This is a genomic window from Nocardia sp. NPDC058633 (assembly GCF_042717045.1).
Taxonomy (GTDB): domain Bacteria; phylum Actinomycetota; class Actinomycetes; order Mycobacteriales; family Mycobacteriaceae; genus Nocardia.
Map to the genome: position 1 here is coordinate 1 of NZ_JBHXRA010000023.1, position 57,671 is coordinate 57,671.

50 protein-coding genes, 2 tRNA genes and 1 pseudogene (1 of these 53 running past the window's edge) are annotated in these 57,671 nt (G+C 65.9%); 32 read left to right on the plus strand and 21 right to left on the minus strand.

Annotation, left to right across the window (positions count from 1 at the left end; translation table 11 throughout):
- Window positions 1-132 precede the first annotated feature (132 nt).
- Window positions 133-1,341, minus strand: coding sequence for an Ig-like domain-containing protein (locus ACFWUR_RS26205; protein WP_378910308.1), 1,209 nt, complete (start codon window positions 1,339-1,341; stop codon window positions 133-135).
- Between the two features lie 315 nt (window positions 1,342-1,656).
- Between ACFWUR_RS26205 and ACFWUR_RS26210 the strand changes: the two genes are divergently transcribed.
- The 6 genes from ACFWUR_RS26210 to ACFWUR_RS26235 all read left to right on the plus strand — a co-directional run bounded on the left by ACFWUR_RS26210 (window position 1,657) and on the right by ACFWUR_RS26235 (window position 5,743).
- Window positions 1,657-1,729: transfer RNA gene (locus tag ACFWUR_RS26210), tRNA-Lys, on the plus strand.
- A 315-nt stretch (window positions 1,730-2,044) separates the two neighbouring features.
- Window positions 2,045-2,860, plus strand: a complete 816-nt coding sequence (locus ACFWUR_RS26215; protein ID WP_378910309.1) for a hypothetical protein — start codon at window positions 2,045-2,047, stop codon at window positions 2,858-2,860.
- A 163-nt stretch (window positions 2,861-3,023) separates the two neighbouring features.
- A complete protein-coding gene (locus tag ACFWUR_RS26220) occupies window positions 3,024-3,611 on the plus strand; it encodes a hypothetical protein (protein ID WP_378910311.1) in 588 nt (195 codons plus the stop codon).
- Window positions 3,608-4,048 (plus strand): hypothetical protein, encoded by a 441-nt coding sequence (locus ACFWUR_RS26225; protein WP_378910312.1) that lies wholly within the window; start codon window positions 3,608-3,610, stop codon window positions 4,046-4,048. The genes ACFWUR_RS26220 and ACFWUR_RS26225 overlap by 4 nt, the downstream gene beginning before the upstream one ends.
- A 654-nt stretch (window positions 4,049-4,702) precedes the next feature.
- On the plus strand, window positions 4,703-5,323 hold the full coding sequence (locus ACFWUR_RS26230; RefSeq protein WP_378910313.1) for a transglycosylase SLT domain-containing protein: 621 nt from the start codon (window positions 4,703-4,705) through the stop codon (window positions 5,321-5,323).
- Window positions 5,324-5,398: 75 nt separating this feature from the next.
- Window positions 5,399-5,743 carry a hypothetical protein gene (locus tag ACFWUR_RS26235; RefSeq protein WP_378910315.1) on the plus strand — a complete coding sequence of 115 codons (345 nt, stop codon included), beginning with the start codon at window positions 5,399-5,401 and terminating at the stop codon, window positions 5,741-5,743.
- Between the two features lie 43 nt (window positions 5,744-5,786).
- On the opposite strand, the gene ACFWUR_RS26240 is transcribed toward ACFWUR_RS26235, so the two are convergent.
- The gene (locus ACFWUR_RS26240; RefSeq protein WP_378910316.1) at window positions 5,787-6,407 is read right to left on the minus strand and encodes a LysE/ArgO family amino acid transporter; all 621 of its coding nucleotides are present in this window, start codon (window positions 6,405-6,407) and stop codon (window positions 5,787-5,789) included.
- Between the two features lie 71 nt (window positions 6,408-6,478).
- Here ACFWUR_RS26240 and ACFWUR_RS26245 point away from each other — a divergent pair, with 71 nt between their 5' ends.
- On the plus strand, window positions 6,479-7,366 hold the full coding sequence (locus ACFWUR_RS26245; RefSeq protein ID WP_378910318.1) for a LysR family transcriptional regulator ArgP: 888 nt from the start codon (window positions 6,479-6,481) through the stop codon (window positions 7,364-7,366).
- A gap of 4 nt (window positions 7,367-7,370) precedes the next feature.
- Here the strand turns inward: ACFWUR_RS26245 and ACFWUR_RS26250 are convergent, their stop codons facing one another.
- Both ACFWUR_RS26250 and ACFWUR_RS26255 read right to left on the minus strand, forming a co-directional pair.
- Entirely contained in the window at window positions 7,371-8,174 is an 804-nt protein-coding gene (locus tag ACFWUR_RS26250) for an alpha/beta fold hydrolase (protein ID WP_378910320.1), read from the minus strand.
- 42 nt (window positions 8,175-8,216) lie between these two features.
- Window positions 8,217-8,681 carry a MarR family winged helix-turn-helix transcriptional regulator gene (locus ACFWUR_RS26255; protein WP_378910322.1) on the minus strand — a complete coding sequence of 155 codons (465 nt, stop codon included), beginning with the start codon at window positions 8,679-8,681 and terminating at the stop codon, window positions 8,217-8,219.
- Between the two features lie 70 nt (window positions 8,682-8,751).
- On the opposite strand from ACFWUR_RS26255, the gene ACFWUR_RS26260 reads away from it, so the two are divergent.
- A complete protein-coding gene (locus ACFWUR_RS26260) occupies window positions 8,752-9,729 on the plus strand; it encodes a pirin family protein (protein WP_378910324.1) in 978 nt (325 codons plus the stop codon).
- A gap of 135 nt (window positions 9,730-9,864) precedes the next feature.
- On the plus strand, window positions 9,865-10,161 hold the full coding sequence (locus ACFWUR_RS26265; RefSeq protein WP_378910325.1) for an excalibur calcium-binding domain-containing protein: 297 nt from the start codon (window positions 9,865-9,867) through the stop codon (window positions 10,159-10,161).
- 67 nt (window positions 10,162-10,228) lie between these two features.
- On the opposite strand, the gene ACFWUR_RS26270 is transcribed toward ACFWUR_RS26265, so the two are convergent.
- Entirely contained in the window at window positions 10,229-10,462 is a 234-nt protein-coding gene (locus ACFWUR_RS26270) for a DUF3618 domain-containing protein (protein WP_378910327.1), read from the minus strand.
- Window positions 10,463-10,537: 75 nt separating this feature from the next.
- Here ACFWUR_RS26270 and bcp point away from each other — a divergent pair, with 75 nt between their 5' ends.
- Entirely contained in the window at window positions 10,538-11,017 is a 480-nt protein-coding gene (gene bcp / locus ACFWUR_RS26275; RefSeq protein WP_378910329.1) for a thioredoxin-dependent thiol peroxidase, read from the plus strand.
- Window positions 11,018-11,206: 189 nt separating this feature from the next.
- The gene (locus tag ACFWUR_RS26280) at window positions 11,207-11,578 is read left to right on the plus strand and encodes a hypothetical protein (protein ID WP_378910332.1); all 372 of its coding nucleotides are present in this window, start codon (window positions 11,207-11,209) and stop codon (window positions 11,576-11,578) included.
- Between the two features lie 243 nt (window positions 11,579-11,821).
- Here ACFWUR_RS26280 and ACFWUR_RS26285 read toward each other — a convergent pair whose 3' ends face one another.
- Window positions 11,822-12,508 (minus strand): restriction endonuclease, encoded by a 687-nt coding sequence (locus ACFWUR_RS26285; RefSeq protein ID WP_378910333.1) that lies wholly within the window; start codon window positions 12,506-12,508, stop codon window positions 11,822-11,824.
- 167 nt (window positions 12,509-12,675) lie between these two features.
- Between ACFWUR_RS26285 and ACFWUR_RS26290 the strand changes: the two genes are divergently transcribed.
- Window positions 12,676-13,230 (plus strand): recombinase family protein, encoded by a 555-nt coding sequence (locus ACFWUR_RS26290; protein WP_378910334.1) that lies wholly within the window; start codon window positions 12,676-12,678, stop codon window positions 13,228-13,230.
- 2 nt (window positions 13,231-13,232) lie between these two features.
- Here ACFWUR_RS26290 and ACFWUR_RS26295 read toward each other — a convergent pair whose 3' ends face one another.
- From ACFWUR_RS26295 to ACFWUR_RS26320, 6 genes are all read right to left on the minus strand, one after another.
- Window positions 13,233-14,081 carry a hypothetical protein gene (locus ACFWUR_RS26295; RefSeq protein WP_378910336.1) on the minus strand — a complete coding sequence of 283 codons (849 nt, stop codon included), beginning with the start codon at window positions 14,079-14,081 and terminating at the stop codon, window positions 13,233-13,235.
- An 80-nt stretch (window positions 14,082-14,161) separates the two neighbouring features.
- Window positions 14,162-14,995: a helix-turn-helix domain-containing protein gene (locus ACFWUR_RS26300; RefSeq protein ID WP_378910337.1), complete on the minus strand. Its 834-nt coding sequence runs from the start codon at window positions 14,993-14,995 to the stop codon at window positions 14,162-14,164.
- Complete coding sequence (locus tag ACFWUR_RS26305; RefSeq protein WP_378910339.1) at window positions 14,992-15,522, minus strand: DUF6879 family protein; 531 nt, start codon at window positions 15,520-15,522, stop codon at window positions 14,992-14,994. Before ACFWUR_RS26305 ends, ACFWUR_RS26300 begins: the two co-directional genes overlap by 4 nt.
- Window positions 15,503-15,841, minus strand: coding sequence for a hypothetical protein (locus tag ACFWUR_RS26310; RefSeq protein ID WP_378910340.1), 339 nt, complete (start codon window positions 15,839-15,841; stop codon window positions 15,503-15,505). Before ACFWUR_RS26310 ends, ACFWUR_RS26305 begins: the two co-directional genes overlap by 20 nt.
- 730 nt (window positions 15,842-16,571) lie before the next feature.
- The gene (locus ACFWUR_RS26315; RefSeq protein WP_378910342.1) at window positions 16,572-18,314 is read right to left on the minus strand and encodes a bifunctional DNA primase/polymerase; all 1,743 of its coding nucleotides are present in this window, start codon (window positions 18,312-18,314) and stop codon (window positions 16,572-16,574) included.
- A gap of 49 nt (window positions 18,315-18,363) precedes the next feature.
- Complete coding sequence (locus ACFWUR_RS26320) at window positions 18,364-19,896, minus strand: recombinase family protein (RefSeq protein ID WP_378910343.1); 1,533 nt, start codon at window positions 19,894-19,896, stop codon at window positions 18,364-18,366.
- Between the two features lie 15 nt (window positions 19,897-19,911).
- Here ACFWUR_RS26320 and ACFWUR_RS26325 point away from each other — a divergent pair.
- Window positions 19,912-19,974 (plus strand): annotated as a pseudogene (locus ACFWUR_RS26325) (peroxiredoxin); the annotation flags it as partial.
- Here the strand turns inward: ACFWUR_RS26325 and ACFWUR_RS26330 are convergent.
- Window positions 19,975-20,700 (minus strand): TetR/AcrR family transcriptional regulator, encoded by a 726-nt coding sequence (locus ACFWUR_RS26330; protein WP_378910345.1) that lies wholly within the window; start codon window positions 20,698-20,700, stop codon window positions 19,975-19,977.
- A gap of 110 nt (window positions 20,701-20,810) precedes the next feature.
- Here ACFWUR_RS26330 and ACFWUR_RS26335 point away from each other — a divergent pair, with 110 nt between their 5' ends.
- Both ACFWUR_RS26335 and ACFWUR_RS26340 read left to right on the plus strand, forming a co-directional pair.
- The gene (locus ACFWUR_RS26335; RefSeq protein ID WP_378910346.1) at window positions 20,811-21,770 is read left to right on the plus strand and encodes an ATP-binding cassette domain-containing protein; all 960 of its coding nucleotides are present in this window, start codon (window positions 20,811-20,813) and stop codon (window positions 21,768-21,770) included.
- A 20-nt stretch (window positions 21,771-21,790) separates the two neighbouring features.
- Complete coding sequence (locus tag ACFWUR_RS26340) at window positions 21,791-22,579, plus strand: ABC transporter permease (RefSeq protein WP_378910348.1); 789 nt, start codon at window positions 21,791-21,793, stop codon at window positions 22,577-22,579.
- Window positions 22,580-22,625: 46 nt separating this feature from the next.
- On the opposite strand, the gene ACFWUR_RS26345 is transcribed toward ACFWUR_RS26340, so the two are convergent.
- Window positions 22,626-23,846 carry a hypothetical protein gene (locus tag ACFWUR_RS26345; RefSeq protein ID WP_378910349.1) on the minus strand — a complete coding sequence of 407 codons (1,221 nt, stop codon included), beginning with the start codon at window positions 23,844-23,846 and terminating at the stop codon, window positions 22,626-22,628.
- A 319-nt stretch (window positions 23,847-24,165) separates the two neighbouring features.
- Between ACFWUR_RS26345 and ACFWUR_RS26350 the strand changes: the two genes are divergently transcribed.
- Window positions 24,166-24,783 (plus strand): TetR family transcriptional regulator, encoded by a 618-nt coding sequence (locus ACFWUR_RS26350; protein WP_378910428.1) that lies wholly within the window; start codon window positions 24,166-24,168, stop codon window positions 24,781-24,783.
- Between the two features lie 15 nt (window positions 24,784-24,798).
- Here the strand turns inward: ACFWUR_RS26350 and ACFWUR_RS26355 are convergent, their stop codons facing one another.
- Together ACFWUR_RS26355 and ACFWUR_RS26360 are read right to left on the minus strand one after the other, a co-directional pair.
- Entirely contained in the window at window positions 24,799-25,227 is a 429-nt protein-coding gene (locus ACFWUR_RS26355; RefSeq protein WP_378910351.1) for a holo-ACP synthase, read from the minus strand.
- An 11-nt stretch (window positions 25,228-25,238) separates the two neighbouring features.
- Window positions 25,239-34,565 (minus strand): fatty acid synthase subunit beta domain-containing protein, encoded by a 9,327-nt coding sequence (locus ACFWUR_RS26360; protein ID WP_378910352.1) that lies wholly within the window; start codon window positions 34,563-34,565, stop codon window positions 25,239-25,241.
- Between the two features lie 373 nt (window positions 34,566-34,938).
- On the opposite strand from ACFWUR_RS26360, the gene ACFWUR_RS26365 reads away from it, so the two are divergent.
- The 5 genes from ACFWUR_RS26365 (at window position 34,939) to ACFWUR_RS26385 (ending at window position 39,277) form a co-directional block, all read left to right on the plus strand.
- Window positions 34,939-35,020: transfer RNA gene (locus ACFWUR_RS26365), tRNA-Leu, on the plus strand.
- 218 nt (window positions 35,021-35,238) lie between these two features.
- Window positions 35,239-36,186 (plus strand): RNA polymerase subunit sigma-70, encoded by a 948-nt coding sequence (locus ACFWUR_RS26370; RefSeq protein ID WP_378910354.1) that lies wholly within the window; start codon window positions 35,239-35,241, stop codon window positions 36,184-36,186.
- A gap of 133 nt (window positions 36,187-36,319) precedes the next feature.
- Complete coding sequence (locus tag ACFWUR_RS26375) at window positions 36,320-36,901, plus strand: dihydrofolate reductase family protein (RefSeq protein ID WP_378910355.1); 582 nt, start codon at window positions 36,320-36,322, stop codon at window positions 36,899-36,901.
- A gap of 193 nt (window positions 36,902-37,094) precedes the next feature.
- The gene (locus ACFWUR_RS26380) at window positions 37,095-38,657 is read left to right on the plus strand and encodes a PDR/VanB family oxidoreductase (RefSeq protein ID WP_378910357.1); all 1,563 of its coding nucleotides are present in this window, start codon (window positions 37,095-37,097) and stop codon (window positions 38,655-38,657) included.
- Window positions 38,658-38,692: 35 nt separating this feature from the next.
- On the plus strand, window positions 38,693-39,277 hold the full coding sequence (locus tag ACFWUR_RS26385; RefSeq protein ID WP_378910358.1) for a TetR/AcrR family transcriptional regulator: 585 nt from the start codon (window positions 38,693-38,695) through the stop codon (window positions 39,275-39,277).
- Window positions 39,278-39,287: 10 nt separating this feature from the next.
- On the opposite strand, the gene ACFWUR_RS26390 is transcribed toward ACFWUR_RS26385, so the two are convergent.
- On the minus strand, window positions 39,288-41,465 hold the full coding sequence (locus ACFWUR_RS26390) for a DUF6461 domain-containing protein (protein ID WP_378910360.1): 2,178 nt from the start codon (window positions 41,463-41,465) through the stop codon (window positions 39,288-39,290).
- 84 nt (window positions 41,466-41,549) lie between these two features.
- Between ACFWUR_RS26390 and ACFWUR_RS26395 the strand changes: the two genes are divergently transcribed.
- Complete coding sequence (locus ACFWUR_RS26395; RefSeq protein WP_378910361.1) at window positions 41,550-42,233, plus strand: HAD family hydrolase; 684 nt, start codon at window positions 41,550-41,552, stop codon at window positions 42,231-42,233.
- Between the two features lie 55 nt (window positions 42,234-42,288).
- Here ACFWUR_RS26395 and ACFWUR_RS26400 read toward each other — a convergent pair whose 3' ends face one another.
- From ACFWUR_RS26400 to ACFWUR_RS26410, 3 genes are read right to left on the minus strand one after another with little or no spacing between them, the layout of a single operon-like run.
- Window positions 42,289-43,302, minus strand: a complete 1,014-nt coding sequence (locus ACFWUR_RS26400; RefSeq protein ID WP_378910362.1) for an NADP-dependent oxidoreductase — start codon at window positions 43,300-43,302, stop codon at window positions 42,289-42,291.
- Window positions 43,299-44,813: an AMP-binding protein gene (locus tag ACFWUR_RS26405; RefSeq protein WP_378910363.1), complete on the minus strand. Its 1,515-nt coding sequence runs from the start codon at window positions 44,811-44,813 to the stop codon at window positions 43,299-43,301. The genes ACFWUR_RS26400 and ACFWUR_RS26405 overlap by 4 nt, the downstream gene beginning before the upstream one ends.
- A gap of 34 nt (window positions 44,814-44,847) precedes the next feature.
- Window positions 44,848-45,327, minus strand: coding sequence for a MaoC family dehydratase (locus ACFWUR_RS26410; protein WP_378910364.1), 480 nt, complete (start codon window positions 45,325-45,327; stop codon window positions 44,848-44,850).
- Window positions 45,328-45,524: 197 nt separating this feature from the next.
- On the opposite strand from ACFWUR_RS26410, the gene ACFWUR_RS26415 reads away from it, so the two are divergent.
- Genes ACFWUR_RS26415 through ACFWUR_RS26440 form a run of 6 tightly spaced genes read left to right on the plus strand, consistent with a single transcriptional unit; the run spans window position 45,525 to window position 52,241 of the window.
- Window positions 45,525-46,775 (plus strand): acyl-CoA dehydrogenase family protein, encoded by a 1,251-nt coding sequence (locus tag ACFWUR_RS26415; protein WP_378910365.1) that lies wholly within the window; start codon window positions 45,525-45,527, stop codon window positions 46,773-46,775.
- A 50-nt stretch (window positions 46,776-46,825) separates the two neighbouring features.
- Window positions 46,826-47,869: a phosphotransferase family protein gene (locus ACFWUR_RS26420; RefSeq protein WP_378910366.1), complete on the plus strand. Its 1,044-nt coding sequence runs from the start codon at window positions 46,826-46,828 to the stop codon at window positions 47,867-47,869.
- 30 nt (window positions 47,870-47,899) lie between these two features.
- Window positions 47,900-48,658, plus strand: coding sequence for a 3-oxoacyl-ACP reductase FabG (gene fabG / locus ACFWUR_RS26425; RefSeq protein ID WP_378910367.1), 759 nt, complete (start codon window positions 47,900-47,902; stop codon window positions 48,656-48,658).
- 55 nt (window positions 48,659-48,713) lie between these two features.
- Window positions 48,714-49,913: an acetyl-CoA C-acyltransferase gene (locus ACFWUR_RS26430; protein ID WP_378910368.1), complete on the plus strand. Its 1,200-nt coding sequence runs from the start codon at window positions 48,714-48,716 to the stop codon at window positions 49,911-49,913.
- A 2-nt stretch (window positions 49,914-49,915) separates the two neighbouring features.
- Window positions 49,916-51,091, plus strand: coding sequence for an acyl-CoA dehydrogenase family protein (locus tag ACFWUR_RS26435; protein ID WP_378910369.1), 1,176 nt, complete (start codon window positions 49,916-49,918; stop codon window positions 51,089-51,091).
- Between the two features lie 22 nt (window positions 51,092-51,113).
- On the plus strand, window positions 51,114-52,241 hold the full coding sequence (locus ACFWUR_RS26440) for an acyl-CoA dehydrogenase family protein (protein ID WP_378910370.1): 1,128 nt from the start codon (window positions 51,114-51,116) through the stop codon (window positions 52,239-52,241).
- A 39-nt stretch (window positions 52,242-52,280) separates the two neighbouring features.
- Here the strand turns inward: ACFWUR_RS26440 and ACFWUR_RS26445 are convergent, their stop codons facing one another.
- Complete coding sequence (locus ACFWUR_RS26445) at window positions 52,281-52,826, minus strand: hypothetical protein (RefSeq protein ID WP_378910371.1); 546 nt, start codon at window positions 52,824-52,826, stop codon at window positions 52,281-52,283.
- A gap of 776 nt (window positions 52,827-53,602) precedes the next feature.
- Between ACFWUR_RS26445 and ACFWUR_RS26450 the strand changes: the two genes are divergently transcribed.
- The 4 genes from ACFWUR_RS26450 to ACFWUR_RS26465 all read left to right on the plus strand — a co-directional run.
- Window positions 53,603-55,123, plus strand: coding sequence for a SulP family inorganic anion transporter (locus ACFWUR_RS26450; RefSeq protein WP_378910372.1), 1,521 nt, complete (start codon window positions 53,603-53,605; stop codon window positions 55,121-55,123).
- 1 nt (window position 55,124) lies between these two features.
- Entirely contained in the window at window positions 55,125-55,526 is a 402-nt protein-coding gene (locus tag ACFWUR_RS26455) for a MerR family transcriptional regulator (RefSeq protein ID WP_378910373.1), read from the plus strand.
- Window positions 55,527-55,731: 205 nt separating this feature from the next.
- Entirely contained in the window at window positions 55,732-56,352 is a 621-nt protein-coding gene (locus tag ACFWUR_RS26460; protein ID WP_378910374.1) for a hypothetical protein, read from the plus strand.
- On the plus strand, window positions 56,352-57,671 hold the 5' portion of the coding sequence (locus ACFWUR_RS26465; RefSeq protein WP_378910376.1) for a flotillin family protein. 552 nt of this gene lie beyond the right edge of the window; the window shows 1,320 of its 1,872 coding nt (coding positions 1-1,320); the start codon lies at window positions 56,352-56,354; the stop codon falls past the right edge of the window. The genes ACFWUR_RS26460 and ACFWUR_RS26465 overlap by 1 nt, the downstream gene beginning before the upstream one ends.

The following is a 57,671-nucleotide window of genomic DNA, read 5'->3' on the forward strand; positions in this document are numbered from 1 at the left end:
CGTTGCTCCTCGGACAACGAACTTCGCGCACGCATGAAACTGCTCCCCGGAGGTCGGATCTGAATTTCTCAGTCCAACTTCCGGGGAGCAGTTCAACTTCCGGTGCCCCTTTATTTTTCGTGCGTCACACGCCTACGGAGCGTCGGCGTTGCCCGCCTTCCATTCCGACCACGGGATGTTCCAGTCACCCAGCCCGTCGACACCGGACAGGGTGCCACCGACCGTGTTCTTGATGATGGTGATGTCGCCGCGCTTGGCGTTCTCGTACACCCAGCGCGCGTTCGCCGGGCTCAGGTTCAGGCAGCCGTGACTGGCGTTGGAGTAGCCCTGCTGCCCGACCGACCACGGTGCCGAGTGGAAGAAGATGCCGCTGTAGGAGATTCGCGTCGCGTGGTCGACCGGCGTGCGGTACCCGTCGGCCGAGTTCACCGCCACACCGTAGGTCGAGGAATCCATGACGATCTTCTCGTGCCGATCACTGACGATGTAGATGCCGTTGTCGGTAGGGGTGCTGTCCTTACCCATCGACGTGGGCATGGTCTTGATCACCTCACCGTTCTTCTCCACCACCACCTGCTTGGTGTTGTCGTCGGCGGTGAAGATCACCGCGTCGCCGATGGTGAAGTACGAATGGATGTCGTCCTGACCGTACAGACCCTTGCCGAGGTCCTTGCCGTAGACGTTCACATCCACGGTCACCTTGGTGCCCGGTGCCCAGTAGTGCTCCGGGCGCCACCGCACTTCGCGATTGTTCACCCAGTAGAACGCACCCTCGACAGCAGGCTCAGTGGTGATCTTGATGGCCTCTTGTGCGGCACGGCGGTCGGGAATGTTCTCGTCGAACTGGATCGCCACCGGCTGACCGATACCGACCACGTCACCCTCGCCGGGCAGCAGGTACGGCTTGGTCTGGCTCTTCGGCGAGCTCGTGGTGAAACTCATCGTCGAGGAGTTCGCCCCGCCGAGCCCGATGGCCGCGGCCGTGAGCTTGTAGGTCTTGCCGTACCCGAGCACCTCGGCCGTCGACCAGGAGCGCCCGTCCGCGGCCAGTTGACCCGCCACCGGTGCGCCCTGCGGATTGGTGAGCGTGACATCGGTGAACTTGCCGTCCTCGACCTGGAAGGCCAGCGGCATACCGGGCGAGACGCCGACCTGTCCGTCCTTGACGGTCGAGACCAGCTTCGGCTTGATGAGTTCGGCGAGCGGGTTGCGATCGATCGCCACCTCCACACCGCTGCCCTCCGCCGCCGAGCACGCCGACGCCCCGAGGGCGAACACCGCCAACAGCACCACCGGAACGATCGTCCGTAGCGACCGAGGTCGCCCCCGCTTCTTACCCATGTCAACCCCGTTTCCGTACCGACGCGATTACAGTGCGCCGCAGATCCCACCGACCCGAATCGCTAGAGCCATCCGCTGTCGGCGGGGGGCGTTACGAACTCGACGTCTCGCCCATTCTGCCAGCTGACCCGGCCGGTTCCAACGGGAAAGACCCGCGACACGACCAAGTCACAGTCGTTAGATACGCACAAGGGCCGTCGGCGTTAACAACGCCCCAGATGCCGGATTGTTGCTGGTCAGCGCCCGATTTCACTTTCCGACCCGCGGCCTGCTAATGTTTGTTCCGCACCGGAGACGGGGCGAAGAACAAAACACGCGCCATTAGCTCAATTGGCAGAGCAGCTGACTCTTAATCAGCGGGTTCGGGGTTCAAGTCCCTGATGGCGCACAACAGGAAGCCCCTGACCAGGTCCAACGGTCAGGGGCTTCCATCGTTCCACCTGTCGAACCGGGGCAGCCACCGAGAAGGCACCCCCTCGTGGGAGTGACCCAGCTACTTCGCGTCATCCACCGAATCCGGCGCCTCAGAGATCAGCGTCACACAATCGGTCTGGCCCCAGGACGCCGCCCGAGCGCGAGTTCGTTGCCTCCTACGAACTCGACGCCGTGCGTGTCTCCCGCGACGGGCGGTTTCCTAAGCGGGACTTGATCATTCAGCGATCTACACCACTGCACTGGTACCGTCGTGCCGAGGGGGAAAATTATGAACGACTTCACCGCACAGGTGGCCAGTCTCGACGGATTCGGGTTGGACCTGCGGGACCTGGAGACGAACTTCTCGTCCAACGCCTCGCGCATGTTGTCGGATCTCGCGCTTCCCAGCGGAACGGCCGGGTTACTCGCCTCGTTGGCATCGTCGTTCGAGAACTTTCGGGGGACGTTGGCCACGTCACATCAGCAGGATCGAACCACTCTCTCGTCGTACAGCACAGGCCTTTCGGCGGCTTCACGTCAGTTCCAAGGTACCGATGATGCTTCCGCGCAGGCGATCTCGACTCTCTCGGCGAGCACGACGAATGATCAATGGCACGAGACATCGAACGGCGGCGGAGTCACCCGATTCGCGGGTCTGCGATTGCCGACGCTGCCAGCGGTCGAGGACGGCCAGTTCACCGTTCGCCAGGTGGTCGATTCGGCGATCGAGCTGCTCACGCATTTCGATGATCCGCTGAGCCGGGCGATCGGAATCAAGCCAACAGCGGACTACCTCGTCCCGCTGGCCTCGGACTGGGAAACATTGGAGACCCTGGGCAGTCGGATTCGACAGCTGGGCATCAACGACTTCGTGGCGTCGGAGAACCTGTCGAGCGGCGTTCGGTGGCTGCAAAGCAGTTGGTCCGGAGACACCTCGGAGTCCTTCGCGTCGAGTGCAAACACCCTCGGACAGGCCATCTCCACGCGGAGCTTCGACTTGGACGTCGTGGCGAAGATCGTCACAAACGGTGGGGTTCGCCTCGAGCGTCTGGTGTACAACCAGGCGATGGGTTGGAGCAGTGGGCTGTCCCAGTCGATGCGCTGAAAGCAGCATCTGACGCCCGGCGTGATGCGATCACGACCATGATCGGGAAGATCGCCCAGGCACTCGAATACGCCCCGGGACAAACGGCCCCGACCTTCTCTGCGACGGAGTACGAGGTGCCGGACAAAGTGGTCCTGATCCCGACCTGCCCGCGGATCGCGCGGTGTACGGCTCGAAAACCAGCGCCGTCGACAAGACAGTCGCTGCTGCTGCCAGCGTGGACGCCGCCGCAGCGCAGTCGTACTTCGACGTCCGTGGATGGGATTTCTCCGAAGATATCCTCGGCACGTACCTCGGCAACAACGAAGCCGGTTTCATCTACGAGATCAGCAGTCTCCACTTCGAGCGGGTAATGGCCACCAGCGGCGCAAAAGAAGCAATTACCCAATGCCTGGAGGAAATAAAGAATCAGGCACGCCTGAACCCCCAGATCGGTGTCACGCACGAGTTGACCTCAGCATGGCTCGGCGTACAGCCAGGAGACGACGACGACATCGACAACGCATTGGGCCACTACGATGTGGCAGTCAGCAGCGACACAACGATCTCCGACGCGGACGGCAGTCTCCAGGCCGAGATCATCTACAAGAGCTATATCTACGAGTTCTACAACTTCGACAAAGACTCCGAGACCAGTCCCGGAGGCGTCGTCAACAACGAGATGCGCCACCTCGAAGAAGCTGGTTGGGCACGGAGTTTCCGCGTCCACGGCGAGGCCACCCTACAGTTCAGACGGGTCGAGAAACTGTGAGGTACTACAGCGGAAAGCCTGTCGCCCTGTTCATCGTTGCGTGCACAGCTCTTGTCGGGATCGGGGGATGTTCCGCCGACAAGGAGGACGAGATGAGCCACCTGTCGACGTGCGCAGACCTATCCTTCCCCGAGGACGCGAATATCGCGTGGTACCAGCATGACACCCGTTTCAGAGAGTCGACTTCGATAGCCGTAGTCGACATTCCCACCGGATCGGTCAGCGAGTTCAAGCAACGATCCGGATTCGCGGAGTTCGCTCCCGGCGTGCCCTCGCCGTGGAAGCCGTACTGGGAGGCGACCGGGATGAGCGATCTGCTGACGTCTGACGCCGGAAACGAACACTCGGTCGAGGGTTACCGGGATCCGAGAAGGTACGTGGTCATCCACGACGGCGGCGACAAGACAAGCCGGGTCTTCGTTCACACGGACTGCTGAACCGGATGGCGAGTCCCCGATATGGATGGTCTCAACCACGAGAGTCAAACCAGTGACCGCCGACGATCAGCTGTGGTACCCACAAGCCCGGGGGGAGCTTGTCTAGCCACGGTCACGATCTCGTTATCGGACCGCCATGGACATGCCCGTGTGCTAGCGCCGAAACCCCGATTCGGACTGCCGCGAGCTGGGCAAACCCGCCCAAAACCTGATTCGGGCAAACTTTTTATGTGACGACCGCCACGCAGAGCAGGGTCGTAAACCTCCTGCATACATAACGATTCTGCAACTGCCCAGCAAGGAAACAAGATCGGCAACGTTTGCCGTTCAAGTTTCGTTCACCTTGCGTTAACCAGTCGTGACCATTCTGTCATCAGGTCACAAACAGACCTGCGGTTTGGTCAGCCCGGAGGTATCCAACCTCCGATAGCACCGAACAGCGCGTGGTCTCCCCGCAGCCAGCTGTGGAGCACCGTGCGACGCCAGCGATGAACAGCCATCGAGCGTTCGTCCCCCGACAGTGTCGCACCTTCCCATACACAGACAGAAACAACGCATCGCCTGACCGGCGTGTACTTCCGTGCGCGCTGCGCGATCCATCGCGCCCTCTCCAGGGCCTGCGTCGCCAGACAGAGATGAAGGAACAGAAAAGCAATGCTCAACAAAGACAAGCTCAGCACCGTTATCGGCCGTCGCTCGCGCCGTGAGGCGTTCACCGTGGCAGTCGCCGCGGTCGGCCTGGTCGCCGTAGCCGCGTCCTCCGCCGTCTCGTTCGCCGACGACAGCGTTCCCGAGCGTGCCGCCGTGGTCGTCGAGCAGGCGGAGAACATCCCCGCTGCCGCCGCACCCGCCATCCAGGCCATCCCGGCACCGGCCCCCGCACCGGAGGCCGCCCCCGCGCCGGCTCCCGAGGCCGCGCCTGCCCCGATGCCCGAACCCGCACCCAAGGCCTACAGCAACGACCTGCACGGCTGGATCAGCGAAGCGCTCGACATCATGGCCGCCAAGGGCATCCCCGGCAGCTACGAGGGCATCCATCGCAACATCATGCGTGAGTCGACCGGTAACCCCCAGGCGATCAACCTGTGGGACATCAACGCGATCAACGGCATCCCCTCCAAGGGCCTGCTCCAGGTGATCGACCCCACCTTCGCGGCCTACCACGTCGAGGGCACCCCCTTCGATGTCTGGAACCCGGTGTCCAACATCGTCGCGGCCTGCAACTACGCGGCGCAGCGCTACGGCTCCATGGACAACGTCAACTCCGCTTACTGAGCAACCCGACGGGTGAACGCCCGCGCCTGGTCGTCGCCGACCGGAGCGCGGGCGTTTCGTCGTAGAATCGCCGTCGTGCCAGACAGCGCCGATCAGGCACCCGATCACGCGCATTCCGACGCGGCTACCGCCAGCCGCGTCGCCAAGGCCCGCCGCATGGCCGCCTATGCCTGGTCACGCGACATCCGCAGCGCCGAACTCCTCGCCCTGCCCGCGGCGACCCTGCGCAAGCTGGCCCGCGCCGCCGACACCAACCCGCCGAGCACCGGCGAGACCTGGCAGGTGGTCGCCGAGCTGCTCGATCAGAAGGATGCCTGGGCGGCGCGCAATCCCGACCACGACGCCGCGGTGCGCACCCACGCCGACGAGAAGCTGCTGTGGGTGAAGCCCCCGGTGAAGCCTTGGGCAGCGGACTCCTGACAAGTCCCCCGCGCAGGCGCACCCACCGTCGATTCGCGAGATCTCACGCGAGCAGCAGCCCGAGGGCCAACGCGAGCATGACGACGGCGATCACCGAATCGAGAACCCGCCACGCGATCGGGCGCGCGAAGAGCGGTCCGAGTCGGCGAGCGCCGTAGCCGAGGGCGACGAACCAGATCACGCTGGCGAGCATGGCGCCCGCGGCGAGGAACCACCGGTCCGGCGTCGCGTAGGTGCTGGCGAAGGAGCCGAGCAGGACCAGCGTGTCGAGATAGACGTGCGGATTGAGCCAGGTCAGCGCCAAGCAGGTGAGTACGGAGGCCCCCACGGCCACCGAGGTTCCCGCCGCCTCGGTGATCAAGGTCGACGAACCCAGCGCGCGCCGAGCGGCCAGCAACGCGTAGCCGATCAAGAAAGCTGCACCCGCGTATCGGGCAACGGTCACCACGGCCGGAAACGACTCGACCACCGCCCCGAACCCGGCCACGCCGGCGCCGATCAGCACGATGTCGGACACCGCGCACACCGCGATCACCGGCAGCACGTGCTGCCCACGCACCCCCTGACGCAGCACGAACGCGTTCTGCGCGCCGATCGCCACGATGAGCGAGAGCCCGAAGCCCAATCCGGAGAGGGCGGCCAGCGCCGCCGATGATGCCGTCACATCATCGACGTTAGGAGCCCGCCTATTTTCAGTCCAGCTAATGATTCTTAACAACCATTAGAGTTGCTGATGTGGATCTCCAACTGGACCAGCTGCGCGCGCTCAACGCCGTCCTCACCGAGGGCACCTTCGACGCGGCCGCGCGCCGACTCGACCTCACCCCGTCGGCGATCAGCCAACGGATCAAGGCACTGGAGGAGTCGGCGGGGCGCGTGCTGGTGCAACGCTCGAAACCGGTGCGCCCCACCGAATCCGGGCTCGCGGTCCTGCGGTTGGCCCGGCAGGTGGAGCTACTCGCAGGCGATACCGCGCGCGAACTCGGCGATGCCGACCGCCCCGCCGACCAGCCGATCCGCATCCCGATCGCCGTCAACGCCGACTCCCTCGAATCGTGGGTGATGTCCGCGCTCGCGAGCGTGCCCGCCGGGATCTCCTTCGACCTGCACCGCGAAGACGAGGAACACACCACCCGGTTGCTACGCGACGGCACGGTGACAGCGGCGATCACGGCGACCGCCACGCCGGTGCAGGGCTGCACGGTGACCCCGCTCGGCGCGATGCGCTACCGCCCGGCGGCGACGCCACGGTTCGTCCGCACCTGGTTCCCCGACGGCCCGACAGCTGCCGCCTACACCCGGGCGCCCGTGGTGCACTTCGATCGCAAGGACGATCTCCAGTTCCGTCAACTACGCCGTCGCACCCGTCGCCACGTCGATCCGCCGAGTCACTACGTACCCTCGTCGAGCGCGTTCGCCGACGCGGTGCGGCTCGGGCTCGGCTGGGGCATGCTGCCCGACCTGCAAACCGAGAAGGACCGCACCGCAGGGACTTTGGTGAACATCGACGGCGACTCCCACATCGACGTTCCCCTCTACTGGCAGCAGTGGAAACTACACTCCCCCGCCCTCACCTCGGTCGCCACCGCGATCGCGGCCGCCGCGGCGTCGGCACTGCTGTGAACGATCAAGCCGCGGAGAGGAATTCGATCAGCACACGATTGACCTCGTCAGGCCGCTCCAGATACCCGTAGTGCCCGCATCGTTCGATCTCGGTGTAGGTAGCCGTCGGGATCGCTTCGGCGACCTCACGACAGAACCGCGGCGGCACCATCTGATCGTCGGCGAACCCGACCACCAGGCTGGGCACCGAGATCGCGCGATAGGCCTGCCGTCGATCCTGCGACCGATCCATCCCCGCTTGCGCCCGAGTTCCGGGAGTTCCCCTCCCCGAGGTGAATTCGAAGATGTCGAGCCACTCCTGGGCCTTGGCCGGATCGGCCAGGGTGTGCGGTGACAGATTGACCATCGCCTTGACAGCTGCCGCGTACTCCGGCGGCAGCTCGATCCCCTTGTCGAACAACGCCTGCTCGCCCTTGCTGAGCGCACTCGTCACCGGATGTGGACGCGCGGTCGCGGCGAACATCACCGCCTTGCGAACGAGCTCCGGCCGAGCCAGTGCGAGCTCGGCGACGATCCGCGACCCCATCGAGGTGCCGACCACATGCGCCGGGGCACCGAGGTGTCCGATCAGCGCGGCGGTGTCACCGACCAGCTGCGCCATGGTGATCCCGGACGCCGACTCCGACGACGGCGCGATCCCCCGATTGTCGACAGTTGCGACGGTGAACCCCGCCTTGACCAGAGCAGGCACCTGATAGGTGCGCCAGACACGTCCAGGACTGCCACTACCCATCACGAGCAGGACCAGCGGTCCCGAACCGGTGACGTCGTAGCTGAGCTGGATGCCGTTGAGCGAGGCGATGGGCATAGCTCAAGCTACCGCGACGGTACCGGTCGACAAAGACCGCTGTCAGCTCAGTGAACCGCTGCGGACCTCGCCGGCCGCTATCACCTTCTCCGCCAGCGAGCGGATCGCCGCGCTTTCCGCGTCGGTCATCCGGTCGACGAACATCTCCCGCACCAATTCGACGTGCTCGGGCGCGGCCCGGCGCAGAATCTCGCGCCCGGCGTCGGTCAGTGACACGACGATTCCGCGCGCGTCGTCCTCGGCGGTCACCCGGTCGACGAGTCCGCGCGTCGCCATCCTGGCCAGTTGCTTGGACAGCCTGGACTTGTCCCAGCACACCGCGGCCGCCAACTCCTTGGCGCGCAGGCATTCGTCGGGGGCCGCCGACAGCGGAACCAACAGCTCGTAATCGGCCATCGACAGTCGGTGCTCGGCCAGTCCCGCCGCCAGCGCGGCGTCGAGACGCTGACGCATCAGGATGTAGGACTGCCAGGTCTGCTGCTCTTCTTCGGACAACCATCGGGGCACGGGAATGATTCTAGAACGCGGTTGGTTGACATGGAAACCAACTGAGTTCGTAGCTTCCAGGAGGCAACCCATGCCAGCTATCACCGTCGACGACATCATGGTGCTGCCCCGGCTGCCGCGCCCCGATGTCACCGACACCCAGCGACCCGTTCGTCAGATCGTCACCGCCGCGCGTCAACGCGAAGGCGCTGGATTCGAGGTGACCCGGCCGTTCCCCAGCGTCGACCTGCGCTCGGCCGACCCGTTCATCCTGCTCGACCAGATGGGCCCCGTCGCCTATGAGCCGTACGAGGCCAAGGGCGCGCCGTGGCATCCGCACCGCGGCTTCGAGACCGTCACCTACATGCTCGACGGCACCATGGTCCACCACGATTCCCAAGGTGGCGGCGGTGTCATCGGCGAGGGCGACACGCAGTGGATGACCGCGGGCTCCGGCATGCTGCACGACGAACTGCCCGAGGAGAAACTCGTGATCTCCGGGGGCACATTTCACGGCATCCAGCTGTGGGTGAACCTGCCGCGGTCCAACAAATTCGCCACCCCGCGCTACCAGGACCTGCGCGCGAGTGAACTGACCCTGGTCAGCTCGCACGACGGCGGTGCGCTCGTGCGCGTCATCGCCGGCGAGCTGGCCGGTTTCGCCGGTCCCGGCTCCACCTACACCCCGATCGCCTACGCCCACGCCTCGCTCGTACCCGGCGCCCAACTGGAAACACCGTGGCCCAAGGACTTCACCGCGATGGCCTATGTGCTGTCGGGCAGTGGCACGGTCGGCGTCGACCACAGGCCCATCAGCACCGGGCAGCTGGTGGTCTTCGGCAAGGGTGAGGCCATCACCTTGACCGCCGACACCACCCAGCACAGCACCACCGGCGACCTCGAGATCCTGCTGCTCGGCGGAATGCCGTTGCGCGAACCGGTGATTCAATACGGGCCGTTCGTGATGAACACCCGCCAGGAAATCATCGACGCGATGGAGGATTTCAACGCGGGTCGAATGGGCACCATTCCGGCCGAACACCTGACCGGGCGCAGGCTGGGCGAATAACCGAGGCGGTCTCGCGGCGAATCTCGCTCCGCGTGCGGTTGACAATCGGTCGCCCCGTCATAAAGGTGGACGGGGCCTACCGGCCATCATCGTGGCCGTGACCACACTCGAACCGCAGCAGACATAGAGGAATTCATGAACGTTCGCCGGCTCACTGTCAGCCTTGCCGCCGTAGGGCTCGCCCTGATCGCCGCTCCCGTCGCCGGCGCCAACCCGTTCGCGGGCTCGGCGGGCACCGGATCGTCCAGCTTCGACTCCATTCTCGGTGCGACCGGCTCGGCCAACCTGGTCCAGTCCGGTTCGGCCGGTGGTGCGTTCCGCAGCTGCGACGAGGCGATGGCCGCGGGCCGCGCGCCGTTGTTCCGTGGCGAGGCGGGCTACTCCCCGCACCTCGACCCGGACGGCGACGGCCTGGCTTGCCCCACCCAGTAAAAAGCACAAAAACACCCGATGTGACTCGTTGGCACATCGGGTGTTTTTTGTTGCCCTACCGGCTGATTCAGCGGCGGAAGATCTTGATCAGAAACAGGCCGGCCACGAGGGCACCTGCTCCGACCAGCGCGTATTTGACCTTCGGCTCATTGAACTTGGCGACCACCATCATCTTGGTGTCGTCTGCGATCCGTTGCGGATCGGCGCGCACCGCCAGTTCGTCGAGCGTGGTCGCCAACCGGGTACGCGCGATCTCGATCTCGCGTTCGATCCGGTCGGTGTCGTCCTTGGCCACCGTCACCTCCAGGTATATGTCTGCTGCTCGCCACCGAGTCTATCCATGCGCCTCGGCGACCCGGTCGGTTACCGTGCGGTGGTGACCGACAACCATCGCCTCTCCCCCGGAGATACCGCCCCCGAGTTCACGCTGCCCGACGCCGACGGCAACGACGTTTCACTGTCGGACTACCGCGGCCGCAAGGTGATCGTCTATTTCTACCCGGCAGCCAGCACGCCCGGCTGCACCAAGCAGGCCTGCGATTTCCGCGACAATCTCGCCGAGCTCGGCGGCGCGGGCCTCGAGGTCATCGGCATCTCGCCCGACAAGCCCGCCAAGCTGGCGAAGTTCCGCGACAACGAGGGCCTGACCTTCCCGCTGCTGTCCGACCCCGAGCGCGAGGTGCTCGAGGAGTGGGGCGCCTTCGGCGAGAAGATGATGTACGGCAAGACCGTGACCGGCGTGATCCGCTCGACCTTCCTGGTCGACGAGAAGGGCATGATCGAACTCGCCCAGTACAACGTCAAGGCTGCACATACGACAATCAACATCGACCGAATCCTGGGCAAACGGAAGTAGAAAGCGCCCAGACCAGTCAGGTGGCCCTAATCCGTCCCCGAGATCCCGCCTCCGACTGTAGGTTGCACGGCCATGGGACAACGGAAGAAGCTGCCGCAGTATCTTGTCTCGACCACCTACCACCTCCACTGGCGAGGAACAGGGGGGATCAGGAGCGGGGGACGAACCTTCACCTCGGAGGCTGAGGCCATGGCGCTTGCCGAGGAGAAGATCAAGGAGATGCGTGATGGTGGCGCGGCCACCACCACGCGCTCCGTCACGGCCAAGCTCTGGGACACAGAGATTCGAAACCCACCGCTGCTGCAAGCGTCGTACTACGACGAAGCGCAAGGGCTCTCCGCTGATGAACGGTACGCCGCCCGAGTGCATGACGAGCACTGGATGTTCGACAGAGGTGGGGATTTCACCTACCAGGGCTACCCGCTGACATATTCGTATCCAGCGTGGGACGGTGATATTGAGCCGAAGCCGGACACCTGCCCCCACTGCGGTACGTCGCTGCACATGGCACTGCAACTACAAGCGGCTGAGCAACAATTGGGCCGCGCCACCAGACTATAAACCCGTACATAACCTGGCAGCCGCATTACGAACCGATCCTGACGTGCGGGGCAGGGGTCCCCCCCTGGGTGGCTGGCGACGTCCTAGCCCGAGACTGCGGGGGCGAGAAGCCTTTATCCCAGGGTCGGGCAGTCAGGGGCAGAGAGGAGCAGCGAATACCAAAGCGACCAGGGGATGTGACCCAGAAGAGCCACCTACTCCCGTCTGAGCGGAAGACTGGCGCAGCGGCGGCGAGAACACCCCTCAGCCGTCGCCCTCGACGCCTGTTATCCCCTCGATTCCGAGGAGCAGTTCTGGGATGTAGTCCGGAATCTCGGAGCTGACGAGCACGCGTTCACCGTTGGCTCGATGCACGTGCCCCACGAAGTCGGGAGACCCCAGCACTCGCGCCTCCTCGCGAGTCAACTCCGAATCGGTTCCAGCCCCACGTGATTCGAATGTGAAGCGGCCCTCCGAAACCGTGACCAGGGCGATGCCATGCATCTCCGCGTAGTCGATCGCGCCACTCTGAAACGGAGCTGTTGCGATCACCACACCCTTCTGGGCACCCACGCTGTGCATCTTGTCCTTCAAGACCTGCACAACCTGACGCTCGATCGAACCCGTGTGCTTCTTGGCTTCGACAAGGACGAGAAAATCCATACCCCCGAGCCGGAACCGAACGGTCGCGTCGATCTTGTACTGCCCGTCAACGCCTTGAATCGACTCCTGAACCGCCACTCGTAGATCTTCGATCGGATCGCCCATGGCGGCTTCGAACAGGTCAGCCACGAAGGCTTCGAACTCAGCAGGAGTTATCGCAACATCGAGAGTCCTACCATGCGACCAATCAGCGTCTTGAGCTTCATTCGCCACTAGAGCTCCCAGCGTCATGAGGGTTTCAGTCCACCGGAAACGATACTCAATCATCGATCCGGCAGGCGGGAGCATTCTGTTGCGGCACTGTCTCAAAAACGATCCCTTGTTGCGACTGAGACAGGGCGATTGTTGGTCACCATCCGTGCAGGGAAAACCTACGGCCAACCGTCTTGAAAACCTGTCTCAAAACCTCTAGTCTCAAAACTGTCAACACGACGGGTTTTTGAGACAGGATCAAGATGGCACTCATCGGCTACGCCAGGGTCAGCACCGCCGACCAGGACCCCCAGCTTCAGCTCGACGCGCTTGAGGCAGCTGGGTGCGGTCGCACCTTCACCGATCACGGTGCGTCAGGCACAAAGGCGCAGCGCCCCGAACTGGATCGGTGCCTGGACCACCTTCGCGACGGTGACGTCCTAGTCGTTTGGAAGCTAGATCGGCTGGGCCGCAACACAATTCATGTACTTCAGCTCATCGAGCGACTGACGGAATGCGGTATCGGATTCCGCAGCGTCACCGAGGGTCTTCACACCGATGGCCCGATGGGCAAGGCGATGCTCACCGTGATGGCGGCATTCGCTCAGCTTGAGCGTGACACCATGATCGAGCGAACCAAGGCAGGTCTCGCCGTTGCGGCAGCGAATGGACGCAAGGGCGGTCGCCCTCGGAAGATTGACGATGCGGATGCCTCCAAGGCTCGGGACCTCAAGACTATGGGGATCACCGCACCCGACATCGCCAAGATGCTCGGATGTTCCCGTGCGACCGTGTATCGCTACTTGACCGCCGGGTAGGTCTACTCATTTCCGGTAGGCAGGAAGCTATCTGCCGCTTTTAGATACTGATCGAATTCAGAAGCCGCAGCATTAATCATTTGCTCCACAGTCTCGCCATCTATCCATATTGGTTCCCAGGGCTTCTGATGCCGAAAAAGGGCTTGGCGACGCCGACCCTCTATGAAGCATCCAAGCGCACCCGGAGTTGAGCTCGCGCCAATTGCTAGACGCTGGTGAAAGAAATGTCCATTCCCTGGCGTTGGAGCAAAAACAGCCTCTTGATTCCCAAGGTATTGAAATCTGCCATCAACGGTGGTGACATGAACTGCATGCCCCCCAACGGACGACTTCGCACTTGCGAACGGTCCGGTGACAATTCCCTGCATTGATGACAAGAGACGAAATTCGACACTGAAGTGGTTAGGCCATTCATTGTAGAGGTCTTCGAACATCTCGAACGGCTCGTTGTCGCCGACCCAGGCAAGGTCAGGTCTACTGCTTCGATTATAGGCCACCCCGTTCTCAATTCGCCAAATAGACAATGGATTTAGGGCGCACACCAGAAATGCGGCACCGAGATTCGTTTCCGAACGTCGACGACTCTCTTCCGAGTACTGACACAATGCATCAACCATGACCTCGATCGGCTTATCCCAGGAGAACGCGGTCTCCCTGAGCGCGTGTACCGGGTCATCTCCAGCGACCCCAATCGCCAAATCGCTACGAACAATTGATAGCTTCAGCACTGGACCGTCGTAAACTCTCATACTTCTTCGCCTACCACCTTCACGCATAGCAGCGAAGCTAATCTTCGTATCACCAACGACAGATATCCTCTTTCCGTGAATGCCAGCCACAATTAATGTCACAACCACTCCTTCCGCCCTGCATAATTACATTATCGGACAATTCTTCCATAGAAATCGAACGCCACGGTGGCCAGCCAGATCTACCTGCTCCGCGTGTCGATCGCCAGTCGGATGAGTCGGCGCGCGGGCTCCCCCGTCACCGATGCCTCTGATAGTTCGGCGAACAATCGAGAGAAGGTCTCGATCTCCCTGGGCTGGGTGATCGACAGCTCCGCTGTGGGAGTTTCGACCAGCACCAACCTAGAATCGAACACCACAAAGTTGGTTGATTGCATCGGCATCGGAGCCGATGCAGGAATGACCCCGAGAATCACGCGGGGTAGCCCCGAGACTGACAACAGACGGTCAAGCTGCCCGCGATGGACGCCAGGACCGCCGACTGGATTGTAGATAGCCTGCTCCGTGACCAGGACGTGAAACCTACGGTCTCCCCGGTACAACCACTGTTGACGCTCGATGCGTTTCGACACCCCAGCATCTACGTCGTCGGGGATGCCGTAGAACCGAACTGCACGCCTGAGAATCTGTTCGGCGTACTCGGGAGTCTGGAAGATTCCGGGAATGATCTGCGGCTCGTACACCCGCTGTAGGCGGGTTTCCTCCGCGAGAGTCACGGATCGTTCTTGTCGGCGTCGAGTGCCCGTAGCGAGGAGTCGTCTCCACTCGATGTACGCGGCTTCGATGCCTCGCAGAGTGGCGATCAGGTCCGGCAGCTGATCCGCGGTGCCGGTATGCGCGGCGTACGCGCGGAGGTCCGCCTCGTTGGGCGGCCTGGTGCCGTTCTCGATTTTCGAGACCTTGGACTCGTGCCACCCGGAGAGCTGAGCCAACCGGCGGCCGGTCAGCTCAGCATCCCTACGAATCTCACGAAGTCGTCGACCCAGTTCCTCGCGAGCTTGGCGAGGTGAGGTCACGCGATGTGTTCCACGTACTCGCTGAAAGGCGTTGCAAGCTTCCACACGCGGTTTCGTTGCTCCACGCAGTACCCAACCAGGCCAGGGTCTTCGGTGATTACAACGCCGCGACCACGAGTAGCCGTGTCTCGGGCGTGGAAAGCTACCCGAGAACCATCGAGCAACCAGTAGTCCTCGGTGAGCGGCGGCACTCCCGCGTTGTGTCGAGGCAAGTACCGAATGTCTTCGCCAGCCTCGATGCTCTCGGGATTCAGAGTCAGAATCCATCGGTGGTAGTCACTCACTGGCTCGGTGAGTACCCGAACTCGACGAATCGCCACACCGCGTCCGGTGGTGTGCCTGACTAGCGAACGCCACGGATCAAACCATGTGCTATCTGCTGGTTCACCCGCGAGGAACCGCCGGAATGGCTCGGACTCGGATGCCACCGAGTAAGCGTCCAGAGTCTCTAGGTGGAACGCCTCCTGCTCGCACTCCGCGAACAGCGACTCCCAGAGGTCTGGTTCATCATTGAGCCGCAGCAGCATTGCCGTAGAACCTCCGCGTGTTCTTGGGAACCTCGATGACCGATTCGTCTTCGGCAAGGTTCTTCACTTGTGCCAGGGTCTCAGGGTCGGTGACAGGCCGACCTGTGAGGGTGAACGTTCCCCTTCCAGTGTCATCGAGCTGAGCGCCAACGTAGGTATCAGACTCAGCGAAACCCAACAGCAAGTGTGGGATCTCAATCGTGTCAGCCTGGCTGGTGGTCCAGCCTTGTATCGCGTAGGTGTCCTGGTCTGTCGCGTACAACGCCGGGCACTCACCCGTACCCGACCCACCATTGCCCAAGAACCTCAGCTTCAACATGACATGAACCCCCGTCTGACGGCTTGGCATTGTTTGGCATGTGCAATGTCTAGTGTCGCTGATTTCGGGCGTCTATGAGGCAGCTAGACACCAATACGGGCAAGTTCTGTCAAGTTTGTATCGACACCGGTTCGTTGGTTCGTAAGTTCGTCTCAACGCTCCCGGCGGGTGAACTAAGCGTCCCCGCCGGGGGTGGAAGCCAACGAGCGCCACAGGAGGGCCGCAGTGCTCCCACAACGCATACCGAAGCCGATACGGCTCGACCCCATAGAGGTCGCTCCGCCCGAAGTGATCCGGAGATTGCTCGAAGCACTCGCCCGGTGGGAACCGAAACGGCGAACATCATGAGCAAGGCGATACAAGCCCAGTTGGACGCACTGAACGAGCGTGCAGCCAATCGTTCGATGGGCATCCGCAGGGCCGAAGAACCGCCGTATGGATGGCAGCTGTCGAACCCGTTCCGGGTCGTCTGTCACGGGAGCTTGGAGAACATCGCGGATTGGTTGACGGCAGCGGAGAGCCGGGACAGATGATCCTGGCCGGATGGTTCGTAGCGTTCGGGGTTCCGGCGGTCGTCTTGGTCGCAGCGATTCTGTGGCCCGAATGAGCCACCCCAACGCGCAAGGTCGCGTCGAATGGGCCCCGGCCCCCTCCCCATGCGTGCGTGTGGACCATATGACAGAGAGGTGCCAATCCCCGAGGGTGGAGGGGTAGTCCCCAGGGGCCTACATCAGATTCCCAACTGCCGCATCAGCTCTTGCTCGTCCTCCCAGCGCCTACGCTCGTCCTCAGCCTCTTCCGCTACCTCTTGCAGAATCTCGGCCTTCTCCTGGTCGGACAACTCTTGCTGGACAGACGATTCCAACAAGTCCACGATCGAGTCGTGGACCTTGCTCGGCTGCTGAGCGGATTCACGTTGCCGCCGTTGGACTTCAACCCACTTGACGTCATCGTCCTGGTACCTGTTCTCGCGGTGTGCACATACCTCGACCGCACCAAGCTCAAGGGCAAGCTTGTCGGCAAGCTGCCCGGCATCATCGGCCGGTGCGAACCCCCTACCGGACTTCACCAACAAGCCGACCTCAACCATCCGGACTAGTGGCCGGTTGAGAGAGTCAGGACGAGAACCGATGTAGTCACCTAGCGCCTTGGCTGTTGTCAGCCCACCGCACACGAGGTCATACAGGTGACCATGGCGACCATCCAACCCAAGACCCTTGGCGGTCTTGGGAGTACTCCAAATCATGTGAAGGGGACTCAACCCCTTCCATAGGTCATCTGAAAGATCTCCTGTAGTAGGTATCTCTCTTACTAATGGGGGGAACATGTGTGAGTTGTCCTCCACCGGCGGCAGAGGACGACGCACAGACCACTTCTCCTGCTTGAATGTCTGGAGGTGCCCCTGGGTAGTTAGCCGCTTCAGCGCATCCTCAACAGCCTCTTCGGAGACACCTGCTATGACGGCGAGTTTCCTTCTGCCTAGCGTCGTCTCGGTGTTCCCTTGCCCAACGCATGCCGCTACCAAGGCGAGCAGCACTCGCCTGTCGGACGGCCCCGCCTTCCCGCACCAAGGCGCGAACCTTGCCCACGTCTCAATCTTCGAGAGTCGCGCCTTCGCCCACTGTCCAAGCCCTTGTGGTCCGAGTGGCCCACCAGTCGCCCCTCTAACAGCTGAGCGGACAGCCGATGCGATCCAACCCCTATCTGTTCCGCCAGACTGTTCGTAAGCCGACGTGAGGACGTCCTCCGGGTCCTCATCGAGTACATCGCACAGCCGCACAACGGGGAGGGCGCACTGGGTGAAGACCTCGTTCCGCTGGCCAGGTCCGGCAGCCGCCACCCGAGCGACCATGGCATTCAGCTGAATACGCGCGTCGGCAATGTCCCTATCGGCCGGTGCAGCATCGGAGCCTTCGACTACCGCCCTCGCTTCAACAGCTGCCAACAGTTCCGGTGTTGCGGCGTATGGGGACAGATCACGGACGACCTCGTAGAACCGCTGCTTGCCATCCGAACCCCGAGCGCGAGAACCAGGCAGCATCGCGAACGCTGCCACTTCGATCATTGGCTCGCCCTGATCGTTGCGGGCCAAGACGCATTGCCGAATCTTGAACCCATCAGGTATCGAGTAGATCAGTTGCGCTCCAAGACCATTCACACCAGGTGACACCGTCTGGATAGTTCGTGTCATCGTGCTGTCAGGGAACAGTTCAGCCATGAGACCGAGCGACCCACCGTGCTTTGCGTCGATGTCGACCACCAGGAGACCGCCGGTGCCGTTCCGGACAGCGGCATTGCGAGACAGCCTCTCTCGGTCGGCTACTGAGCGCTCGGGGGTCCAGTCCCCAGCGCCCTTCACCACGTGTTTTTTGCCCGGCAGGCAGGGCACGACTACACAGCCACGATCCAGATAGAAGCCCAAGTGAGCGGCAGCACCGCCCGAAACTTGCTTATTCACTTTGCCTATCGCCATCAGCCCTCGCACACTCACACCGAAAAATCATTTGCCGAAACTCCATCGACTACTCAGGGAGTGCCGCTAACTCAGGGTTGGCAGGCTCCTCATTTTGGGGGTCAGTAGCCCAAGCAGGTTCGGGCCAGTCATCCGGAATACGGACTCGAACTTTCCCATCTTGCAGCCCGACAATTACTCCAGATTCCCTCAATACCTGCCTGCGATCAGTGCCCGGATTGCTCCAAAGTTCCCCGTAGGTCGCACCTGTTCCGACCGTCTCCCATCGCGCTGGGATCACGGTGTCCTTCCCCAGCTCGCGAACGCGGGAGGACAACGACGTCAAGCGACTACGCCAAACGTTTTCATCGTCGACCAGACCGTTGTCCGATTCCCAACGCAACCGTACTAGTGCCTTCTCGGCTATCTCGAGATCCTGCGTGTGGTCCTCGCCGGGCCGGAACACTTGCTTGGTCACTTCCAAATCCGAGTAGTCCTCGATCAGCTCCGCTATCTTCTGCTCGACCTCATCGAGCCGCACAGCACCCTTGCAGCCTCCTGGCGTCCGACCGCACCGGATGTAGGTGTGGACGTTCTCGGAACCGTCCTTCTTCTTCACGTTTCGGCGGTGCTGACTCAACGAATAACCGCACTCCAAGCACCGGCCAATACCAGCCATCGGATTATCCGTCATCTGCCGAGCCTTGCCGCTCTGAGCCTTGGCTGCCAAGACAGACTGGATACGCTGCCAGTCCTCGTCCGAGAACGTCGGTTCAGCCATCCGAATAACGTTGCCCTGAGCATCCAGCACAGGGTGCTCAGCACCACCCTGGCGGCTGACCTTCAGGCCCTGCGTCCGTAGCGACGACAGCACTCGACGGACCGTAGTTACCGACCACGCACCAGAACCTCGCGACCTGGCGACAGCAGTCTTCGTGCCTTCGTCGTTCAACCACACACACAATTTCGTCAAGGACCAGTGGTCCTCCAGAAGCCTGGACTTCATCGCATGGAGCACATCGTGGGATTGGGGATCGCGCTCCAGCGCTTTGCCTTTACCCGATGGGTGCGGAACTGTGCGGTACCCGAACGGAGCTACGCCGTGCGATACCCGGTCAGTCATCTTCAGTTGGCTCATTCGATCTTGAGCACGGCTCTTGAACCGATTCAGCTCGATCTGAGCGAAGAATGATCCGATGTAGATGAAGAACTCCGCCATCTGAGACTCGAACGTAGTCGACGCCTGGTCTCGATAGTTCAGCACCATGCCGTCACCGGAGAAGGCGAGTACCTTTTTGTTCTCCTCGATGAACTTGGCGAAGTCCACACAGTCGCGAGTAGATCGAAATGCCCGGTCGATCTTCTGGAACACGATCACGTCCCACTCGTGCAACCGTTCCGGTTTGAGCCATTGACCCAGGTCAGGACGCTCGAACGGAGTTGTCTTGCCTGCCGACACTCCCAGATCCTCGAAAGTGTCGACCACCTCGTACCCCTGGACGGCAGCCCACCGTAGGCCGTCCTCCTTCTGAGCAAGGTGCGAAACCTTCTCTTGCCCTTGCATCTTGGATACGCGGGCACCGACAATCGCTCTCAACGTCACGTTGTCAAGAGTAGCGCTCAGTACAACGTCCGCGCCACCGGCCACGTCGCGAAGTTGCGCCGCGATCTGTCGGTGTAGTCAGCCGCCGAACGAGCGGATGTAGATCTCGTAACCGTCGAGCAGCCGCGCCAATCCGAACTCGAAATCGGCTTTCTCCCAGTCGATTTCCTCGCTCTCGAACGCCGCCTCGGCGAGGGCGGCAGATGTCGCGGGAAAGCGGCCAGGGTCGAGCACCCTGGCCATGACCGCGCCGAAGTCGCCGCCCTCGCCGATCCGCAGGTCCCTGGCCGCTCGTCGCCTGCCGACCACGAACATCGACAAGTTCATCACCAGCTGGAGTTTGACCGATTCCGACACCGGCACCGCGCCGAGCACCTGTAGCCCGGCCTCGACCCAGGCCATGTTGTTCGGACCCATCGGCGGCCCACTCTGCGGAATGTCGACCCACCACTCGTGAATGCCGATGGCCTCGAATTCGGCCACCGCCCACTGGTGTAGCCCGGCCCGCCACGTGGCGCCGGCCACGCCAGCGGGCGGCAGCCCGACAACTCGGTCGACCAGCAGATTCACCAGCATGGTCTTGCTGTCGACGTAGCGGTACAGCGACATGGCTGTGAAACCGAGCTGCTTGGCGACCCGGTTCATCGACAGCGCCGCATAGCCCTCCGCGTCGGCCACCTCGATGGCCGCATCCAGGATCTGGTCGATGGTCAGGGCCCGCTTGGGCCCGCGACCGCCCGGTTCCTCCAGGCCCCACATCAACTGGACCGCTTTGGGCAGCGCCTGATCCCCGGATGTCGTCATCGTCCTCCTCTGCTCGCGTCGACTCTATCGGTGCCCACACTTGCGCCAAAGAACTGATTACCCTATAAACTATATCTATCACATAAACAGTTTCTCGATCGGAGAAATCAATGTCACCCGATTCAGCGCCCGCGCTCACCATGAGCCGGTTGCGCAAGGTCTACGGCACCAACGTCGTCCTCGACGACCTCGACCTCGACATCCCGACCGGGACGGTCTTCTCGCTGCTCGGCCCGAACGGCGCGGGCAAGACGACGTTGGTGCGCATCCTGGCCACCCTGATCCCACCGGACGGCGGCCGGGTACGCGTCTTCGGCCACGACCCCGCCCACGCCGGGGACACCGTGCGCAGGCTGATCGGCGTCACCGGCCAGTACGCCGCCGTCGACCTCGTGCTGACCGGCACCGAGAACCTGCGCCTGACCGGCCGATTGCTGCATCTGGGCGCCACCGAGACCAAGCGCCGCACCGCGGAGCTCCTCGACCGTTTCGAGCTCGCCGACGCCGCCGATCGACCGGTCAGCGCCTACTCCGGCGGTATGCGGCGGCGGCTGGATCTGGCCATGAGCCTGATGGGCCGACCACGCATCGTCTTCCTCGACGAGCCGACCACCGGCCTCGATCCGCGTAGCCGTCGCGACCTCTGGACGGGCATCAGGGAACTCGCGGCCGACGGGACCACCATCTTCCTCACCACTCAATACCTGGAGGAAGCCGATCAACTGGCCGACCGGATCGCCGTGCTCGACAACGGCCGCATCGTCGCCGACGGCACACCGGCCGAACTCAAACGCCTGGTGCCCGGCGGCCACATCCGGCTGAGCTTCGCCGACCACCACCTGCTCGTAGCCGGCGCTCAGGCCGTCGACGCCGCGGGCGCCCAGGTCGACCACGACCAGCTGACCCTGCAGGTGCCCTCGGACGGCAGCGCCGCCGAGATCAAGCAACTGCTCGACCGCTTCGCCGACCTCGACATCGCGATCCAGCAGCTCACCGTGCACACGCCCGACCTCGACGACGTCTTCTTCGCCCTGACCGGTCAACCCCGCAGCGCCGCCTCGGTCGCCTGAACATCGAAACGAGACACACCATGACCACCCTGTCTCCCGCCCAGCGCACGCTACGCACCGTCCAGGATTCGGCCACCATGCTGGACCGCAACATCCGCCACACCCTGCGCAGTCCCGACACGATGATCATGACGATCGCGCTGCCCGTGATAATCCTGCTGATGTTCGTCTATGTCTTCGGCGGCGCGATGGACGTCGGTCCTGTCACCTACATCGACTACGTAGTTCCAGGAATCATCTTGCTGTGCGCGGGTTTCGGTGCATCGACGACCGCGGTCTCACTGTCGACCGACTTGGCCGACGGCATCATCGACAGGTTCCGGACCATGGCCATCGCCCGCTCGGCGGTGCTCACCGGCCATGTCACGGAGAGCGTGATCCGCAATCTGATCACCTCGGGGATCGTGATCGGGGTCGCGGTCGCGATCGGATTCCGACCGACCACCGATCCGCTGCGCTGGCTGGGCGTGGCCGGACTGCTGGCGATGTTCGTGTTCGCGCTGTCGTGGCTGTCCGCCGCGCTCGGCCTGCTCGCGCGAAATCCCGAGGCGGCCAACGGCTTCACCTTCGTGTTCATGTTCCTGCCGTACGTGAGCAGCGCTTTCGTGCCGACCGAGTCGATGCCGGTGTGGCTGCACTGGTTCGCCGAGAATCAACCGGTGACCCCGGTGATCGAAACGATGCGCGGGCTGTTGATGGGCACGCCGATCGGCCACAGTGGTGTGCTCGCGGTGCTGTGGTGCTCGGGTATCGCCCTGGCCGGGTACGTCGCGGCAGGAGTGCTGTTCCGGCGGCGCACCAGCGTCTGAAACCACGAAAGGGGCAGCGGTTGCTGCCCCTTTCCGGTGGTGACGATCAGTCGGCGGATGCGGTGTGCGGCCCGTTCGGCGTCACCGCTTGGGCGGGCTGCATGCTCAGCGGGATGCCGGTTCCGGGCACGGTCGGCGCCGCGGCGGGGATCTGCGGCACGGCAGGCGGGGCCGGGACGAGCGGCAGCGGGTCCTCCTGCGGCGCGTCGCCGTACAACTGGGTCGGGTAGTCCAGCGGGAACTCCCCCGGGTTCACCAGTTGTGGATTCGGTGAGACCGTCTCGTACGGCGAGGTACTCGACTCCTCCGCCGGGCTCACCTGCAACCCACTGCCGGAACCCACACCACCGGTCGACCCGGTCTCCACCGACGCGGCGTCGTGTGTCCGGGGGGCTTGCGCGACATCCGGCGCCGACGCGACGCCGGGCTCCGACGACACGGCGGTGTTGTCGACAGCGGGCGACCCGCTGTTCAGTACCGCATACGAGCCACCCGCGACGAGCCCACCCGCCAGCACACTCGCCGCCGCGGCGACCATCGCGGTCCCGCGCTTGGATCGCGAGCCGGTCGAGATCGGCACCACGACTGTGTCACCGAGCGCGACCAGCGCGGCACCGGCGGCAGGCGCGAACGGCGCCAACCGACACGGCAGCACCGGCACCCCGAACCCGGCGACCGCGTCGCGCACCGCGGGCGCGTCCGACGAGGAACCGACCAGCACCACCGCGCCCGGTTTCACCGACGCCGCCTCGAATTGGTCCCAGGCCGCCGACACACCGGCGCGCAATGCCTCGGGCGTGGGCGCGCCGGTCTGCGACGACGCGGCGAGCACGCGGTGGCGGCCCGGGTCGATCAGGGTCATCGCCTGGTAGCCGGGCACCGCCTCGTAGACGAGCAGATTGTCGAACTCGTCGAGCCAGGTCATCGCGCCCGCGACGAACAGATGCGCCGACTTCGCCGAAACCAGCGAGGCCGTGCGCCATTCGGTCTCCGCCAGCCGGGTGACGATCGCGCGTCGCTCGTTCGCGTCGCGGTAACTCACTGCCACCCCGGCGATCTCGTGCTCGGCGGCGAGCTCGGCGGCTATCGCGTCGAGAGCGGTGTGTACCGCCACCGCCACGTCGGCCTTGCCGTCGCCGCCGGCACGGACGGTGCGCCGCAGCAGCATCCGATCCGCGAGGGTGACGCCCGATTCCGCGAACGCCACCGCGTGCACGGCTCCCCGCTCGGTGCTGACGCCGAGGGTTACCACAGATCCTGTTGCCACAAGTCTTGCCTTCCCCTGTGCGAAACGGTGCGGGACGGGACCACACAGGGTCCGTCACTTCGCGGTAGGTCTGGTGCGGCGTGCGCTGGCTAGCCGCGAACAAGCGTGCAGATAGACGCACACTTATCTGATGATTCGTCACCGGTCATCGGGTGGATGGGTCGGGATTTCGACCAGTTGTTGACACGCTGTCGGTAGAGGCGTGTCGCGGATGTGTGTATACCGCTAGCCTGGATGAGTGGAAGTACACGCGCAGGCCCGGTCACCGCAGAGCCGTCCGGACCCTGCGCTGGAATTGCAGGACGACCCGCAGGAGTTGATGCCGCGCAAGCGGCCCACGCAGGAGCGCAGCAAGCGCAAATTCGACGCGCTGCTGGCGTCCTCGCGCGAACTGCTGGTCGAGGTGGGGTTCGAATCGTTCACCTGTGAAGAGGTCGCGCAGCGCGCCGAGGTGCCGATCGGCACCCTGTACCAGTTCTTCGCCAACAAGTACGTGATCGTCTGCGAGCTCAATCGGCAAGACCTGGTTGCGGTTTCCCGCGAGCTGGCCGACTTCCACGGTGAAGTGCCCTCGCTGGACTGGTTGCGGCACATGAACCAGTTCGTCGACCATATGGCGAACCTGTGGACCACCGACCCGTCGCGACGCGAGGTGTGGTTGGCGATGCAGTCGACCCCGTCCACGCGGGCTACGGGCGCGCTGCACGAGAAGGAATTCGCCGCCGTCGTCTCGCAGATGCTGCGGCCGCTGACACCGCGCACGCCGCGCGCTCGGCGCACGATGATGGCCGAAGTGCTGGTGCACGTCGTGTATTCGATGCTGAACTTCTCGGTGCAGGAAGATCAGTCCAACAAAGACGCCGTCGCCGAACTCAAGCGGCTGATGGTGGCGTATCTGCTTGTGGCGGAAAAAGAATCGCGAACCGCTGAGGAGTAGCGGTTCGCGATCGGTCTAGTTTCTGCCGTCGATCAGGTCGGCGAGTTCGCCCGGATCCTCCAGCACCACCATCGCCGCGGCGGTGTCGCCGTCGTGGGTCAACGACAGGTGCACCCGCACGCGGGGCAGGAATTCCGCGGCCAGGCCGTGCAGCTTGATGCTCGGCCTGCCCCAGGCGTCGTTGACGACTTCGATGAGCGGATACGGGTTGTCGCCGATCTGTGGGCTGCGGGCGAAGCGAGACGATGCCCAGGCTTTGAGCACCGCCTCCTTCGCGGCCCAGCGTGCGGCGAAGCTGCGGGCCGGGTCGGTCTGCTTGCTCTGGCAGTAGCGACGTTCACCAGCGGTGAATGTCTCCCTGAGCATGGTCGACCCGGGCCGTTGCAGCTGTTCGGAGAACTCGGAGATGGTCACCAGGTCCAAGCCGATACCGAGAATCGTCACGAAGCGGCAGCCTACGACGCTTCGGTCGACGGCGTGGCGATTTGCCCGGTGCCGCAACCCCATCCGCTCGCGCTGTAGACACCGTCGGTGTCCAAGCGGGCCTGCGGCGAGAGCAGCATGTCGGCTTCGAGCTGACGGATCTGCTTGGCCGGCGTGCCGTCGGCGCCGAGGCGACGATCGGCGGGCTTCTCGTACAGTGCCGACCCGCCACACATGGCCTCGGCGAAGCGCTGCCTGCCCGCGAGCTGTCGCGTCTGCGCCCGCTCCTGGTACTGCGCCCGCGCGCCCGGTTCGATCGCGGCCAGGAACGCCTGCGGATGCACCACCGCGAGCAGCCCGGACACGTGACCGAAGCCGAGCGAGGTCACCAGACCCGCCTTCAGCGCGAACTTCTCGCCGAAGCGCAGTGGCTCGCGCGCCCACACCAGGTGCGGGTAGTCGGCCATCTTCTCGTCGACGCAGTCCAAGCTCCGGTTCGGCGGCACCACACCGTTTTCCAGCACCTGGCACAGACCGATGAGCTGGAACGCCGCCGCGCCGCCCTTCGCATGGCCGGTGAGGCTCTTCTGCGAGACCACGAACAGCGGTGCGCCGCTGGTACGACCCAGCGCGCCGGCGAGCCGCTCGTGCAGCTCCGACTCGTTGGGATCGTTGGCCGCGGTGGAGGTGTCGTGCTTGGAGATCACCGCGATGTCGTCGGGGGTCACGCCGAGCTTGCGCAGTTCGGCCGCCAGTCGCGATTCGCTGCCGCCACGCCCCGCACCCAGCGCACCGAGACCCGGTGCGGGGATGGAGGTGTGCACGCCGTCGGCGAAGGACTGGGCGAAGGCGACGACGCCGAGCACCGGCAGGCCCATCTCCACGGCCACGTCACCGCGGGCCAGCAGCACGGTGCCGCCACCCTGCGACTCCACGAACCCGCCGCGACGGCGATCGTTGGCGCGGGAGAAGTAGCGGTCGCTGATGCCCTTGGCGCGCATGCTCGCCGAGTCGGCGGTGGCCGACATGTCACCGAAGCCGACGATGCCTTCGATGCCCAGGTCGTCGAAACCACCGGCGACCACGACCTCGGCCTTACCGAGCCGGATCTTGTCGACGCCTTCCTCGACCGACACCGCCGCCGTGGCGCACGCCGCGACCGGGTGCACCATGGCGCCGTAGCTGCCGACGTAGGACTGCACCACGTGCGCCAGGGCGACGTTGGGCAGTGCTTCCTGGAGGATGTCGTTCGGGCGCGGTTCGCCGAGCAGGTTGTCGACATAGAGCGAGCGCATCGAGGACATGCCGCCCATGCCGGTGCCCTGGGTGTTGGCCACCAGGCTCGGGTGCACCCAGCTCATCAACTCGTCGGGGCTGAAGCCCGCGCCGACGAACGCGTCGACGGTGCAGACGATGTTCCACAGCGCGACCCGGTCGATCGAGGCGGCCATGTCGGCCGAGACGCCCCAGATGGTGGGGTCCCAGCCGGTGGGGATCTGGCCACCGACCACGCGTGACAGCTTCGCCTTGCGCGGCACGCGGATCTCGGTGCCCGCCTGGCGGGTGACGGTCCAGTCGCCCGAGCCCTCGACCGGGCTGATCACCGTGTGCTCGGGATCGGCGGTGTGGAAGGCGCGCGCCTCGGCCTCGTTCGCGACCGTGAACGACAGGTCCTGGTCGAGGAACACCGAGGTGAGCAGCGGGGCCGCGTTGTCGAGCATGGCGCCGTCGTCTTCGTATCGGCGCACACCGCAGCGTTCGACGACGGTGTCGTGGTAGCGCTCCGCCACTTCGGCTTCCGGCACGAAGTCACCGGATTCGGTGTCGTACCAGCCCGGCTTGGGCTCGTTCTCCCAGCGGATCAGCCCGGTGGTCCAGGCCAGTTCGAGCACACCGGCGGCCGAGAGCTGGTCTTCGACCTCCATCTCGAAGCGGGTGCGCGAGGAGCCGTACGGGCCGAGCTCGCCCGCGCCGACGATGACGACCATCTCGCTCAGTTCCGCGGTGACCGGAGTCCAATCCGGCACGGGCAGTGCCGAACTCAGCGTGGGCGGTGCGGGCAGCGCGGCGATGGTCGCGGTGGTCGCGGCTTCTTCGATCTTCTCGGCCGCGGCCTCCTGCGCCTGCCTGGCGAGCGCGGGCAGGTCGAGCTTGGCGCGCGCCAGACCACCGGTGAGGTCGATCTGCTGCGGGCCGGTGATCGTCACCTGGCGGGCACGCGAGGTGCACCACTTGAGCAGTTCGTCGGCCATCTCGGCGGTCGACCAAGTGTGCACGCCCGCCTTCTCCACGGCCTCGACCATGGGGTCGTTGTGGCCCATCAGCCCGGTGCCGCGCACCCAGCCGATCAGCGCGTGTACCAGGGTGACCCGCTCGGCCCACGACTTCTCGGCCCGCCACTTCAAGACCACCGCGTCGAGCGCGGCCTTGGACTCGCCGTAGGCGCCGTCGCCGCCGAAGAGGCCGCGGTTGGGCGAACCCGGCAGCACCACATGCAGTTTCGAGTCGACATCGTGGTCGGCGCCGATGGCCGAGAGGCCACCGATCAGCCGTTCCACCGACCACAGCAGCACGCGCATTTCCATTTCGGCGCGGGCGCCCGCGTCGGCGAGGTCGCCCGCGACGCGCGGCGCCGCGAACGGCAGCAGCATCGTCGGGGTCATGGCGTCCTTGACCTTGATCTTGGCGCCGCCCGCGTTGTCGACATGTTCGGTGCCGACCCACTCGATCAGCGCGTCGAGGTCCTGGTAGGAGGCCATGTTGGCCGGGACCACCCACAGCGCCGCACCGTGGCGGGCGTTGTCGCGGTAGAGCGAGCGGTAGAACCGCAGCCGCTCGTCGTTGAGGCCCGAGGTGGTGACGACCACGGTCGCGCCGCCGGAAAGGAGCTTGCCGGTGACCGCTGCCGCGATGGAGCCCTTGCTGGCGCCGGTGATCACAGCGAGGTCGTCGGACCACAAACCGGGCTCGGTGGTGTCGATGGCGGCCTTCGCGATCTGCGCGTACACCCCGGCGAGCACCGAGCGGGCCTCGTGCATGGCCCGCTGCCGCCACCAGTTCGCCTGGGCGGCAACGGCTTCACCGGCTCCTACGAAGCCGTCGATCGACTGCTCCGCGGTGGTGGCATCGTCGCCGAGCCACATCTTCGCGAGATCCTCGCGGGCGGTGGCCCAACGGTCGTCGATGAGCACTGCCTTGCGGGCATCGAAGGCGGGTGCGACCAACCGTGGCCAGTCCGAGCCCAATTCGGCCGAGACGAGGTCGGCCAGGGTATCGGGTGTGGCCTCGGGTGCGCTGATCTTGTCGCTGAGGCCGAGCTGTTCGAGCACCACCCGGGCCGCGGTGGCGAGCACGCCGTCGCGTCCGGTGATCTGCTCGGTGAACTCGCCGAGCGCCGCCGCGTCGACGGTGCCGCCTGCCGCGCCACCCGCCGAGGGCATCGAGACCGCGACACCGCGTCGTGCTGCCACGGCCTGCACGGCCGCGTCGATGGCGGCGTCGACCGATGCCGCGTCGCTGAGCGCACCGCCGGCGAGACCGCCGAGGTCGCCGCCGCGCACGCTCGCGCCCTCACGGGTGCCGAGCGAAACCTCGGCGGTGACGTGGCTGGCCCAGCCGTCGCCGAGTTCCCAGACCTTCTTGACCCGGTCGGCGATGGCGGCGGGCCGCTTGCCGGAGGGGCCGAAGACCTTGCGCAGGTGGTCGCCGATCGAGTCGGTGAGCACGGTGCCGAAGGGCTTGTAGGTGCGGGCCAGGCGTTCGACGGTGGCGGCCAGCGCACCCATGTCGGCGTCGGCGGCGCCGTCGATGGCACCCAAGGAGAGCTCGGCACCGAGGTCGACGAGCAGCTGGTTGCGCCGCGAGGAGACACCGTCGCAGAGGCCTTCGATGGTGTCGACCGGGCCGATCTGGTCCATCCGCAGCTTGGTCCACAGCGCGATGAGCACGCGGGTGGCGTCGGCGGCGCTGAACGCGATGTCGTCGGGACGCGGGCCGCCGGTGGCCACCGGAGCGGCGGCGGCGACGGGGGCCGCCGCGGTCGGGGCGGGCGTGGCCTCGACGGGGGTGTCGTCGATGTCGTCGACCGGGGCCGGATCGGTGTCGGTGGAGTAGACCGTTGCCGCGTCACGTTCGACGTTGACGACCTCGACGGTCGCCCCACCGAACCCCGGCAGCTTCAGCGTCTGCGTGGCCAGGTTCGCCACGGTCGGGGTGGCGCCGAGGCCGACCTCGACGAACCGTTCGACACCGAGACCACCGTGCGCGGTGTCGGTGAACAGCAGGTCCTGGGTCTCGATCCAGCGCACCGGGCTGGCGAACTGCCAGGCCAGCAGCTCGATCAGCACCACACGGCACAGTTCGGCGTCGCGCTGTGCCCAGTTGTCGAAGTCGGCCAGCACGGCCACGAGGGGCTCCGACGGCACGAGTTCGGCGATTTCGGTGAGGAACGCGCGGTCGAGGGAGAACGGACGGGGCACGAGGTTCGGAATGTAGCGTCCGACGAGGACCTCCGGGTGCACCTCGGCCGGGAGCAGCTGCTCGAGCTTGTGCCGGAACTCCGGCACCCCGTCGCGCAGCACCGAGGAGTGGAACGGCACGTCGATGCCGGGCACCAGGATGAACGCCCGCTTGCCACCGAATTCGGCACGGCGGCGGTCGATTTCGGTTTCGAGCGCTTCGAGCCCGGCGACCGTGCCCGCGATGGCGTACTGGGAGCCGCGCAGGTTCAGGTTCACCACCTCGAGGAATTCGCCGGTCGACTCGCCGATGCCGTTGACGAAGTCGATCACCTCGACGTCGGGCAGCCCGATCTGTGACGGGCGGATGGCGGCCATCCGGTAGTCGCTGCGGCCCTGCGCGTCACGCGGGACCAGCTCGTGCATGGCCGAACCACGCTGGAACACCACCTCGAGCACCGCTTCCAGCGGCAGCACACCGGCGACGGCGGCGAGGGCGTTGTACTCACCGACCGAGTGACCGGCCAGCATCGCGCCTTCGACGAACGCGCCGGCTTCCCGCAGCTCGGCCACCTGAGCCACGCCGAGGGTCGCCATGGCGACCTGGGTGAACTGGGTCAGGTGCAGCACGCCGTCGGGGTGCCGGTGTTCGACACCGCGCGCCTTGAGGAAGGTCGGGTTGTCGCGCACCACCGCCAGGATCGAGAAACCGAGGGCTTCGCGGGTGTGCGCGTCGGCACGCTCCCACACTCGCTTGGCCGCCTTCGAACGGGTCAGCGCGTCCAGACCCATCCCCTTGCGCTGGATGCCCTGACCCGGGAAGGCGTACACGGTCTTCGGGGCGGCGGTGCGCCCGGTCGCGGTCATGACCAGGTCACCGTCGACGCGGCAGGAGACCTCGACGATCTCGGCGCCCGCGTCTACCGCGATCCGCTCCACCCGCACGTCCACGGTCGCGCCGGGGCGCACCATGCCGAGGAACCGGGTGGTCCATGCCGTGAGAGTGCGTGCGGGAACGGAGCTTTCGGGATCCACGGCGCAGACCGCGTGCTGGGCGGCGGCCGAGAGCCACATGCCGTGCACGATCGGGCTGCCGAGACCGGCCAGCTTGGCGGCGGCGTCGGAGGTATGGATCGGGTTGTGGTCGCCGGAGACCGCGGCGAAGGCGTGCATGGCGCGAGGGGCGGCCATGCGCACGTCGCGGCGACGGCGGCGCGGGGTGTCGGTGGCGTCGTCGGACACCGCACCGGCGGCGCGCGGCGGATCGGTGAGCTCACCCGCGCCGTTGCGGCCGCGGATGGCGAAGCGCTCGACGAGCCTGGCCAGCGGGGTGGCGTCGAGACCCTGATCGAGGATCAGCCCGATGTTCACCACGACCTCGACCACGCGGCCCATGTCGGTGTCGACCACCGCGCCGCCCTCGGCGCGAACGACGAGAATGCTGGTCTCCGAGGGCAATTCGTTCAGCAGCTCGATCTGATGATCGAGGTGGACCAGGTCGAGCATGCCCTCGATGACCGAGCCACCGACCGGCGTCCGGGCCGCGCCGAGCACCGCGAAGACCGCGGGCCAGCAGGCGCCGACGAGCACATCGGGAGCGGTGCGACCCAGGGTGCTGAGGGTGTCGGGCAGGCCCGAGCCGGTGACCCCGGCATGATCGGCGATCAGATCCGGCATCCACGCCAGGTTGAGGTGTGCCACCCCGGCTTTCACCTCGGGCAGCGACTTGCCCGCGGCCACGCCGAGCAGTGCCGACATCGCGATGTCGGCATCGGCGTCGGTGATCACCGGCGCGCCGCCGGAATACACGCTCGCGGGCACGGTGATGCGGATCCGCACGGACTCACGCGCCAGCGGCACGGTGAGCTCGACGTAACTGAATTCGCTTTCGGGCCCGGTGGTTTCGGTCAGGGTGGCGCCGGTGCTGTGATGGACCGCGCTCCCCTGCTCGACCGTCCATTCCGTGATGTCGCCGAGGCGATGCACCGGGTTGACGGTGGTGCGACCGGCCCACTGCACGTCGGGGGCGGCGAGCACGGTGTCGATCGGTCCGGCCACCACACCGGCGACGCGACGCGCGTCCACCGGATCGGGGACAACCCCGGCCCTGACCAGGCTGTAGGCGGTGTCCTGCTCGAAGCGGTCGAGCAGCTCGCCGACCGGCTCGTCCACGCGAGTGATGCCCGCGACGGCGACGGTGCCGGGGATGACGCACACCTGGTCGGCCGAGTAGCGCGGATCATGAGCCTGCCACAGCGAATCCGAACGCCACCAGCGCCGCACGTCGGCGTCGACGACCGGGACGAAGTTCACGGGCTTGCCCGGGGTCTTGCACAGGGAGACGAAGAACGGCACGTCGGCCGGGTGCAGCACGGTGTCGGCGACGGTCGGGTACTGCTTCTTCAGCGCGCACAGCGCCTGCACCGGGTGCTCGAAGGCATCGTCGTCGGCGAACAGGGTTTCGATCTCGCCGCTGTCGGCCGGATTGAGCCGGGACTCGGTGCGGCGCATCATCTCCGCGAACCGGTCACGCCAGCTGATATCGAGCCAGTCCGAGCGGGTGGCGTCGCGGATCGCGTCACCGATATCGCTGCCGCAATCGAACGAGATCGGCACCTCGCTCGAAACAGCGAGGGAAACATAGCGTTCCAGCCACTGCTGGTAGGTCATGGTGGCGACATCGCCGAAGTAGGGCTTGGCGGTGGCGTCCAGCGCCGCGATGATCTCGGCGCGACGGCTTGCGACCGCCTCGGCATCGCCGGCGACCTCGTCGAGCAGGCGACCGGTGCGCGAGGCGGCGTTGTCGATCTCGTGGATGTCGGCGCCCAATTGGCTTCGTCCGGACGCCATTCCGCCGTTGGCGGTGCCCGCACCGACCCAGTCGGGGGTGCCGGGGGTGTCGACGAGCAACTGCTTCACCGCAGGAGCGGTGGTGGCTTCGAGGGTCGCCATTGCCGCGGTGCCGACGAGCACGCCGTCCAGCGGCATGAGCGGGTAGCCGTACCCGGTGGACCAGGTGCCGGTGAGGTAGTCGGTGGCGCGCTCGGGGGTGCCGATGCCGCCGCCGACGCAGACCACCACGTTGGTGTGCGCGCGCAGCTGGGCGTAGGTGGCCAGCAGCAGGTCGTCGAGGTCTTCCCACGAGTGGTGCCCGCCGGCTTTGCCGCCTTCGATGTGCATGATCACCGGGTAGTCCGGCACGGCATCGGCGATGCGCAGCACCGCCTTGATCTGGGCCACCGTGCCCGGCTTGAACGCGACGTGGCTGATGCCCGCCTCGGACAGCTCACCGATCAGCGCGACGGCGTCGTCGAGTTCGGGGATGCCCGCGGTGACGATCACGCCGTCGATCGGCGCACCCGCCGCCCGTGCCTTCTGCACCAGGCGCTTGCCGCCGAGCTGCAGCTTCCACAGGTAGGGATCGAGGAACAGCGAGTTGAACTGCACCGCGCGACCCGGCTGCAGGAGCTGACGCAGCTCGGTCATCCGGTCGGCGAAGATCTGCTCGGTCACCTGTCCGCCACCGGCCAGCTCGGCCCAGTGGCCCGCATTGGCCGCCGCCGCGACGATTTTCGCGTCGACGGTGGTCGGGGTCATTCCTGCCAGCAGGATCGGCGAACGACCGGTGAGCTTGGTGAACGCCGTCTCGACGACGATGCGGCCGTTGGGCAGACGCACCGGCTTCGGCGCGAACGCCGACCATGGCGTCGACAGCTCGGGCGCGGCCCCCGGGGTGAGCAGGCTGCGCTGACCGGCGCGGGTCGCGGCCGCGACCACTCCGACACCGGTGCCCTTGAGCGAACCGTTTGTCACCCGGGAGAGCAGGTCGCCGGGGCCGAGATCGAGGATCCACTGCGCGCCCGCGTCCACCACGGCGTCGACGGTGGCGACCCAGTCGATCGGGTCGACGAGAACCTGCTGGGTCAGGGCGGCGGCGAGGTCGGCGTCGAGCTCGCACTGACGTGCCCAGCCCGCGACCAGTTCGACGGTCTCGGCCAACGCCGGGTGGTGGAAGGCGACATCGACCGAGATGTCCTCGAACACGGGCGCGAACACCGCGCCACCGCGTGCCTTGGTCTCACGCTCACGGGTCTGCTCGTCGTGCAGCTGAGCGCAACGCACGCGCACCCGATCGATCTGCGCGGGCGCACCCGAGAGCACGACGCGCCTGCGGCCGTTGCGGATCGAGACGACCGCGGCGATCGCGGGATCGACTCCCTCGGCCACCTCGGTGACGATCGCCCGCAGCTGTTCCGGATCCACGTTCGACACCGCGACCATCGGCGAGCGCTCGCCCACCGGCATCAGTCCACGCCTGCGTGCGACGAGGCCCGCGGCGGCACCGACGAGCTGGGCGATGGCCAGCAACTCCGCGTCACGCGTGCCGCCCGCCTCGACCGCGGCGGCGGCGAACAGCCCCTGCGAATGTCCGATGATCGCGACGGGCGCGTGCTCGGCCGGGTCGAGACCCTGCAACCGCAACGCCCTGGTCGCGGCGAGCTGGGCCAGCAGCACGCCCGGCATGGAGACCGCGACCGAGCGCAGCACCGAATCCGCGGGCGCCGAGGAGGGCTCCTCCGGCTCGTCGAGCTCGCTCTCGAGCACCCAGCCCATCGGGTCGAACCCACCGGGACGCACCACCAGCAACTGCGTCGCAACCGGCTCGATCAGCACGGCCGCGTCATTGACCAGCGCGGTCAGCTCGGGCTCCAGCGCACTGTCGCGCCCGATCTCCTCGAGCTCGCGCAGCCACTGCGCACCCTGTCCGCCGAACGCCAACGCGTATTCCGCCCCGTTGCGCAACTGCTCCAGCAGCGCCGCGCGGGCACCCCTCGTCTGGCCGCGACCATTGACTTTCGTGGTCGCTCCCATACCGATTTCGGTGCTCTCGTTGATCGTCAAGACGCTCGACTTCCTTCTCCTGGCGTGTCGCCCGCCGACGGCACGCACACGTATCCGGCAGCCCCTCGGGCCTGTTGAAAGCCACAATCGCACAAAATCATGAGGAAAGCCTCACGTTTCCGGCCCGGCCACCGGCTACTGTCGAGTATTTCCGTACGCCAGTACCAAAATACTGTGAAACATGACGCGGCCTCATGTTTGAAGACGCAGGTCCGGACTGTTACTCGGGTTCTCAAACATGAGTGCCCCTCACATTGAGGGTTACTGAATCGTTATAATCCCAGGTCGTGTTACCCACGAGTACGCCACGCCGCCCCAAAGCTTCGCCCAGCCCGATTCGCCCGGTAGAGTTTGGACGGTCGTACACATCCAAGCGCGAGTGGCGAAATTGGCAGACGCGCCAGATTTAGGTTCTGGTGTCCACGGACGTGGGGGTTCAAGTCCCCCCTCGCGCACTTCTCTTGCACGTTTCTGTGTCAGATATGACGCAAAACGTGGTGCCTCGACAACCACCACTCCGACCGGCGCTGGTAGGAATCAGAAGCCGGTCCCTTACCCGTGACGGTTCAGTTCATCGAATCAGCGTGATCGTGCCGATCCGCCCGGAACCGTTGATCATCACCGCGTGGCGGGCCATCGCTACTCCCGATCCCCACTGATGCAGAATCCTCGGATGGGCGACCGGTGGGACGGCGAGGCAGGCTTCGAGACGATCGTCGAGAGGCACCGGCGGGAACTGCACGTGCACTGCTATCGGATGCTCGGCTCGTTCGACGAGGCCGAGGACCTGATCCAGGAGACGTTCCTGCGGGCCTGGTCGAAGCGGGCCACCTTCAATCGTGGCGACAACGCCCGGGCCTGGCTGTATCGGATCGCCACCAACGCATGCCTCGATGTGCTGCGACGGCGCCGGCGTGTCTCGGCGATGGAGTCGTTCGCCGAGGTGCCGTGGCTGCAGCCCTATCCGGACCACCTGCTGGACCAGGTGTCGCCTTCGGAGCGGCAGCCGGACGAGATCGTGGTGGCCCGGGAAACGATCGAGCTGGCGTTCATCGCCGCCCTGCAACTGCTGCCGGCGCAGCAGCGGGCGGCCCTGGTGCTGCGCGAGGTGATCGGCTGGTCCGCGGCCGAGACGGCGCAGGCCCTGGACACCTCGGTCCCCGCGGTCAACAGTGCCTTGCAGCGGGCTCGCCGTACCCTGCGGGGCCGCCGGTCGACCGACTCCGACGGCAGGCGCACCGAGCTCAGCGCGGAGGAGAACGAGCTGCTACGGCGGTACGTGGACCTGCACGAGAATCCCCAGCCGACCGCCATGGTGGCTCTGGTCCGCGATGACATCCGCATCACCATGCCCCCGCAGCCGGTCTGCTTCATCGGGTGGGACTCCCTGGCGCCCTTGCACGAGCTGGCCTTCGGCCCGGAAGGCCTGGGCGATTGGAAGGTCCGGCCGACCGTCGTCAATCGGATGCCGGCCGCCGCCTGCTATCGGCGGGCCACCGGCGACAACGCCTACCGCGCCTTCAAGCTCGACGTCTTGCGGTTCCAGGGTGGCCTGATCGCGGAGATCACCACGTTCGAACGCCCTGTCTTCGACTGGCTCGGACTGCCCACCGAGCTGTGACCGGATGGACGCAGCCTGACGGCTCGGCATCTTGTACCAACTTCCGGACGACCGATGAGTTCGCGATCGGGATGTCGTTGTACCTCATGAACCGACCGGGAACGACCCGGGCGGCATCGACGAGGAGATCATCATGGGCAAGGTTGCGTTCGACATCAGCGTCTCGCTGGACGGTTACATCGCGGGGGCCGGCCGTACGGCCGACGCACCGATGGGACAGGGCGGGGACCAGCTGCACAACTGGATGGGCAGTGAGGACGGTCAGGCCCTGCTGGGCAGGATGGTGGTGGGACTGGGTGCGGTGATCGCCGGCCGGCGGACCTACGACGACTCGGTCCGCTGGTGGGGTGCCGACGGCCCGAGCGGTCCGGCGCGGCGCCCCACCTTCGTGGTGACCCACGCGGTGCCGGCCGACTCGCCCGAGAACGGTGTCTACCGGTTCGTCACCGGTGGCATCGACGCCGCGCTCGATCAGGCCCGGGAGACGGCGGGTGATCACACCGTTTGCGTGATGGGCGGGGCCCACTTGATCCAGCAGTTCCTGGCCGCCGGCCTGGTCGACGAGGTCTCCTTGCACGTGGTTCCGGTGCTGCTCGGCGCCGGCACGAGGCTGTTCGACGGCGTCCCGGCGGCGCAGCTCCCGTTGGAGCCGCTGGAGGTGATCAACACTCCGACGGCGCTGCACACCCGGTACGGGGTGGTCGCGTCGACGTGATCGCCGAGCTCGAATCCGGCGTGCTGATCGCCACTGATTCGATTGCTCCGCACGGTCGTTCCCGGAGCGTTGCGGACGGTGCCGCCGTGACCAGCCGAGAGAAAATCCGTGGTGACTCAGGGATTGCCCTGATGTGGGAAGGTCCCCAGACTTCGCATCATTAAGAGACGAATCCGTATCTTAAGGGGTGTTCATGTCGCGTAGTCTTCGCCATCTACTGGTGTGGCTGCATGTGGTCTCATCGGTCAGCTGGCTCAGCCAGGTGGCAGCGCTGACCGTGTTGCTACTGGTCAGCGCTGTCTCGCCGCCGGGTGAGCGCAAGACAGCCAGTGCGATCACCGCTGAGCTGCTCGATCAGACCGTGCTGGTGCACTCGGCCAATACCGCCGCCTTCTCTGGCTTGATTTTGGCCGCGGTCACGACGTGGGGCTACTTCCACCACTGGTGGGTGTGCGTGAAGTTCGTCCTCACCCTCGGACAGCTGTACGTGGGGATCTTCATTCTTTCCGCGGCGATGCACGACACCGTGGCGGCCGCCGAGCAGGGACTCGACGGTCCGGCCACGCCCTTGGGGGTCACAGCCGGTGTGATGGTCGCCGTGCTGGCCTTTCAGGTGTGGCTGTCGGTGGCCAAGCCGTGGGGGCGAACCCCGCGAGGGGAGCGCGCGCGGACCCGGCCGGTTTCGGCGCCGCCGTGGCTGTACGCCCTCGGCGTCGGGGCACCGCTCGTCGATGTGGGTATCGGTGTCGCACTGGGTGTTCCGGCTCCAGCGTTGTCGCTGGTGACGCTGATCCTCGCGCTCTGCACGCGGGCGCGGCGGGCCAGCAAGGTTACCGAACCCCTCGTTCGCGAGCACCGACCTCGACCCGGCACGGTCGAACGGGTCACCGCGCTCACCGCCACCGTCAAGGCGCTGCGCATCGCCTGCGACGCTGGGCCCTGGGAGCCGGGGGCCCACATCGACCTCATCCTGCCCTCCGGCAAGACCAGGCAGTACTCGCTGTGCGGCGATCCCACCGACCGGGCCGGGTACGACATCGCGGTCCTGCGCGAAGATCATGGACGCGGCGCCTCACGCGAAATCCACGCGCTGGCAGTGGGCGACAAGGTGCGAATCGGTGGGCCGCGCAACAACTTCCCGCTGGTCGACGCGCCCGCGTACCTGTTCGTCGCGGGCGGCATCGGGGTGACGCCGTTTCTGCCGATGATCGCTCGCCTCACCGCTGACGGTCGACCGTGGCGGTTGGTCTATCGCGGCCGAACGCGCGAGGAGATGTCCTTCGCCGACGACCTCGTACAGAGCTACGGCGACCGCGTGACCCTCCTCGCCTCGGACGCGACGCCGCGCCCCGATCTCGCGACTTTGCTCACCGAACAGTCCGACGGCACTGCCGTGTACTGCTGTGGGCCGGAGAGTTTGATGCGCGCGGTGGCCGAATGTGGCGGACCCACAGTGCATCTCGAACGCTTCACCCCCGCCGACCGCCACGACGCACCGGCGACCGCCTTCGACCTGTATCTTTCCCGAACCCGCCGTACCGTCAGTGTCCCCGCGGAGCTGAGCGCCCTCGACGCCCTGCGAACGGCTCTACCCACCGCGCCGGGCTCGTGCGAGAACGGACTGTGCGGCAGCTGTGTCCTGCGGGTCGAAGCGGGAGACCCCGACCATCGCACCGATGTCGCCAAGGAGTCCGCCGACCTGTTCCACCCCTGTGTGTCGCGATCTCGAGGCCCCCTCCTGGTCGTCGACGCCTGAGGCCGTGAGGCCGGGCGCGACTAGGCTGGTCGCCGATGGAAGCCGCACAGCCAGTCCGCACCCGGCGCCGGGGCGAGGATCTTCTGCGCGCCATCCGCGCCGCGGTCCTCGGCGAACTCGCCGAAGTGGGCTATGGCAACCTCACGAGGGAGGGCGTCGCGAGCAGGGCAGGCTGCGGCAAGGCTCCCCTGTACCGACGCTGGAAAACCAAGGACGACATGGTGCTCGACGCTGTGCGCCACGGGTTTCCGTTACGACCGAGCCCCGTGTACTCGGGCAACCTTCGCGACGACCTGCTGCTGGTCGTGCGGGGCATGGCGGCCGGGCTCGCCGGCCCGTACGGCAGCATCCTGCGTGCCGTGCTCGGTGAAACCCATCGCCGTCCCGCACTCATGACGGCACTGCACGAATCGATCTTCGACCCGCGCGCCGCCGACATGCGGGCGCTGCTGAGCGCTGCCGCGGCCGCGGGCGAGATCCGCGCCGAGGCCGTGGATTCACCGGCCGCCACCCTCGGCCCCGAGCTGGTCATGTTCCGATTCCTGACCGAGGGCACTCCCCTCCCGGACACCACCCTCACCGAGATCGTCGACGACATCGTACTGCCCTTGCTGTCCTGAACGGTCGGCGTTATCGCGCCACGTCGCGATCGGATTCGGGGGTGTCGGCGAGGACAGTTCGGGCGTCGTCGACGAGGTCGGCGGCCGCGGGACCACAGGCGTAGCGAGCGGCGTCGATAGCGCCGATCGCGGCGGCGAGCGGGTCGGGATTGGTGGCGTGGTGCAGCGCGGACCACAGCCAGTAGTTCGCACGGTCACCGACAAGCGATGTGCGCGCCCGCAGTTCGGCTTCCGGCGTCATGGCGCGCGCTTGGATGCTCGCGACCACGTCGGGGTCATCAGCCAGGTGCACGTATTCGGCAGCTCGACCGACCGCCCACCACGCCATGGCTTGCTGGCGTTCGACGGGGAGGTCCGTCAGGAGATCGGTGTCGGCGCCCAAGGGGCCGTGCCCGTGGCCCGCGCGGGACCCGTCGGACCGGCGCGCCGCCGGAGAGAGGTCACCGAGCAGCGGAATCACCGCGAAGCCGATTCCGGCGGACTCCACCCGCGCGAGATCACCTTCGGCGAACGCGCTACCGGTGAAACGCTCCACCGCGACAAGCCCTTTGGCGATCCGGTGACGGTAGTCGTCGAAATCCAGGTCGCGAAGGATCGGCTCCAGGACGGGGGCGTCGCACTGCTCACCCAGTTCGAACGCGGCGACGATCCGGCCGTCGGCCGCGAACGACAGCCGCGTCAGACCGTTGACATTCCAGTACATCGACGCGGCCCGCGTCCCCTGCGACAACGCTCGCAGTTCCGGCGCGTGGCTGCCCTGATAGCCGTTGTACTCGACCACCATCACCGCGTCCGCGAGGGGTGCGACCGCGAGCCACGGATCGCCGCGCACCATCGCTCGACCCTCGAGATCTTCCATCCGCTCCGGGGCGGCCGGATCGCCACCGAAGGCGCGAACGACCGCGTCCGGATTCCGTGCAGCGACCACGGTGATCGTTGCGGCCTCGGCCAGCGCCGACTTCTCCACCCAGCGGTAGGCGTCCTCGGGCGCTGCCACGACAAGCGGTTCGGCTTCGCCTCGCAGGCGGTGACCGAGACGATCGGTCACCTTGTGCACCACGGTGTCGGCGACCGGCGACTGCCACACGGTCAGCTTGTAGGACTCTTGACCGTCGACGTCGTCGCGGTTGGTGGCGTGCACCCGCACGCGGTAGGGCCCCGGCCACGGGGGTGTTTGCTCCGCGAGCGAGCCGAACCCACCCTCGCCGGCGGTCGGCGGTGTACCGAGTACCGATGCCAGGCCGCGAGCAGCGGTCCACGCCACCTCGACCACTTCGTCCCATCCGATCGTGTCGACTTCGAATGGCTGGTCTTCGAGGACCTCGACCCGCACATGGACGATGGCGTCGGCGGTTCCGGTCCGCACTGCGACTCCCCCAGGGATTACGGTCACCAGACCGTTGTCGCGGAAGTCCGTGGCGGCGGGAAAGTCCGACTCGGTCAGCGCGAAGCGATGGTCGCGGGCCCGCACGACGCCTGCCGAATGGCGCGGATACAGATACCCGTTGCGGATCTTCTCGATGCGCGCGGCATCGTATTCGGCGGGCATCGGGGCTGCCCGCAGCAGCGGACTCGCCGCGACGAGGCCGGCACCGATCACCGTTGCCGGGTCATCACCCTCGCCCAACGTCCGCAGCACGATCACCGACACCGACACTGCGAGCGCCAGGTAGGCCGCGCCATGGGCTGCGGCCACGGCGGCCTCGTCGCGGGCGACGGACGAGTCGGACCCCACCGTCGAATCCAGCTGTGCGACAACATCGGAATGCTCACTCACCCGGGCGGCCAGTGCGACGACCAACGCCAGCGCACCGGGCCGGAAGGCCTCGAGCCTGTCAATTGCCGTCGTTGTCTCACCGGAGCCCGCCATGGTGCCGAACATGACGTACTCGCCGTCCTCCCGCGCGGGCAGCAGTGCGGCGATATTCGGTAGCCGTGGCACGGAGAGTTCGGCGACCAGCAGCTCGAGAGCTCCCAGGATCCGTTCCGGCAGCAGCTGGCCGAGCCGAGACAGCTCGGCGCGAATGCCCCTCTCGGCGATCGCATATGTGCCGAAGTCATCGCCCGAGAGCCGCAGGCGGCCCAACGCCGCCGCGGGTGGACCAGGAATCCGCGACCGCACCGACCGCATCGTCTCGACGACGGCCGATCCGAGCTCATCGACGACCCTGTCCGGAATATTCGTCATTGTCCCCTCGCTTCGTCATACCGACCGTACTACCTACTCATTTTTGATATTGACGTCAGATTCAACTAACGCTCTAATAGTGGTATGGAGTCTGGCGAAAGTGTCATGGGCACGGCCTCGGCAACGGTCGAGGCGGACCGCACCGCGATCCTGGTGGATTTCGGCGGCGTGATGACCTCGAGCGTCCTGCGGGCATTCGAGGAATTCGGGTCCTCCCTCGGCGGTGACCCGAACCTGCCGCTCCGGCTGCTCGGGCGTGACGAGGCATCGCGGCGGCTGCTGTCCGATCACGAATCCGGGCTGATCGACGAGGGCGCCTTCGAGCGCGGTTTCGCCGAACGGCTACGCGCGCACGGCGCGACGGTCGATGCCGAGGGGCTGGTGGCTCGCATGCAGGCGGGTCTCGTCCCCGACACCGACACCATGGCACTGATCAGCGAGGTCCGAGCCGCCGGCTACCCGGTTGCGTTGGTGTCCAACGCCTTCGGGCGCGACTGCTATGCCGGATTCGATCTCGACGCCATGGCCGATCGGGTCGTCATCTCGTCGGAGGTCGGGATTCGCAAACCATCTCGACGGATCTACTCCCTCGCGTGCGAACAGCTGGGAGTACCACCGACTCGGGCGGTGATGATCGACGACCTGCGACAGAATCTCGACGGAGCGGCGCGCCTCGGCATCGCCGGGTTACTGCACACCGACGCGGGCGATACCCGCCGTCAACTCGCGGAAAGGTTCGGCATCCGCGTGCGTCGTACCGCTGCTTGACCCGCGTCGGCGCCCGCAACGTCGTCACGTGCGGGCGCCGGTCACGTCACGAGCGTCACTGCTCGTGCATGTTCAGCACCAGCTTGCCGGTGTTGGCGCCGTCGAAGAGCATGCCGAGCGTGCTGGCGAAGGCGTCGATGCCACCCGGCGCCACCTGCTCGCGGGTCACCACGAGCCCGCGCCGGATCCACTCCGACATCGCGGCCATTCCCTCGGGGAACCGGTCGAGGTAGTCGGTCACGATGAAACCCGACATGGACGCGCGGTTGACCAGCAACGACAGGTAGCGCGAGGGGCCGGGTTGCGGATCGGTCGCGTTGTAGCCGGAGATGGCCCCGCACAACACCACTCGCGCGCCCTCGCGCAAGCAGGCCAGTGCCGAGTTCAGGATCTCGCCGCCGACATTGTCGAAGTAGATGTCGATGCCGTCGGGCGCGAGCTTGCGCAGTGCGCGACCGACGGATTCGGATTTGTAGTCGATGGCGGCATCGAAGCCGAGTTCGCCGGTGAGCCACCCGCATTTGTCGGGCCCGCCGGCGATGCCGACGACTCGACACCCGTTGAGCTTCGCGATCTGGCCCACCAGGCTGCCCACGGCACCGGCCGCGCCGGAGACGAGAACAGTGTCACCGGCCTTCATCCGCCCGACATCGAGGAGTCCGAAATACGCGGTCATGCCGGGGAACCCGAGCGCCCCCAGCCAGGTCGGCGCAGGGGCGAGGGTTTCGTCCACGACCACCACATCGCGACCGTCGGATACCGCGTACTCGGTGATGCCGAACGACCCGGACACCAGCTGCCCCACCGGATGGTCCGCGTTCTTCGACGAAGACACCCGGCCGACGGCATGGGCCCGCATCACTTCACCGATACCCACCGGTGGGACATAGGACCGCACGTCGTTGAGCCAGCCGCGCATGGCGGGATCGAGCGAGGCGTAGTCGATCCGAACGGTGAACTGCCCGTCGGCGGGTTCCGGGATCGGTTCGGAGGTGATGTTCCAGGTGTTGTCGTCGGGACGGCCGACCGGCCGCTGCGCCAACCGGACCTGCCTGTTCGCCGTTGTCATGGCCCTACCTTTCGCAACGCTTCGCGGTCGATGGATCGCTTCAGGATCTTGCCCGTCGACCCCTTCGGGAGCGCATCGACGAACCGTACGATGCGGGGGATCTTGTAGGCGGAGAGTCGTTCTCGCGCCCAGCTCGCGACCTGTTCGGCCGCGAGTTCGGCACCGGGCCGGACGGCGACCACGGCGGCAACCTCCTCGCCGTAGTGATCGTGCGGTACGCCGACCACGGCGGCTTCGATGATGTCGGGGTGCGCGTAGAGCACCTCTTCGACCTCACCGGGGTAGACGTTGTAGCCGCCGCGGATGATGAGGTCCTTGACCCGGTCGACGATGCGCAGATCACCCTCCACATCGGTCTGGCCGAGGTCGCCGGTACGGAACCACCCGTCGTCGGCGAGTACGGCAGCGGTATCGGCGGGTCGATTCCAGTAGCCCTTCATCACCGTCGCGCCCTTGATGTACACCTCGCCGACCCTCCCGGGCAGGCACTGCCGTCCGTCGCTGTCACGCACCTGGATCTCGGTGCGCGGCACGGCAGCACCGGTGTAGCCGGTCTTCGCGCCGCGGTCGATGTCGTTGAAGGTGCCCAACGCCGTGGTCTCGGTGAGGCCGTAGCCCTCGAGGATGGTGCAGCCGAACCGCGCCTCGAACGCCCGCGCCACCTCGCTCGGTAGCGAGGCACCGCCGGAGACCGCGACCCGCAGCTGGGCGAAGTCGCGCGGGTCGACGTCACCGGAGACGTGCAGCATGGCATTCCACATCGTGGGGACCCCCGCCATGATGGTGAGCTGGTCGGCGCGCACCATCGCCAGCATCGCCGCGGGGTCGAAGCGCGACAGCAGCGACAGCGAACCCCCACAGCTGAACGTCGCCATCATCACCGAGGCCTGGCCGAAGACGTGGAACAACGGCAGGCCGGTGCCGGTCCGATCGGCGCTCGATCCGCGACTGCACGCGGCCCCGATCGTCCCCGCCGACAGCAGGTTCGACACGGTCAGCTGCGCTCCCTTCGGCCGCCCGGTCGTGCCCGACGTATAGAGGATCGCCGCGGTGTCGGCCGGATCGCGATCGCGGACCTGTGCCGCGACAGCGCCTTGCGCAGCGCCGGGGCGCAGTGGCCACACAGGGGTGCCGAGCGCCGACGCGGCGTCTTTCGCCGCCGGGCCGACGCCGTCCCACACGATGACCAGCGAACACCCGGCGTCGGCGAGAACGTACTCGAGCTCGTGGCGCGTGGACATGGTGTTGACCGGGACGACGACGCAGCCCGCGGCCTGAATTCCCATGTACGCGACAACGAATTCGGGCACCGACGGCGCCACCAGCAGCACCCGGTCCCCCGCCTGGAGTCCAGCTGCCAGCAGCGCACCGGCGTAGTCGAGGCAGTCGGATCTCAGTCGGCCGTAGGTCCACACCGCGCGTTCGCCCGACGCGGTGATGTCGCCGCGCACGGCGACGGTGTCGGGATCGGTGTCCGCGCGTCGGCGGACGGGGTCGAAAACATTGGCCATGCGGCGAATCCTTCGGTTTTGACTAGGCGTGGGATCAGGACCGCTCGACCACTCTCGCCACCGAAACGGCGACGACGACGGGCTTGTCCGAGCCTTCACGCTCCATCGCGTGACTGGCCGTCACCTGGATGCCGCCCGCCACTCGGTCGGCGGCGGTCACCGTGACACGCAGTCGAATCCGGGAGCCCACCGGCACGGGGGCGGGAAACCGCACTTTGTCGTAGCCGTAGTTGAGGCTGTGCGCGAAGCCGGAGAATTGGAGCAGTTCGGCCGAGAGGGCAGGCCCGAGCGAGAGGCTGAAGAGGCCGTGGGCGATGGTGCCGCCCAGGTCCGTGGCCGCAGCGCGCTCCGGGTCGGTGTGGATCCACTGGTGATCACCGGTCGCGTCGGCGAAGGCGTTCACCCGTTCCTGGGTGACCTCGTACCAGCCGGTGGGCCCGAGTTCTTTACCGAGCAGCTCGGTGAGCTGTTCGAACGTGGTGGGGCTTACCGGAAGTGCCGTGTTGTCGGCCATGAGTCTCCCTCGATATGTGCGGGTCACAGGGGTGCGTGGAGCCGATTCGGCCCGAACAGGGCCCGTAGTTGAATCTGGCGTCAAATTCAACTATACATGGAAACGAGATCCCGATCACTTGTCCAGAGGAATCGCCGTGACGGTTGCCCGCAACCAGCGCTCGCCCACCCTCCCTCGCTACCCGTCAGGAGTTACTGGTGTCCCTCTTCGATTTCTCGGATCGCGCCGAGAAGTACCGAGCCGACCTGCTCGACTTCATGGACACGCACGTCTATCCCGCGGAAGCGGTGTACGACCAGCAGATGCTCGAGTCCGGTGACCCGCACTTCCAACCGCCGATCCTCGAGGAGCTCAAGGCCGAGGCCAAGCGGCGCGGCCTGTGGAATCTGTTCCACCCGCACCCCGGACGCGGCCCCGGTCTGACCAACTTCGAATACGCGCCGCTGGCCGAGATCATGGGCCGCAGCCACCTCGCCTCCGAGGCCTGCAACTGCAATGCCCCCGACACCGGCAACATGGAGGTGCTCGAGCTGTTCGGTACCGCCGAGCACAAGAAGAAATATCTCGAGCCGCTGCTCGACGGCACCATGGCCTCGGCCTTCGCGATGACCGAGCCCGCCGTGGCCAGCTCCGATGCCACCAACATCGAGCTGTCGATGGTGCGTGACGGTGACGAGTACGTGCTCAACGGTCGAAAGTGGTTCGCTTCCAACGCGTTGCACCGCAACTGCAAGGTGATGATCGTGATGGGCAAGACAGATCCCACCGCGGCGCCCCACCGGCAGCAATCGATGATGGTCGTCGCGATCGACGCCCCCGGCGTGACCATCCTGCGGGGCCTGCCGGTGTTCGGCTACCAAGACCGTGAAGGTCACGCGGAGATCGACTTCACCGACGTTCGCGTGCCTGCCACGGATCTGCTGAAGGGCGAGGGCGAAGGCTTCGCGATCAGCCAGGCCCGGCTCGGACCCGGCCGCATCCACCACTGCATGCGAGCGATCGGGATGGCCGAGCGCGCACTCGAGTTGATGTGCCGCCGTGCCCGGTCCCGGACCACCTTCGGCGAACCGCTCAGCGAGCGCAGCAACATTCAGGACTGGATCGCCGAGGCCAGGATCGACATCGAGATGATCCGATTGCTCACCCTCAAAGCCGCGTACCTGATGGACACCGTCGGCAACAAACAAGCGCGCACCGAGATCGCCGCGATCAAGGTGGCCGCCCCGAAGATCGCCCTGCAGATCGTCGACCGCGCCATCCAGGTGTACGGCGGCGCCGGTGTGACCGACGACTTCCCGCTGGCGATGGCCTACGCGCACCTGCGCACCCTGCGCCTGGCCGACGGCCCCGACGAGGTGCACAAGCGGGCGATCGCCAAAGCCGAACTGCGCAAGTACCGAGACGAGGACGCTCTCGCGTCCAATGGCCACCGAGTGGCGGTGGCCTGAGATGAGTGGACCACTGACCGGGCACACCTTCCGCCGAGGAGCTCCCGTTGGTGTCTAGCGCCGAAGCAGCCGCGCCCACAGGCTTCGACCCCGCGGCGGTGCGGGAATGGCTCGACACCCTCGGCCTGACGGTCACCGGCCGGTTGAGCTTCGATCGCATCGGGCTCGGCCAATCCAATCTGACCTACCTGGTGAGCGACCAGGACGGCCACCGATGGGTGCTGCGGCGCCCACCGCTCGGCAAGCTGCTGAGCTCCGCGCACGACGTGGTGCGCGAGGCCAGGATCATGTCGGCGCTCGCGGGCACCGACGTTCCGACGCCGAAGGTTCTCGGGGTGACGCAGAGCCCGGCCGTGAGTGACGCGCCGGTGGTGCTGATGGAATTCGTCGACGGCCAGGTGGTCGACCGGATGCCGATCGCGCAATCGCTGACCCCGCAGCGTCGCCGCGAAATCGGCCTTTCCCTGGTGAAGACCCTGGCCACCATTCACGCCATCGACCTGACCGACGTCGGGTTGCACGACCTCGCCGGCCACAAGCCCTACGCGGGGCGACAGCTCAAACGGTGGAGCGGGCAGTGGGAACTGTCGAAGACACGGGAACTGCCCGCCCTGGACGACCTCACCCGACGTCTCGTCGCGGCCACCCCGCAACAGCGCGAAACCACCCTCGTGCACGGTGACTTCCACCTGCGCAACGTCATCACCTCCCACCGCAACGGCGAGGTCGTCGCAGCGCTGGACTGGGAGTTGTCGACATTGGGAGATCCGCTGGCCGACATGGGATCTCTGCTGGCCTATTGGCCGGAGGCAGGTGAGAACCCCGGCGGCCTGTTCGCCGCGTCGGCACTCGACGGATTCCCCGATCGCCGCGAACTCGCCCAGGTGTATCTCGACGAGACCGGGCGTGATCCGGACGCCCTGAAGTTCTGGCACGCGCTGGGGCTGTGGAAGGTCGCCGTCATCGCCGAGGGCGTGATGCGACGGGCCATCGACGAACCGCAGAACAAGGCCGAGGCAGGCACTCCCACCGTGGAGACCATCAACGCCCTCATCGACAAGGCCGGCGACATCGCCGACGAAGCCGGCATCTGAGAACCGAACGACACCGTGGAGGAACCTCGAATGACCAACAACCAGCGAACAGCCATCGTGACCGGCGCCGCGCGCGGGATCGGCGCCGCCGTGGCCAAGCGCCTGGCCGCCGACGGACTCGCCGTCGCCGTCCTCGATCTGGACGAGGCGGCGTGCACGGCGACGGTCGAGGCGATCACCGCTGCCGGCGGTCAGGCCCTCGCCGTCGGCGCTGACGTCTCCGACGAGGCTTCGGTGTCCGCGGCCGTGGAGCGGGTCACCGCGGAGCTGGGATCGCCGACCGTACTGATCAACAACGCCGGCATCACCCGCGACAATCTCCTGTTCAAGATGCCCGTCGAGGACTGGGACGCGGTCATGGCCGTGCACCTGCGCGGCGCTTTCCTGATGTCACGCGCGGTGCAGGGCTTCATGCGCGAAGCCGGATTCGGGCGCATCGTCAATCTGTCGAGCACCTCGGCGCTGGGCAATCGCGGACAGGTCAACTACGCGGCCGCCAAGGCGGGCATGCAGGGCTTCACCAAGACCCTGGCTTTCGAACTCGGCAAGTTCGGGGTGACGGCCAATGCCATCGCACCGGGGTTCATCGAGACGGAGATGACCGCGGCGACCGCCGAGCGGGTCGGGGCCGACTTCGACGATTTCAAGGCGATGGCCGCCGCCCAGATCCCCGTCAACCGCGTCGGACAGCCCGACGACATCGCGCACACCGCGTCGTTCCTCGCGAGCGAGGGCGCCGGCTTCGTGTCCGGACAGGTGATCTATGTGGCCGGCGGGCCGAAGGACTGACGGTTTCGTGCTCCAGCCCTGATACCACCAGATCTGAAGAAAGCTGAGTTCTGAAGTGAGAGAAGCAGTCATCGTCTCGACGGCACGCACGCCGATCGGCAAGGCTTACCGAGGTGCGTTCAACGACACCCAGGGCCAGGCCCTCGCGGCGCACGCGATTTCGCATGCCGTGCGGCGGGCCGGACTCGAGGGCGGAGAAGTCGAGGATGTGATCCTGGGTTGCGCCCTGCAGCAGGGGTCCACCGGCGGCAACGTCGCCCGGCAGGCCGTGATCCGCGCCGGATTGCCGGAAACGGTGTCGGGCATGACGATCGACCGGCAGTGCTCGTCGGGGTTGATGGCGATCGCCACCGCGGCCAAGCAGATCGTCTCCGACGGCATGAACATCACGGTCGGCGGCGGCGTGGAATCGATCTCGTTGGTGCAGAACGATCATCAGAACAGCTTCCGCGCCGCGGATCCGTGGCTGGTCGAGCACAAGCCCGCGATCTACCTGCCGATGCTGCACACCGCAGAGATCGTCGCGCAACGCTACGGCGTCAGCAGGGACCGCCAGGACGAGTTCGCGCTGCTGTCCCAGCAGCGCACCGCGGCCGCGCAGGAGGCCGGGCGCTTCGATCAGGAGATCGTGGCGCTGCCGACCACCAAGACGGTCACCGACAAGCAGACCGGCGAGGTGCGAACCGAAGAGGTGACATTGACCCGGGACGAGGGAAACCGCGCCTCGACGACCCTCGAGAGCCTCGCCGGACTCAGGACGGTACTGCCCGACGGTCAGGTGACGGCACACTCGACCGTGACCGCGGGCAACGCTTCCCAGCTCTCCGACGGTGCCTCGGCATCGGTGCTGATGGAAGCCGCGGAGGCGCGGCGACGCGGCCTGACGCCGTTGGGCGTGTACCGCGGCATCGCGGTGGCCGGCTGCGGGCCCGACGAGATGGGTATCGGTCCGGTGTTCGCGATCCCGAAGCTGCTGAAGACACACGACCTCACAGTCGACGACATCGGCTTGTGGGAGCTCAACGAGGCCTTCGCCTCGCAGGCCGTGTACTGCCGCGACGAACTCGGGATCGATCCCGACCGTCTCAACGTCGACGGCGGTGGCATCTCGGTGGGCCATCCGTACGGCATGACCGGTGCGCGACTGGTCGGTCACGCGCTGATCGAGGGCAAACGGCGCGGCGTGCGCTACGTCGTGATCACGATGTGCGTCGGCGGCGGCATGGGCGCCGCCGGATTGTTCGAGGTTGTCTGACAATGAAACTGGCATTGACCGAAGACGAAGTCGCCTTCCGCGACAAGCTGCGGGAGTTCTACCGGACGCAGATCCCCGCCGAGTTCCGCGAGAAGCTGCGTCAGGGCGTGGAACTCAGCCGCGACGAGATCGTGCAGAGCCAGCGCATACTCAACGCCCACGGGCTCGCGACACCGAACTGGCCGGTGGAGTGGGGTGGCCAGGATTGGACGCCGACTCAGCGCCATATCTGGCACGACGAGATGCAGCTCGCATCGGTTCAGGAACCGCTGACGTTCAACGTGAACATGGTCGGCCCGGTGATCGCGACATTCGGGTCACAGGAACTCAAGCAGCGTTTCCTTCCTCCCACAGCGAATCTCGACATCTGGTGGTGCCAGGGCTTTTCCGAGCCGGAGGCCGGGTCGGACCTGGCTTCGCTGCGCACCACGGCGGTGCGCGACGGTGACAGCTACGTCGTGAACGGGCAGAAGACCTGGACGACGCTGGGCCAGTACGCGGATTGGATTTTCTGCCTGGTCCGCACCGACCCGAACGCACCGAAGAAGCAGGCGGGCATCTCGTTTCTGCTCATCGACATGAAGTCCCCCGGCACCACGGTGCGACCGATCGAATTGATCGACGGCGGCTTCGAGGTGAACGAGGTGTTCTTCGAGAACGTCCGGGTGCCCGCGGATCAGTTGGTCGGTGCGGAGAATCAGGGCTGGTCCTACGCGAAGTTCCTGCTCGGCAACGAGCGCACCGGCATCACCGCGGTCGGCCGGACCAAAGTGATGCTCGCGTTGGCCAAGGAGCGCGCGGCGCGCACGAAGATTGGCCACGACACTCTGCTGGCGGACCCGCTCTTCGCCGCGCGGTTCGCCGAGATCGAAAACGCCCTGCTGGCATTGGAACTCACGCAATTGCGGGTCGTGGCGGGTTCGGTGGACGACAAGCCGAGTCCGGCGTCGTCGGTGCTGAAGCTGCGTGGCACCGAACTACAGCAGGCGGCGACCCAAATCCTGGTCGATATCGCCGGGCCGGATTCCCTGCCCGACGCGGCGGGGACACAGATCGCCAGCCCGTTGTGGGCACAGCGCAGCACCGCCACCTACCTCAACTACCGCAAGACATCCATCTACGGCGGATCCAGCGAGGTGCAGCGCAGCATCATCTCCTCGACGATCCTCGGCCTCTGAACGCAGATTGTGAGTCATCGCCATGGATTTCGAACTCGACCAAGAGCAGCTACTGCTGCGCGACACCACCCGTGAACTGCTCTCCCGCAGCTACGACCCAAAAAAGCGCCGCGCCGTGGTCGACACCGAACTCGGCTGGAGTCCGGACGTGTGGGGCAAGCTGGCCGAAATCGGCCTGCTCGGCCTGTCCTTCGCCGAGGAAGACGGCGGCATGGGAGCCGGGCCGGTGGAGACGATGGCGGTCATGGCCGAAGTCGGCCGACGGCTGGCACCGGAACCGATCCTGGATTGTGTGCTGGTGCCGGGCGGGCTGATCGCCGAGGTGGGTACACCGCAGCAGCGTAAGACGGTGTTGTCGCGGGTGGCCGAAGGCGCGGTGTTGTCGGCGTTCGCGCACAACGAACCCGGTCTGCGCTGGCCGGCCGCCGCGATCACGACAACTGCTGTGCAGCAAGGTGATTCGTGGTCGATCAGTGGGACCAAGAATCCGGTGCCGCACGGCGATTGCGCCGATCGGTTCGTGGTCAGCGCGACGCTTCCGAACGGCGGCACCGGCCTCTTCCTCGTCGACGCCACCGCCGCGGGCCTGACGAGGCGGTCGTATCGGACCCACGACGGCGGGCGCGCAGCCCAGCTCGAATTCACCGATGCCGCAGCCGAAGTGCTCGGTGACGCCACCGACGCCTCGGCACACATCGAACGGGCGATCATCTCGGCACAGGCCGCGCTGTGTGCCGAGGCGGTGGGCGCGATGGAGGAATCGCTCCGACTGACCACCGACTACCTGCGGACCCGCAAGCAATTCGGGGTGACGCTGTCGAAGTTCCAGACGCTCACCCAGCGCGCCGCCGACATGTACGTCTCGCTGGAGGCGGCACGCAGCATGGCGCTGTACGCGACGGCCTGCCTGGCCGACGGCCGTTTCGACTCGACGGTGGCGTCGAGGGCGAAGCTGCAGATCGGCCGGTCCGGCGATCACATCGGCAAGGAAGCCGTTCAGATGCACGGCGGCATCGGGATGACCGCCGAGTATCCGGTCGGTCACTACTTCGCCCGCTTGACCGCGATCGACCAGACCTTCGGCGCGGCCGACGACCACCTGCGGGTGCTGAGCGCCGCGATCGCCGACCACGCCATGGTCGAACTCTGAGCCGGTGGATCCCCGGGAGCGATCCCGGGGATCCACCGGTCAGACCAGCTCGGGAACGCGCAGATGGGCGAAGCCGAGCCGGAATTCCGCCACCTCGAGAACGTCGGCTCCCATGGCGCGGGTGACCTCGGCCCGCATCCGATCCACCTGGGAGCGACTGTTGTCCAGTTCCTCTCGGCTCGCCCAGACGGTCGATCCCACCCCGCGTCCGGTTTCCCGGTCGACGAACAGGCTGGCGCTGCGGAATCCTTCTATCTTCTCCAGTTCGGGCAGCAGGCCGGATCTGAACGTCTCGATCACCTGGTCGATTCCGGCCGGGTCGACTCGGACCCAGGTGCACCGGGTGCAGGCACTGGCACCGGCGAGATGATCGCGGTGCATGACCGCGACTTCCCATTCCTCGACCGTGTCGACCGTGCCGCTCAATGCCTCGGCCAGACCATCACGCATCGACCGCACGCGCATCCTGCTGTCGTGCAGCGCGTCCTCGGATTCCCAGGCTGTGGTGGCGATACATCGGCCTGACGCCCTGTCCACCATCAGCGACATGCCGACCCACCCGAATATGTCCGACATATTGGGCATCACGGCATTGTGGAGGTATGCGATACCGCGGTCGATCGACGACCGCTGGGCCGCAAATGTGCTGGAACGTGCGTACACGGGCCACCTCCTACTTTCAGCAAGGGCGGCGCCCCGGTGGGCGCCACCGGACACATCCACTGTCCTCCGAAGGGCGGATTCACACAATGCGATGAACCGTCTCGATAACGCCGACAATGTCGCCCCAATTCAGTGGCACCAAAGTATTGACATCGAGAAAATCAGGAGAAGACTGGAGAGATACCGGAACACCGGAATGAGCCGCACTGCCGACGAAGACGTTCGCCGACTGTAGTGACGTCGTTTCAGGATCCGGCTAAGCCCCCGGCAAGCCAGTCGAATACCGGAGTCGTCAGCGACGACTGAGCTCTTGGATTCGATGGAGACTACCGGGGACTGTTCTGTTTACGGCCGAAATGCGTACGGCGAGGACAGGGCGAATTCCGGGATGACCCGCTCGCCCGATCAGTCGGTACGGCCAATCCCCCATGCTGGACCGCCGCGTCGATCACGGCCTGTGGACCCTCTCGCCGAACTCCCCGACGAACACGCCGCGAGTCCTACGTCACAGCCCGCCCTCCCAGGTTGCAACTCTACCCTCACCGGAGGGTAGAGTTTCGTCGCTGAGTGTTGGCCGACCCGACGTCCCCTGCTGTCACGGGGATGGCCGAAGCCGCCACCGCTCGCAACCACTGATCTCTTCCCGGCGCGGCGATCTCCCGAGATCGTCATGCGCGCACCATGATTGGGGTATTCCGATGGGGTCAACTGCGCCCGCCACCAGACACACCGAGGGGTCGGTGCTGGCCGCCCTGCGGAGTCCGAAGCGGTTGCGGATCGAGATACTGGCCGGCTTGGTGGTCGCGCTCGCGTTGATTCCGGAGGCGATCTCCTTCTCCATCATCGCCGGGGTCGATCCGCGGGTCGGCTTGTTCGCCTCGTTCACCATGGCGGTGACGATCTCTATCGTCGGTGGCCGACGGGCCATGATCTCGGCCGCGACCGGCGCTGTCGCCCTGGTGATCGCACCGGTGGTCAGGGATTACGGCCTGGACTACCTGATCGCCACGGTCCTGCTCGCCGGCGTGCTCCAGATCGTGCTCAGTGTGATCGGTGTCGCGCGGCTCATGCGATTCATCCCACGCAGCGTGATGGTCGGCTTCGTCAACGCGCTGGCCATCTTGATCTTCACCGCGCAGATTCCGCACCTGATCGGGGTGCCGTGGCTGGTGTATCCGATGGTCGCGATCGGCATCGTGATCATGGTGTTGCTGCCCAAGTTGTCGACCGTGGTCCCGGCGCCGCTGGTGGCCATCGTGCTGCTGACCGCCGCCACCATTGTGTTCTCGCTGAACGTGCCGAACGTGGGCGACGAGGGCGAGTTGCCGTCGAGCCTGCCGAGCTGGCTGATCCCCGACGTCCCGTTCACCCTCGAGACCCTGCGCATCATCGCGCCCTACGCACTGGCGATGGCCCTGGTCGGCCTGCTCGAATCGTTGATGACGGCCAAACTGGTCGACGACATCACCGACACCCACTCGGACAAGACCCGAGAGGGCTGGGGCCAAGGCGTGGCCAACATCGTCACAGGCTTCTTCGGCGGCATGGGTGGGTGCGCGATGATCGGCCAGACCATGATCAACGTGAAGGCCTCCGGTGCCCGCACCCGGATCTCGACCTTCCTGGCCGGAGTGTTCTTGCTGATCCTGGTCGTCGGGCTCGGCGACATCGTCGCGCTGATCCCGATGGCGGCGCTGGTCGCGGTGATGACCATGGTCTCGGTCGGCACCATGGACTGGCATTCGATCGCCCCGAAGACCTTGCGGCGCATGCCGATCGCGGAAACCACCGTCATGGTGGTCACCGTCGCCGTCACCGTGGCGACCCACAACCTCGCCTACGGCGTGCTCACCGGCGTGCTCACCGCGATGGTCGCCTTCGCCCACCGCGTCGCCCACTTCACCGAAGTCGTCAAGATCGGCGACGCCGACATCGATCACGACGGTGATCTCGACACCCGGGTCTACAAGGTGCGCGGCGAGCTGTTCTTCGCCTCGAGCAACGACCTGATCTACCAGTTCGACTATGTCGACGATCCGCGCAATGTCGTCATCGATATGTCCGGTGCGCATATCTGGGATGCCTCGACCGTCGCGACTCTGGACGCGATCACCACCAAGTACGAGTCCAAGGGCAAGAACGTCGAAATCGTCGGTCTCAACGCCGCCTCCGAGCAACGTCACGACCGACTGAGCGGACACCTGGCGGGCGGGCACTGACATGACCGAGGACGCCGCTCGCGCGCATCTACAGATCGGGCAGGTCGCCGAGCGAACAGAACTGTCGATCAAGACGATTCGCCACTACGACGAGGTCGGCTTGGTGACGCCGTCGGCGCGCAGCACGGGTGGGTTCCGCCTCTACACCGAAGACGACGTCGAGCGCCTGCTGGTGGTCCGCCGCATGAAGCCCCTCGGCTTCACCCTCGACCAGATGCGCGATCTGCTCGACGCACTGGAAGTCCTCGACGATGCCGACAGCGGTCCCGACGAGCGTGCGCGCGCGAGTGCGATCGTCCTGGATTGCCGCACCACCGCCACCCAGAGCTGCGAGAAGCTACGCCGCCAACTGGACTACGCCGAGGAGTTCACGGCCTTGCTCATCGCACGAGACACCAGGTAGCCACTTGTTCAATCGAGTTGCGCGCGTGGGGTTCATACGGCATCCTTACGAGTAGGTGAGCCGGGAAGTCTGGTCGGCATCTCGAATTCGTCGAATTCGGGGTTCGTTCGGCGTGGGGAGATTTCTGTGCACACTCTGGGGTTTCATTTCGATCAATGCGGCGACTCTCATTCGGCGAACGTGCCGATGACGACTTCGCCGCCGCGTGGGTGAATTCTTCACCGCGATCCTGACCTTTCCCACTGCGCTGTTCACTTTCGCGCTGCTCGTCGTGGCCGGTTTCTGGCTGCTCGTGCTGTTCGGCGGCGCGGAAACCGACATGCTCGACGGGACCGAATCCGGTTCCGCCATCAGCGGTTCGGATGCGCTCGGGTTGGGTGGGGTTCCGGTGACGGTCGCGGTGACCGGCGTCGTCGCGCTGTCGTGGTTCGCCAGTCTCATCGGGACGGTCGTGGTCGGGGCGACCGGTGCCACCGGGATCGTCGCGATCCTCGCGGGCACCGTGGTGCTGGTCGTCGCGGTCGTCGCGGCCGTGGCAGGCACCCGCCTGGTGGTGATTCCGTTGCGGCGCTTCTTCCGAGAAGACGCCCGGCTGTCGCGACAAGATTTCATCGGCCGGGTGTGCGTGGTGCGCACCGGCCACGTCGACACCGAGTTCGGTCAGGCCGAACTCACCTCCGCCGACGGATCGTCGGCGATTATCCAGGTCCGGCAGAGCGCTCTGCATGCCGTGGCCGCTCCCCTCGTTCGAGGGGATTCCGCTGTCGTATTCGAATACGACCCGGCCACAGACGCGTTCTGGGTGGCCGCACTGGAGGGGAACTGATGTCCACCATCGCTATCGGATTCGGCGTGTTGATCGCGCTGCTGCTACTCGTCGGACTCGCCGCGTTGTTCCTGGTGAGCCGGCTGTTCAAGAAGGTCAGCCAGGGGCACGCGCTGATCGTGTCGAAGATGCGCAAGGTCGATGTGACATTCACCGGCGCGGTCGTGCTGCCGGTGCTGCACAAGGCCGAGGTCATGGACATCTCGGTGAAGACCATCGAGGTCGCGCGGGTGGGGCGCGACGGATTGATCTGCCGGGACAATATCCGCGCCGACATCCGGATCACCTTCTTCGTCCGGGTCAACAAGACCGTCGAGGACGTCATCAAGGTCGCCCAGGCCATCGGCACCGTGCGCGCCAGCGACCAGGCCACCCTGCAGGAATTGTTCAGCGCCAAGTTCTCCGAGGCGCTCAAGACCGTCGGCAAGCACCTGGACTTCACCGACCTCTACACCCAGCGCAACGAGTTCCGCGACCGGATCATGGCGGTGATCGGTACCGACCTCAATGGCTACAGCCTCGAGGACGCCGCCATCGACTATCTCGAGCAGACCCCGCTGATCCAGCTCGACAGCCAGAACATCCTCGACGCCCAGGGCATTCGCAAGATCACCGAACTCACCGCGATCGAGCACGTGCGCACCAACGAGTTCCGCCGGCACGAGGAAAAGGAGATCACCCGCCAGAACGTGGAGGCGCGCGGAGCCGTTCTCGAGTTGGAGCGCCAGCAGGCCGACGCCGAGAACCGCCAGCGACGCGAGGTCGAAACCTTGCGTGCGCGTGAGGATGCCGAGATTCTGCGGGTGCAGGCCGAGGAACGACTCAAGGCCCATGCCGCCGCGATGCGGACCGACGAAGCGCTCGGCATCCAGTCCCAGAACAAGGATCGCGAGATCGCCGTCGCGGAGAAGAACCGTGAACGGGTGATCGCCATCGAGTCCGAGCGGATCGAGAAGGATCGTCAGCTCGAGGTGGTCGATCGTGACCGCGCGGTGTCGCTGGCGCAGATCGGCAACGAGCGCGAACTCGAGATCGAACGGCGCACGGTCGCCGAGGTGGTGCGCGAGCGGGTCGCGGTCGACCGGACCGTCGCCGAGCAGGAGGAGAAGATCAAGGGGCTGCGCTCGGTGGAAGCCGCCGAGCGCGAGCGCCAGTCGATCATCATCCGGGCCGAGGCGGACGCGCAGGAACACCTGGTCAAAGACATCAAGGCCGCCGAAGCCGCCGAAGCCGCGGCGAAGTTCCGGGCCAAGGAATCCTTGACGCTCGCCGAAGCCGAAGTCGCCGCCTCGGAGCTGCAGGCCAAGGCCAAGATCCGG

Excerpts from the sequence above, each read along its gene's own strand:
- ACFWUR_RS26400 (WP_378910362.1), bottom strand. The coding sequence starts at position 43,302 with ATGACAACGGCGAACAGGCAGGTCCGGTTGGCGCAGCGGCCGGTCGGC.
- ACFWUR_RS26350 (WP_378910428.1), top strand. The coding sequence starts at position 24,166 with ATGCCGCGCAAGCGGCCCACGCAGGAGCGCAGCAAGCGCAAATTCGAC.
- ACFWUR_RS26395 (WP_378910361.1), top strand. The coding sequence starts at position 41,550 with ATGGAGTCTGGCGAAAGTGTCATGGGCACGGCCTCGGCAACGGTCGAG.
- ACFWUR_RS26385 (WP_378910358.1), top strand. The coding sequence starts at position 38,693 with ATGGAAGCCGCACAGCCAGTCCGCACCCGGCGCCGGGGCGAGGATCTT.
- ACFWUR_RS26250 (WP_378910320.1), bottom strand. The coding sequence starts at position 8,174 with ATGCCCATCGCCTCGCTCAACGGCATCCAGCTCAGCTACGACGTCACC.
- ACFWUR_RS26230 (WP_378910313.1), top strand. The coding sequence starts at position 4,703 with ATGCTCAACAAAGACAAGCTCAGCACCGTTATCGGCCGTCGCTCGCGC.
- ACFWUR_RS26445 (WP_378910371.1), bottom strand. The coding sequence starts at position 52,826 with ATGCCCAATATGTCGGACATATTCGGGTGGGTCGGCATGTCGCTGATG.
- ACFWUR_RS26305 (WP_378910339.1), bottom strand. The coding sequence starts at position 15,522 with ATGCTGCTGCGGCTCAATGATGAACCAGACCTCTGGGAGTCGCTGTTC.
- ACFWUR_RS26440 (WP_378910370.1), top strand. The coding sequence starts at position 51,114 with ATGGATTTCGAACTCGACCAAGAGCAGCTACTGCTGCGCGACACCACC.
- ACFWUR_RS26335 (WP_378910346.1), top strand. The coding sequence starts at position 20,811 with ATGTCACCCGATTCAGCGCCCGCGCTCACCATGAGCCGGTTGCGCAAG.
- ACFWUR_RS26435 (WP_378910369.1), top strand. The coding sequence starts at position 49,916 with ATGAAACTGGCATTGACCGAAGACGAAGTCGCCTTCCGCGACAAGCTG.
- ACFWUR_RS26315 (WP_378910342.1), bottom strand. The coding sequence starts at position 18,314 with ATGGCGATAGGCAAAGTGAATAAGCAAGTTTCGGGCGGTGCTGCCGCT.
- ACFWUR_RS26280 (WP_378910332.1), top strand. The coding sequence starts at position 11,207 with ATGGCGCTTGCCGAGGAGAAGATCAAGGAGATGCGTGATGGTGGCGCG.
- ACFWUR_RS26390 (WP_378910360.1), bottom strand. The coding sequence starts at position 41,465 with ATGACGAATATTCCGGACAGGGTCGTCGATGAGCTCGGATCGGCCGTC.
- ACFWUR_RS26455 (WP_378910373.1), top strand. The coding sequence starts at position 55,125 with ATGACCGAGGACGCCGCTCGCGCGCATCTACAGATCGGGCAGGTCGCC.
- ACFWUR_RS26340 (WP_378910348.1), top strand. The coding sequence starts at position 21,791 with ATGACCACCCTGTCTCCCGCCCAGCGCACGCTACGCACCGTCCAGGAT.
- ACFWUR_RS26380 (WP_378910357.1), top strand. The coding sequence starts at position 37,095 with ATGTCGCGTAGTCTTCGCCATCTACTGGTGTGGCTGCATGTGGTCTCA.
- ACFWUR_RS26450 (WP_378910372.1), top strand. The coding sequence starts at position 53,603 with ATGGGGTCAACTGCGCCCGCCACCAGACACACCGAGGGGTCGGTGCTG.
- ACFWUR_RS26330 (WP_378910345.1), bottom strand. The coding sequence starts at position 20,700 with ATGACGACATCCGGGGATCAGGCGCTGCCCAAAGCGGTCCAGTTGATG.
- ACFWUR_RS26410 (WP_378910364.1), bottom strand. The coding sequence starts at position 45,327 with ATGGCCGACAACACGGCACTTCCGGTAAGCCCCACCACGTTCGAACAG.
- ACFWUR_RS26405 (WP_378910363.1), bottom strand. The coding sequence starts at position 44,813 with ATGGCCAATGTTTTCGACCCCGTCCGCCGACGCGCGGACACCGATCCC.
- ACFWUR_RS26285 (WP_378910333.1), bottom strand. The coding sequence starts at position 12,508 with ATGCTCCCGCCTGCCGGATCGATGATTGAGTATCGTTTCCGGTGGACT.
- ACFWUR_RS26205 (WP_378910308.1), bottom strand. The coding sequence starts at position 1,341 with ATGGGTAAGAAGCGGGGGCGACCTCGGTCGCTACGGACGATCGTTCCG.
- fabG (WP_378910367.1), top strand. The coding sequence starts at position 47,900 with ATGACCAACAACCAGCGAACAGCCATCGTGACCGGCGCCGCGCGCGGG.
- ACFWUR_RS26290 (WP_378910334.1), top strand. The coding sequence starts at position 12,676 with ATGGCACTCATCGGCTACGCCAGGGTCAGCACCGCCGACCAGGACCCC.
- ACFWUR_RS26265 (WP_378910325.1), top strand. The coding sequence starts at position 9,865 with ATGAACGTTCGCCGGCTCACTGTCAGCCTTGCCGCCGTAGGGCTCGCC.
- ACFWUR_RS26370 (WP_378910354.1), top strand. The coding sequence starts at position 35,239 with ATGGGCGACCGGTGGGACGGCGAGGCAGGCTTCGAGACGATCGTCGAG.
- ACFWUR_RS26310 (WP_378910340.1), bottom strand. The coding sequence starts at position 15,841 with ATGTTGAAGCTGAGGTTCTTGGGCAATGGTGGGTCGGGTACGGGTGAG.
- ACFWUR_RS26260 (WP_378910324.1), top strand. The coding sequence starts at position 8,752 with ATGCCAGCTATCACCGTCGACGACATCATGGTGCTGCCCCGGCTGCCG.
- ACFWUR_RS26375 (WP_378910355.1), top strand. The coding sequence starts at position 36,320 with ATGGGCAAGGTTGCGTTCGACATCAGCGTCTCGCTGGACGGTTACATC.
- ACFWUR_RS26215 (WP_378910309.1), top strand. The coding sequence starts at position 2,045 with ATGAACGACTTCACCGCACAGGTGGCCAGTCTCGACGGATTCGGGTTG.